Source organism: Streptomyces sp. NPDC001530 (assembly GCF_042894545.1).
In the GTDB taxonomy this organism is placed as follows: domain Bacteria; phylum Actinomycetota; class Actinomycetes; order Streptomycetales; family Streptomycetaceae; genus Streptomyces.
The window spans coordinates 112,017-169,503 of record NZ_JBIAVS010000022.1; the positions used below are offsets into that span (position 1 = coordinate 112,017).

The 57,487-nt window shown below is 70.4% G+C and carries 44 protein-coding genes and 4 pseudogenes (2 of these 48 only partly in view); 30 read left to right on the forward strand and 18 right to left on the reverse strand.

The window, feature by feature from the left end; all coding sequences use genetic code 11:
* A protein-coding gene (locus ACFY0T_RS37815; protein ID WP_388881466.1) for a SpoIIE family protein phosphatase crosses the window boundary here: on the forward strand, nt 1-1,685 show its 3' portion. 832 nt of this gene lie to the left of the window's left edge; 1,685 of the gene's 2,517 nt are visible here — the last part of the coding sequence; its start codon lies off the left edge, out of view; the stop codon is at nt 1,683-1,685.
* An 86-nt stretch (nt 1,686-1,771) separates the two neighbouring features.
* Here ACFY0T_RS37815 and ACFY0T_RS37820 read toward each other — a convergent pair whose 3' ends face one another.
* Nucleotides 1,772-1,993: a hypothetical protein gene (locus tag ACFY0T_RS37820; protein ID WP_388881469.1), complete on the reverse strand. Its 222-nt coding sequence runs from the start codon at nt 1,991-1,993 to the stop codon at nt 1,772-1,774.
* Nucleotides 1,994-2,179: 186 nt separating this feature from the next.
* Between ACFY0T_RS37820 and ACFY0T_RS37825 the strand changes: the two genes are divergently transcribed.
* Entirely contained in the window at nt 2,180-2,485 is a 306-nt protein-coding gene (locus tag ACFY0T_RS37825; RefSeq protein WP_388881472.1) for a hypothetical protein, read from the forward strand.
* A 62-nt stretch (nt 2,486-2,547) separates the two neighbouring features.
* Here the strand turns inward: ACFY0T_RS37825 and ACFY0T_RS37830 are convergent, their stop codons facing one another.
* Nucleotides 2,548-3,069, reverse strand: a complete 522-nt coding sequence (locus tag ACFY0T_RS37830; protein ID WP_388881475.1) for a bifunctional DNA primase/polymerase — start codon at nt 3,067-3,069, stop codon at nt 2,548-2,550.
* A 314-nt stretch (nt 3,070-3,383) separates the two neighbouring features.
* On the opposite strand from ACFY0T_RS37830, the pseudogene ACFY0T_RS37835 reads away from it, so the two are divergent.
* Nucleotides 3,384-3,572: pseudogene (locus tag ACFY0T_RS37835) on the forward strand (carboxymuconolactone decarboxylase family protein); the annotation flags it as partial.
* Between the two features lie 179 nt (nt 3,573-3,751).
* Here the strand turns inward: ACFY0T_RS37835 and ACFY0T_RS37840 are convergent.
* Nucleotides 3,752-4,183, reverse strand: coding sequence for an SRPBCC family protein (locus ACFY0T_RS37840; protein WP_388881478.1), 432 nt, complete (start codon nt 4,181-4,183; stop codon nt 3,752-3,754).
* Between the two features lie 325 nt (nt 4,184-4,508).
* Between ACFY0T_RS37840 and ACFY0T_RS37845 the strand changes: the two genes are divergently transcribed.
* Nucleotides 4,509-6,593: a SpoIIE family protein phosphatase gene (locus ACFY0T_RS37845; RefSeq protein WP_388881481.1), complete on the forward strand. Its 2,085-nt coding sequence runs from the start codon at nt 4,509-4,511 to the stop codon at nt 6,591-6,593.
* A gap of 27 nt (nt 6,594-6,620) precedes the next feature.
* Here ACFY0T_RS37845 and ACFY0T_RS37850 read toward each other — a convergent pair whose 3' ends face one another.
* Nucleotides 6,621-7,385 (reverse strand): YqjF family protein, encoded by a 765-nt coding sequence (locus ACFY0T_RS37850; RefSeq protein WP_388881484.1) that lies wholly within the window; start codon nt 7,383-7,385, stop codon nt 6,621-6,623.
* A 150-nt stretch (nt 7,386-7,535) separates the two neighbouring features.
* Here ACFY0T_RS37850 and ACFY0T_RS37855 point away from each other — a divergent pair, with 150 nt between their 5' ends.
* From ACFY0T_RS37855 to ACFY0T_RS37870, 4 genes are all read left to right on the forward strand, one after another.
* Nucleotides 7,536-15,653: an alpha/beta fold hydrolase gene (locus ACFY0T_RS37855; protein ID WP_388881487.1), complete on the forward strand. Its 8,118-nt coding sequence runs from the start codon at nt 7,536-7,538 to the stop codon at nt 15,651-15,653.
* Between the two features lie 182 nt (nt 15,654-15,835).
* Complete coding sequence (locus ACFY0T_RS37860) at nt 15,836-17,047, forward strand: PP2C family protein-serine/threonine phosphatase (protein ID WP_388881490.1); 1,212 nt, start codon at nt 15,836-15,838, stop codon at nt 17,045-17,047.
* 304 nt (nt 17,048-17,351) lie between these two features.
* The gene (locus ACFY0T_RS37865) at nt 17,352-18,221 is read left to right on the forward strand and encodes a PP2C family protein-serine/threonine phosphatase (protein WP_388881494.1); all 870 of its coding nucleotides are present in this window, start codon (nt 17,352-17,354) and stop codon (nt 18,219-18,221) included.
* A gap of 70 nt (nt 18,222-18,291) precedes the next feature.
* Nucleotides 18,292-19,296: an MASE1 domain-containing protein gene (locus ACFY0T_RS37870; RefSeq protein ID WP_388881496.1), complete on the forward strand. Its 1,005-nt coding sequence runs from the start codon at nt 18,292-18,294 to the stop codon at nt 19,294-19,296.
* Between the two features lie 125 nt (nt 19,297-19,421).
* Here ACFY0T_RS37870 and ACFY0T_RS37875 read toward each other — a convergent pair whose 3' ends face one another.
* Entirely contained in the window at nt 19,422-20,462 is a 1,041-nt protein-coding gene (locus tag ACFY0T_RS37875) for a LacI family DNA-binding transcriptional regulator (protein WP_388881697.1), read from the reverse strand.
* A gap of 288 nt (nt 20,463-20,750) precedes the next feature.
* Here ACFY0T_RS37875 and ACFY0T_RS37880 point away from each other — a divergent pair, with 288 nt between their 5' ends.
* Genes ACFY0T_RS37880 through ACFY0T_RS37895 form a run of 4 tightly spaced genes read left to right on the forward strand, consistent with a single transcriptional unit; the run spans nt 20,751 to nt 25,663 of the window.
* The gene (locus ACFY0T_RS37880) at nt 20,751-22,046 is read left to right on the forward strand and encodes an ABC transporter substrate-binding protein (RefSeq protein WP_388881499.1); all 1,296 of its coding nucleotides are present in this window, start codon (nt 20,751-20,753) and stop codon (nt 22,044-22,046) included.
* Nucleotides 22,047-22,057: 11 nt separating this feature from the next.
* Nucleotides 22,058-23,116 carry a carbohydrate ABC transporter permease gene (locus tag ACFY0T_RS37885; RefSeq protein ID WP_388881502.1) on the forward strand — a complete coding sequence of 353 codons (1,059 nt, stop codon included), beginning with the start codon at nt 22,058-22,060 and terminating at the stop codon, nt 23,114-23,116.
* Entirely contained in the window at nt 23,113-23,946 is an 834-nt protein-coding gene (locus tag ACFY0T_RS37890) for a carbohydrate ABC transporter permease (protein WP_388881506.1), read from the forward strand. Before ACFY0T_RS37885 ends, ACFY0T_RS37890 begins: the two co-directional genes overlap by 4 nt.
* Nucleotides 23,947-23,986: 40 nt before the next feature.
* Nucleotides 23,987-25,663, forward strand: coding sequence for a glycoside hydrolase family 13 protein (locus tag ACFY0T_RS37895; protein WP_388881509.1), 1,677 nt, complete (start codon nt 23,987-23,989; stop codon nt 25,661-25,663).
* 201 nt (nt 25,664-25,864) lie between these two features.
* Here ACFY0T_RS37895 and ACFY0T_RS37900 read toward each other — a convergent pair whose 3' ends face one another.
* Nucleotides 25,865-26,305, reverse strand: a complete 441-nt coding sequence (locus ACFY0T_RS37900) for an Lrp/AsnC family transcriptional regulator (protein ID WP_388881511.1) — start codon at nt 26,303-26,305, stop codon at nt 25,865-25,867.
* 53 nt (nt 26,306-26,358) lie between these two features.
* Nucleotides 26,359-27,708 carry a transaminase gene (locus tag ACFY0T_RS37905; protein WP_388881514.1) on the reverse strand — a complete coding sequence of 450 codons (1,350 nt, stop codon included), beginning with the start codon at nt 27,706-27,708 and terminating at the stop codon, nt 26,359-26,361.
* A 370-nt stretch (nt 27,709-28,078) separates the two neighbouring features.
* Here ACFY0T_RS37905 and ACFY0T_RS37910 point away from each other — a divergent pair, with 370 nt between their 5' ends.
* Complete coding sequence (locus tag ACFY0T_RS37910) at nt 28,079-29,785, forward strand: multicopper oxidase family protein (RefSeq protein WP_388881517.1); 1,707 nt, start codon at nt 28,079-28,081, stop codon at nt 29,783-29,785.
* A gap of 146 nt (nt 29,786-29,931) precedes the next feature.
* Here ACFY0T_RS37910 and ACFY0T_RS37915 read toward each other — a convergent pair.
* Together ACFY0T_RS37915 and ACFY0T_RS37920 are read right to left on the reverse strand one after the other, a co-directional pair.
* Nucleotides 29,932-30,507 (reverse strand): annotated as a pseudogene (locus tag ACFY0T_RS37915) (acyl-CoA dehydrogenase family protein); the annotation flags it as partial.
* A gap of 257 nt (nt 30,508-30,764) precedes the next feature.
* Nucleotides 30,765-31,448: an NADPH-dependent F420 reductase gene (locus ACFY0T_RS37920; protein ID WP_388881521.1), complete on the reverse strand. Its 684-nt coding sequence runs from the start codon at nt 31,446-31,448 to the stop codon at nt 30,765-30,767.
* Between the two features lie 161 nt (nt 31,449-31,609).
* Here ACFY0T_RS37920 and ACFY0T_RS37925 point away from each other — a divergent pair, with 161 nt between their 5' ends.
* Both ACFY0T_RS37925 and ACFY0T_RS37930 read left to right on the forward strand, forming a co-directional pair.
* Nucleotides 31,610-32,170 (forward strand): TetR/AcrR family transcriptional regulator, encoded by a 561-nt coding sequence (locus tag ACFY0T_RS37925; protein ID WP_388881523.1) that lies wholly within the window; start codon nt 31,610-31,612, stop codon nt 32,168-32,170.
* 662 nt (nt 32,171-32,832) lie between these two features.
* On the forward strand, nt 32,833-33,246 hold the full coding sequence (locus tag ACFY0T_RS37930; RefSeq protein ID WP_388881526.1) for a hypothetical protein: 414 nt from the start codon (nt 32,833-32,835) through the stop codon (nt 33,244-33,246).
* A 292-nt stretch (nt 33,247-33,538) separates the two neighbouring features.
* Here the strand turns inward: ACFY0T_RS37930 and ACFY0T_RS37935 are convergent, their stop codons facing one another.
* Nucleotides 33,539-34,357 (reverse strand): DUF427 domain-containing protein, encoded by an 819-nt coding sequence (locus ACFY0T_RS37935; RefSeq protein WP_388881529.1) that lies wholly within the window; start codon nt 34,355-34,357, stop codon nt 33,539-33,541.
* Between the two features lie 253 nt (nt 34,358-34,610).
* On the opposite strand from ACFY0T_RS37935, the gene ACFY0T_RS37940 reads away from it, so the two are divergent.
* Nucleotides 34,611-36,653, forward strand: coding sequence for a SpoIIE family protein phosphatase (locus tag ACFY0T_RS37940; RefSeq protein ID WP_388881532.1), 2,043 nt, complete (start codon nt 34,611-34,613; stop codon nt 36,651-36,653).
* A 69-nt stretch (nt 36,654-36,722) separates the two neighbouring features.
* Here ACFY0T_RS37940 and ACFY0T_RS37945 read toward each other — a convergent pair whose 3' ends face one another.
* The 3 genes from ACFY0T_RS37945 to ACFY0T_RS37955 form a co-directional block, all read right to left on the reverse strand.
* A complete protein-coding gene (locus ACFY0T_RS37945; RefSeq protein ID WP_388881535.1) occupies nt 36,723-38,726 on the reverse strand; it encodes a M48 family metalloprotease in 2,004 nt (667 codons plus the stop codon).
* A gap of 64 nt (nt 38,727-38,790) precedes the next feature.
* Nucleotides 38,791-39,552: a hypothetical protein gene (locus tag ACFY0T_RS37950; RefSeq protein ID WP_388881538.1), complete on the reverse strand. Its 762-nt coding sequence runs from the start codon at nt 39,550-39,552 to the stop codon at nt 38,791-38,793.
* A 97-nt stretch (nt 39,553-39,649) separates the two neighbouring features.
* A complete protein-coding gene (locus ACFY0T_RS37955) occupies nt 39,650-40,522 on the reverse strand; it encodes a hypothetical protein (protein WP_388881541.1) in 873 nt (290 codons plus the stop codon).
* Between the two features lie 204 nt (nt 40,523-40,726).
* Between ACFY0T_RS37955 and ACFY0T_RS37960 the strand changes: the two genes are divergently transcribed.
* The 4 genes from ACFY0T_RS37960 to ACFY0T_RS37975 are packed head-to-tail and all read left to right on the forward strand — an operon-like array spanning nt 40,727 to nt 43,547.
* Nucleotides 40,727-41,431: a response regulator transcription factor gene (locus ACFY0T_RS37960; RefSeq protein ID WP_388881543.1), complete on the forward strand. Its 705-nt coding sequence runs from the start codon at nt 40,727-40,729 to the stop codon at nt 41,429-41,431.
* On the forward strand, nt 41,428-42,912 hold the full coding sequence (locus tag ACFY0T_RS37965) for a sensor histidine kinase (RefSeq protein ID WP_388881546.1): 1,485 nt from the start codon (nt 41,428-41,430) through the stop codon (nt 42,910-42,912). The genes ACFY0T_RS37960 and ACFY0T_RS37965 overlap by 4 nt, the downstream gene beginning before the upstream one ends.
* A gap of 48 nt (nt 42,913-42,960) precedes the next feature.
* Complete coding sequence (locus ACFY0T_RS37970) at nt 42,961-43,359, forward strand: hypothetical protein (protein ID WP_388881549.1); 399 nt, start codon at nt 42,961-42,963, stop codon at nt 43,357-43,359.
* Complete coding sequence (locus tag ACFY0T_RS37975) at nt 43,359-43,547, forward strand: hypothetical protein (protein ID WP_388881552.1); 189 nt, start codon at nt 43,359-43,361, stop codon at nt 43,545-43,547. Before ACFY0T_RS37970 ends, ACFY0T_RS37975 begins: the two co-directional genes overlap by 1 nt.
* A gap of 27 nt (nt 43,548-43,574) precedes the next feature.
* Here the strand turns inward: ACFY0T_RS37975 and ACFY0T_RS37980 are convergent, their stop codons facing one another.
* Nucleotides 43,575-43,718, reverse strand: a complete 144-nt coding sequence (locus ACFY0T_RS37980) for a hypothetical protein (protein WP_388881718.1) — start codon at nt 43,716-43,718, stop codon at nt 43,575-43,577.
* On the opposite strand from ACFY0T_RS37980, the pseudogene ACFY0T_RS37985 reads away from it, so the two are divergent.
* The 4 genes and pseudogenes from ACFY0T_RS37985 to ACFY0T_RS38000 form a co-directional block, all read left to right on the forward strand.
* Nucleotides 43,657-44,179, forward strand: a pseudogene (locus tag ACFY0T_RS37985) (spherulation-specific family 4 protein); the annotation flags it as partial. The gene ACFY0T_RS37980 and the pseudogene ACFY0T_RS37985 sit on opposite strands and share 62 nt — an antisense overlap.
* Nucleotides 44,180-44,259: 80 nt before the next feature.
* Entirely contained in the window at nt 44,260-45,495 is a 1,236-nt protein-coding gene (locus ACFY0T_RS37990; RefSeq protein ID WP_388881555.1) for an acyltransferase family protein, read from the forward strand.
* A gap of 116 nt (nt 45,496-45,611) precedes the next feature.
* Nucleotides 45,612-47,471 carry a M1 family aminopeptidase gene (locus ACFY0T_RS37995; RefSeq protein WP_388881558.1) on the forward strand — a complete coding sequence of 620 codons (1,860 nt, stop codon included), beginning with the start codon at nt 45,612-45,614 and terminating at the stop codon, nt 47,469-47,471.
* 534 nt (nt 47,472-48,005) lie between these two features.
* Entirely contained in the window at nt 48,006-49,115 is a 1,110-nt protein-coding gene (locus tag ACFY0T_RS38000) for a PP2C family protein-serine/threonine phosphatase (RefSeq protein WP_388881561.1), read from the forward strand.
* A 9-nt stretch (nt 49,116-49,124) separates the two neighbouring features.
* Here ACFY0T_RS38000 and ACFY0T_RS38005 read toward each other — a convergent pair whose 3' ends face one another.
* The gene (locus ACFY0T_RS38005) at nt 49,125-50,021 is read right to left on the reverse strand and encodes a LysR family transcriptional regulator (RefSeq protein ID WP_388881564.1); all 897 of its coding nucleotides are present in this window, start codon (nt 50,019-50,021) and stop codon (nt 49,125-49,127) included.
* Nucleotides 50,022-50,095: 74 nt separating this feature from the next.
* Here ACFY0T_RS38005 and ACFY0T_RS38010 point away from each other — a divergent pair, with 74 nt between their 5' ends.
* The 5 genes and pseudogenes from ACFY0T_RS38010 (at nt 50,096) to ACFY0T_RS38030 (ending at nt 53,058) form a co-directional block, all read left to right on the forward strand.
* Nucleotides 50,096-50,758, forward strand: coding sequence for an RraA family protein (locus tag ACFY0T_RS38010; RefSeq protein WP_388881567.1), 663 nt, complete (start codon nt 50,096-50,098; stop codon nt 50,756-50,758).
* Nucleotides 50,758-51,432 (forward strand): RraA family protein, encoded by a 675-nt coding sequence (locus ACFY0T_RS38015; protein WP_388881570.1) that lies wholly within the window; start codon nt 50,758-50,760, stop codon nt 51,430-51,432. The genes ACFY0T_RS38010 and ACFY0T_RS38015 overlap by 1 nt, the downstream gene beginning before the upstream one ends.
* Entirely contained in the window at nt 51,429-52,070 is a 642-nt protein-coding gene (locus ACFY0T_RS38020) for an RraA family protein (protein WP_388881573.1), read from the forward strand. Before ACFY0T_RS38015 ends, ACFY0T_RS38020 begins: the two co-directional genes overlap by 4 nt.
* A pseudogene (locus ACFY0T_RS38025) lies at nt 52,067-52,459 on the forward strand (aminotransferase class I/II-fold pyridoxal phosphate-dependent enzyme); the annotation flags it as partial. The gene ACFY0T_RS38020 and the pseudogene ACFY0T_RS38025, both read left to right, overlap by 4 nt.
* On the forward strand, nt 52,414-53,058 hold the full coding sequence (locus ACFY0T_RS38030) for an alpha/beta fold hydrolase (RefSeq protein WP_388881700.1): 645 nt from the start codon (nt 52,414-52,416) through the stop codon (nt 53,056-53,058). The pseudogene ACFY0T_RS38025 and the gene ACFY0T_RS38030, both read left to right, overlap by 46 nt.
* 30 nt (nt 53,059-53,088) lie before the next feature.
* Here ACFY0T_RS38030 and kstD read toward each other — a convergent pair whose 3' ends face one another.
* Complete coding sequence (gene kstD / locus ACFY0T_RS38035; RefSeq protein WP_388881576.1) at nt 53,089-54,885, reverse strand: 3-oxosteroid 1-dehydrogenase; 1,797 nt, start codon at nt 54,883-54,885, stop codon at nt 53,089-53,091.
* Nucleotides 54,886-55,132: 247 nt separating this feature from the next.
* Between kstD and ACFY0T_RS38040 the strand changes: the two genes are divergently transcribed.
* Nucleotides 55,133-56,776, forward strand: coding sequence for a GMC oxidoreductase (locus ACFY0T_RS38040; protein WP_388881580.1), 1,644 nt, complete (start codon nt 55,133-55,135; stop codon nt 56,774-56,776).
* Between the two features lie 34 nt (nt 56,777-56,810).
* Here ACFY0T_RS38040 and ACFY0T_RS38045 read toward each other — a convergent pair whose 3' ends face one another.
* Together ACFY0T_RS38045 and ACFY0T_RS38050 are read right to left on the reverse strand one after the other, a co-directional pair.
* Complete coding sequence (locus ACFY0T_RS38045) at nt 56,811-57,290, reverse strand: carboxymuconolactone decarboxylase family protein (protein ID WP_388881703.1); 480 nt, start codon at nt 57,288-57,290, stop codon at nt 56,811-56,813.
* Between the two features lie 11 nt (nt 57,291-57,301).
* Nucleotides 57,302-57,487, reverse strand: the 3' end of a protein-coding gene (locus tag ACFY0T_RS38050) for a dihydrodipicolinate reductase (RefSeq protein WP_388881583.1). Its footprint extends 888 nt past the window's final position; the window shows 186 of its 1,074 coding nt (coding positions 889-1,074); its start codon lies beyond the right edge, outside the window; it ends in the stop codon at nt 57,302-57,304.

A 57,487-nucleotide genomic window follows, 5' to 3' on the forward strand; every position in this document is an offset into this window, starting at 1 on the left:
GCCGGGTCCCCGCCACCGACGGCGGCGAGCAGGCGCGCTCCCACCTGGTGGGCGGGGTGCTCGATCTGGGAACGGGGATGGCCGCCGTTGGGGCGCTGGAGCGGTTGGCGGACGGCTTCTTCGCGCTCGACCGGGAGGGGCGGGTCAGCTACGCCAACCACCGACTGATGCGGCTGGTGCACGTGCGCCGGGGCGAGCTGGTGGGCCGACGCCCCTGGGAGGTCCTGCCGTGCCTGGCCGATCCCGCCTTCGAGGACTGCTTCCGGGCCGCCCAGGTCTCCCATCAACCCGTCTCCTTCCTCACTCAGGGCCCGCATGAGTGGCTGGTCTTTTCCCTGCGCCCGGACGCGCAGGGCCTGACCGGATGGGTGGCCCCGGCCGCACAACCCGTCCCGGCCGAAGGCGAGCCCGCAGCCGCAGCCCCGGACGGATCAGTGCCCGCCCCGGGCGCCGCGACGCCCACGCCGACACGCCCCAGCGCGCTTTATCGGGTCCTGGAGATGACCAGCGCGCTGACCGAGGCGGTCACGGCGCGCGAAGTGTGCGATGTCGTCGCCGACCAGCTGTTGCCCGCCTTCGGCGGACACCGCGTAGCGATCTACGTGGTGCGGGAGCGCCAGTTGCGTCTGCTGGCGCAGCGCGGCTACCACGACAGCTTCCTGGACCGGTTCGAGGGCACACCGCTCCAGCACACCTGGGGGCCCGTGACCGGGGCATTGGCCTCCGGCGCTCCGCTGTTCATCGAGACACCCGAAGAACTCTCACGGGCCTATCCCGAACTCGAGGCCGCCTCCAAAACGCTGGTACTGCTGCCGTTGATCGCCTCCAGCCGCCCCGTGGGAGCCTGCATCCTCGGCTTCGACGATGTACACACCTTCCCCGGCGAGGAACGCAACCTGCTGACCGCGCTGAGCGGCCTGATCGCCCAGGCACTCGAACGCGCCCGGCTCTACGACGCCGAGTCCGCCCTCGCCCGAGGCCTGCAGAACGCGCTGCTCCCGCACCAACTGCCCACCATGCCGGGCATAGAAGTCACCGGCCGCTACTTGCCCGCCACCGCCTGGATGGAGATCGGCGGCGACTGGTACGACGCGATCCCCACCGACCACGGCATCGCCCTCGTCGTCGGCGACGTCGAAGGCCACAACGTCGCCGCCGCCAGCACCATGGGCCAGCTGCGCAGCGCGGTACGGGCCTTCGCCACCGCAGGTCACAGGCCCAGCGAGGTGATCGCCGGCACGAACCGACTGCTGTTCGACCTCGGCCCCGGCCAGCTCGTCAGCTGCTGCTACATCCTGCTCGACCCCACCACAGCCGTCGCGCACGTGGTCCGCGCCGGCCACTGCCCGCCCCTGCTGCGCCGGCCCGACGGGACTACCGAGGTCCTGGAGCTGCCGGGCGGCCCGCTCCTAGGCATCGAGCGCACCGCCGAGTACCCGCAATCCGAGCTGAACCTGTCGCCCGGCTGCATCCTCGCCCTCTACACCGACGGACTGATCGAAACCCGCGACGGGGACATCGCCGTCAACATCGACCGGCTGCGCAGCCAACTCGCCCACGCCGGTACCGACTCCCTGGACGACCTCGCCGACACCCTCCTACGGGACGCCCGCCACTCGGCGAACCGCACGGACGACATCGCGCTGCTCCTCACGGCGTACACCCACGCCACGATTGATGGCTGACTCTGGCGACCGTGAGTGGAATCGACCGCGGTGACGCACCACCGGCCACCTGCCAGTAACTGCCTCACCCGGAGTGATGCCGACTGCTACGCGGTGTTGTGGTTCCAGTCGTACGGTCCGCCGCCGCGCCACTCGATCAGCTCGGGGTCATCAACGGCACGGTCCTCGGCGGGCAGGCCCGCCTGGTGCAGGAACTCCAACACGTCGAAGAGGCTGTAGGCGACGCCCATGCGCTCACCATGGATCGTCACCCGCCGCCCGCCGTCCGACGAGGGGGGCAGCACCACCACCGGAGGACGCCTGCCCATGTCACCACGATATGCGCTGGAACCGGTCGATAGGCAGCTCGGACGACCACAAGGTTTCCTCCCCCATGGGCGCCAATGATGTTGTCCGATAAACCCATGGCCCCGAACGAGGGACGCGGCCTCATCCGATGGGGCCATGCCAGGACGAGGGCGTACCACCCGCGTACGCGGGCGCGTTGCAGGAGCATGGATTGCACCATCACCACCGGGCGTCTGCTCTTGGAGGACAACGAGCAACAGACGCCGTACCGCGATGTCACCAGGATGTCCCAAGGGGATCCACCCATCTACGCCGCTCTCGTCAGGGAGTGGCAGGCCAGCGGCCGGATGCTTCCGGGGGCGCGGGACGCGCAGTGGACCATCCTGACCTCCCTCAGCCCCGCAATGACCGGACGGTGCCAGCGCGCGGCCACCGTGCCGTGCCCGGGCCGGTGGGAACGCGTCACCGCATCCCCTCTCGGGTGCCAGGCCGAGCTGCTGACCACAGTCTGAGGACGCCCATGGTGGTGTACGCGGTCGTCTGCCACGGCGTCGCGGCGGCGGGTGCGCTGATGTCAGCCCGGCCGGCCGCCACTCCGCATGCGGGGGCCCTCGGTCGGCGCCGTGCACGTCGGGCACCGCCGTGTCGCGCCGGCCTGCGCGGCGAGCCTTCCGAGCGCCAGCTGAAGGGCCAGTTCCACGGCGGCGGGAACGAACAGCGCACCCGTGCCGTCGGGCGGGACCAGCCAGCGCAGGCGTCCTGCGGCCCGATGCGGTGCGGGCACCGCGATCCACGCGCCTTTGCCCGCATAGCGGATGCCCGAGCCGATCCAGCGGCCCGCGGAGTCCGGCGGCAGGAAGAAGGCCACCCGGCGGGACGCGGTGTCCGCAAGCGCGGGACCGGGCGCTTGGGGAATGCGGAGCAGGGCATCGAGGGTCGGCATCCCCAGGTTCTCGGGCACACTCAGCACGTCCCAGAACTGCCCGCAGGCCAGCACCGCTGCCCCGGTCTCGCCTTGCCACTGCCGTTTGCAGTCCCTCGGGTCGGTCGCGGCGCCGGCGAGCCAATCCATGGCCTGCCGCGTGATGGTTCGCATGGTGTGCCTCCGGGATCTGTTGGCCCGCGCAGCGGGGCGCACTTTCCCCTCACTGCCGGGGCGGCCGGACCCGGCACGCTCATGCTCGTAGATATTTCCATTGCCCGGAAGGGGTGGCGGACCGTGGCGAATGCCTCCGGAATGTTCGCTACTGGATCACGCGTTCTCCGGGCCCTGGAGAGCCCTTCCAGCGCACGCGCAACCGACGGGAGCGGTGCAACCAAGCAGTTGGGTCGACCGCGCGGCGAGGTGCCTGCCGTGGAAGGTCCTTTTCCGCGCGACCGGTCCAACCTCCGGGCCGTCCGGCTACCCGGATGGGCGAAGTCCTCGACACGCGCACCCGCGCCCTTGAGTCCGTGACGATCGCCGCGACCCTGGGCACCCTGGAACCGCTGCGCGGGCAGCCCTGCATCGCACTCACCAACGGGGTTAGCCCGGAAGAGATCGGCGAGGCGTTCGTCCAGATCGAGGCCTACGCCGGCGCCGCCCGCGCCTTCGATGGCTACCAGGTCGCTTTGCAGGGCTTCGAAGAGGCGGACAAGGCGAAGAAGGCGTGGAGCACGCCGCGCTTGTCATCACGGATGGCCCACCGTCCTGGAATGCGTCCGACTCCTTGCGGGGCCCGCCCCGCGGTTCCGCAGCGCCTACCGGTCTCGAGGGCTTCGCAGCGGTTTCCTGCCGCTCACGGCCGTTGTTCCACGTACTCCTTGAAATGCTCCAGATCGCTGCGGACGAGCCGTTCGACCGCGTTCGCCTGGGCGAAGCCCCTCGGCCCGCCGAAGGACTCCCTGACGGTGTCGGGGTCGTACTCGAGCCGTGCCTGAACCCGGGTGTGGTTCTGGTCGATCGGCTGCAGCGAGAAGGAACCCGTCAGCTCCGGAGCGCCTGTGGTGTGCCACTCCATCACGCGTTCTCCTCTGCGGTCGGAGACCTCAGCCTCCACATCCCGGGCACGGCCGCCGACCTCGACGTCCAGATGTGCTCGGCCCCCCGCCTCCGTACGGGCGTCGCGCACTCCTTCCACGAAGCGCGGGTAGTTCTCCACTCGGTGCAGGCTGTCCCAGGCCTTGTCGATCGGAACACCAACGTCGACGTGTTCTTCGAGGGTACTCATGGCTCACCTCCACGTTCGGGGACGCATGGCCTTCTGCTTCCAGTGTGCAACCGGCACCGGCCGGTCGACCGAAACGCGAGACGGGCTGACCAGCATGCGACCGGCCGGTGAGGCCGATGTCGTACCGAGGTCCCTCAGTCCGTCCTTCGATCCCCTCGCTCGCGCCGACGGATGTCCGGGGCGTGCCAGGTGGGGCGGGGGTGCGTTGTCCGGTGGTCCGGGGGGAACATGGAAGCCGAAGCGCCTGCAGACACGGACAGGCCCCCGCTCCAGCCAGGGCGACGGATGGCCCACGAGGCGTCGGTCGGCGGAAGGAGTGCCTGCCATGAGTGAAGCCGAGCGGCCTCCCGCGAACATCGGCGGGGCGGAGAGCGGGCCGTCGCAGCCGAGCGGGCTGATGGACCTCCTCGGTGTGGCGGCGGTGCTGCTGGACGCCGAGGGACGGATCGTCCTGTGGAGTCCGCAGGCCGAGGAGTTGTACGGCTACACCGCCGAGGAGGCGCTCGGGCAGTACTCGGCACAGCTGCTCGTCCATGAAGAGCACTGGGACTGGGTGATCAAGACGTTCGTCGAGGTCATGGAGACGGGCCGGAGCTGGGCCGGCACGTTCCCCATCCGGTGCAAGGACGGCAGCACGCGCCTGGTGGAGCTGCGGAACATGCGGTTGCTGAACGACCGCGGCGACTTCTACGCCCTAGGACTGGGCACCGACTCCCCCACGCTGCGCGAGGTTGAGCGGGACGTCGCCCTGTCCACCCGGCTGATCTCCCAGTCCCCCATCGGGGTGGCGATCTTTGACACCGACCTGCGGTACGTGGCTGTCAACCCCGCGCTGGAGCGGATGCACGGCATATCTGCCACTGAGCACCTCGGCCGCCACTACCGCGAGATCATGAGCGACCCGCGGTTCGAGGAAGCCGAGGCCTGGATGCAACAGGTCCTCAAGTCCGGGGCCCCGCTGGTCGACCAGTCCCCCATCGTCGGCCGCACCCCGGCCGACCCAGGACACAAGCACGCCTGGTCGATCTCGGTGTTCCGGCTGGAGGACGCCCATGGCCGCGTGCTGGGCGTGGCCGAACTGGCCCTGGACGTCACCGAGCGCTACCAGTCGGCCCTGGAGGCCACCGAGACACGGCGGCGCCTGGCCCTGATCGCCGACGGCTCCGCGCGCATCGGCACCACCCTGGAGGTCGAGCAGACAGCCAGGGAGCTGGCCGAGGTCACCGTTCCCGCATTCGCCGATGTAGTCGCCGTCGACGTCCTCGACTCCGCCCTCGACGAGCACCGCCCCGCCACCCGCACCGGCCCCGCATACTTCCGCGCCCTCGCCGTGAAGGCCGCCTACCCCACCGACGCCGTCCACGCGGCCGATCCGCCCGGCCGGATCGCCTCGTACGACGCCGACCACCTGGCCACCCAGTGCGTGCGCACCGGCAAGGCCGTCCTGATCCCCCATGCCGACGGAAACGATCTGGCCCGCATCGCCCGCGACGACCGCACGGCCACCCTGCTGGCCCGTGCCGGAGTGCACTCCTACATGGCCGTCCCGCTCACCGCACGCGGCACCGTCCTCGGCTTCCTGGGTCTGACCCGCGCTCGCGACCCGCGGCCCTTCGACGAGGACGACCTCGCCATCGCCATCGAGCTCGCCTCCCGCGCCGCGGTGTGCATCGACAACGCCCGCTCGCACCAGAACGTGCGCAACGCCGCCGAGACCCTGCAGCGCAGCCTCCTCCCCGACCACCCGCCACACCTCCCCGGCCTACAGGTCGCCTCCCGCTACCTGCCTGCGCAGGCCGCCTACGAGGTCGGCGGCGACTGGTACGACGTCCTCCCGCTGGAGGGCGACAGGACCGCACTCGTCGTGGGCGACGTCATGGGCAGTGGCATCGACGCCGCCGCCACCATGGGCCGTCTGCGCACTGCCACCGCCGCCTTCGCCGACCTCGACCTCGACCCGGCCCGAGTCCTCCAGCACCTCGACAAGATCACATCAAGGCTGGAGCAGTACATCGCCACCTGCGTCTATGCCGCCTACGATCCCTTCCGCGCCGAGTGCCACATCGCCAACGCCGGCCACCTGCCCCCGGTCCTCGTCCGCCGCGGCCGGCGCCCCCGACTGCTCGACCTGCCCACCGGCACCCCGCTCGGAGTCGGCGGCGTCCCCTTCGAAACCACCACCATCGGCTTCGACCCCGGCGACCAACTGGTCCTGTACACCGACGGACTGGTCGAAACCCGCCACGACCCCATCGACGTACGCCTCGACGCCCTCCTCCACCTCCTCGACACTCCCGACTCCCCCTTGGAGGAAACCTGCGACCGACTCCTCAGCGACCTCCGGCACCCCGACGACCACGACGACGTCGCCCTGCTGATCGCCCGCGCACACCCGTTCCCGCCGCCCTAGCACAGGCGTCGCCCTTGTGACCGGCGCTCAGGGGGTCGGGATGCCGCCCGGCCGAGCCGGCCGCCCCAGCCGGACCGGGACGCCCGGCGAGTACAGCACGCTCACCGGTTCTCCCAGCGGCGTGGGCACTCCCGCGGCCGCGAGCAGGCTCTCCTCGCACGCGACCAACTGCGCACGGTGCAGCGGCCAGCGCGGATGCTCGTTCGGCAGATATCCGGTGTCTCCGAAGAACGTGTTGTGCATGCCCCAGCGGGCGGTCAGGAAATGCTCCAACTCGGTGGGCTCCGCGACCGGTTCGCCCCGTCGCACGACGATCCGGCTGTACGCGCCGCGTGGCCCGGGCCAGCGCCGGGAGCTGGTGTAGGTGACGACATCGTCCTCGGCACGGACGGCCATACGGGACCACACATACGGAAGCCGGAAGCCGGCCCGCCCCATCAGTACGGGCACCAGCCGGGCGGCGTCCATCGACCGGAAGACCACCCCGCGCCGGCCGTGCGCGTCCACCGAGTACAGGCGCACGTTCGTCTCCGGGAAGGAACCCAGATACGGCACCCCCGGCGACCGGAGCCAGCCGACCCGATGCATCCGGAAAGCGACCAGGCCGACATACGTGACGTCGCCGAGCACATCCGGGACGGTTCCCTCCGGCAACAGCCCGGCGACGTCGTGCGGATCCACAGCCCAGTGGAGGAAGGCGAGATCGAGCCACTGCTGAGTGAGCAGCGGCCGCCGCAAAAGCGTGGGCGCATCCGGGGTGACGGGCTCGGGTATCCGCGCTGTGGTCGACACCACGCCAGCATCGCAGACGGACGCGCGCCGGCCGCAGTCCGGGGCATGACCCTACGTGTGGCCCCAGCGATCTTGACCCCGGCCAAGGGGCGGCACGCCACTTCGACTCACGTACGGTTGCCGGGAGCGGCTGTGGTCGAAGGGGTGGGGATGGCTGATCTACAGGGCGAGTTGGTGCGTGCGCTGCCCGGCATCTTGAAGGAGCACGCGGCTCGGCTGGGGAGCAAGATCGCCTACCGGGACGCCCGCCGTGCCGTCACCTACGGGGAGTTGGAGGAACGCACCGGCCGACTGGCGGGGCACCTGGCGCGGCTCGGGGTCCGGCGTGGGGACCGCGTCGCGATCCATCTGGGCAATCGGGTGGAGCTGGTGGAGGCATGTCTCGGCGTGCTGCGGGCCGGCGCGGTCGGGGTGCTGCTGAACCCCGCCGCTTCGGACGAGGAGTTGGCGTACTTCCTCGACGACAGCGGCGCGGTCCTGGTCGTCACCGAGGAGCCGCTGCCGCCGCGGGTCGCCCAACTGGCCGCCGGACGACCCGGGTTGCGGATCGTGGCCGCCGGCGCGGAATCCCGGCCGGTCGCCGGCGCACTCGTCTTCGAGGACCTCGCCGGGACCGATCCGGGCCTGACGCCCCGGGACGACCTGGGTCTCGACGATCCGGCCTGGATCCTCTACACCTCGGGCACCACCGGCCAGAGCAAGGGCGTGGTCTCCACGCAGCGCTCCGCCCTGTGGTCGGTGGCGGCGGCCTACGTACCGGCGTACGGGCTGCAGGAGCGGGACCGGCTGCTGTGGCCGCTGCCGATGTTCCACTGCTACGCCCACTCGCTGTGCCTGCTGGGCGTGGTCACGGTCGGTGCGAGTGCCCACCTCCTCGAGAAGGGCGCGAACCTCGCTCAGGCGCTCGCCGCGCAGCCGTTCACCGTGCTGGCCGGGGTGCCCGCCACCTACCGGCTGCTGCTGGACTCGCTGCGGGAGGCGGCCGGCCCCGTGCCCTCTTCTCTGCGGGTGTGCGTCAGCGCGGGTGCGCCCTGTCCCCCGGAGTTGCGGGCGGAGGTCGAGGACATGCTGGCCGCTCCCCTGCTCGACGGCTACGGCTCCACGGAGACCTGCGGGAAGATCGCGGTCAACCGGCTCGACGGGCCCCGGGACAACGCCTCCAGCGGTCCGCCGCTGCCCGGGCTCACGGTGCGGCTGTCGGACCCGTCCACCGGCGTTGAGCTCGCTGACGGGGACGAAGGGGAGATCTGGGTCCGTGGCCCCGGACTGATGATCGGGTACCACAACCGTCCTGACGCCACCGCGGAGGCGTTCACCGACGGCTGGTATCGCACGGGGGACCTCGGGCGGCGCGTGGCACACGGCCATCTCCAAGTCACCGGCCGCGTCAAGGAGTTGATCATCCGGGGTGGTGCGAACATCAACCCCTCCGAGGTGGAGCAGGTGCTGCTCGCCGACCCCGACGTCAGCGACGCCGCCGTCGTCGGCCGACGGCACGACGTGCTCGGCGAGGTGCCGGTCGCCTTCGTCGTGCCCGGACCTCACGGGGTCGACACGGAGCGGCTGCTGGCCGACTGCCGGGAGCGGCTGTCTGCCTTCAAGGTGCCGGACGAGATCTACGAGACCGAGTCCGTCCCCCGTACCCCGTCGGGCAAGATCGCCCGGCCGGCCCTCGCCGAGCAGGTGGCGGACCGGCTCGCCGCGGAGCGGGCGGCCGCCTCGTCCGCGCTGCGCGAGCGGCTGGCGGCAGTGTCCGACACCGTGCTGGACCTTGTAGTCGAAGAGACCGCGCGGACGGCCGGGGTGCCTGCGCACGCCGTCGATCCCGAGCGGCCCTTCACCGAACTCGGGCTCACCTCCCTCGGTGGTGTGCTGCTGCGCGACCGGTTGGGTGCGGCGACCGGTCTCGATCTGCCCGCGACGCTCGTCTTCGACCACCCCACACCCGTGGACGCGGCGGTGTGGGTGCGCGAGGCGCTGCGGGGCGGCGGCCGGCCACGGCCCGCGCGGGCGTCCGGCGGCGGGCCGCGCACGGAGCCCGGGGAGCCGATCGCCGTCGTGGCCATGGCCTGCCGTTACCCGGGCGGTGTGGAGTCGCCGGAGGACCTGTGGCGGCTGCTGGCGGAGGGCACCGACGCGACGTCCGGCTTTCCCACCGACCGCGGCTGGGACGTGGCGGGGTTGTACGACCCCGATCCGGACCGGCCGGGTACGTCCGTCACCCGCAGGGGTGGCTTCCTGCACCGGGCGGCCGACTTCGACGCGGCCTTCTTCGGCACGTCGCCCCGCGAGGCGCTGGCCACCGATCCACAGCAGCGGCTGCTGCTGGAGACCGGCTGGGAGCTGGTGGAGCGGGCGGGCCTCGACCCGTCGGGGCTGCGCGGCAGTGACACCGGTGTCTTTGTGGGGGTCATGCACGCCGACTACGCGGGCCGTCTGCTGCACCGGGGCGGGCACGAGCTGGAGGCCCATCTCGCCCTCGGTTCGGCGGGCAGCGTGGCCTCCGGGCGGATCGCGTACACCCTGGGCCTGCGCGGGCCCGCCGTGACGGTGGACACCGCGTGCTCGTCGTCGCTGGTGGCCCTGCATGCCGCCGTACGGTCCCTGCGCGACGGCGAGTGCTCGCTGGCGATGGCGGGCGGGGTGACGGTGATGGCCACGCCTGCGCCGTTCCTCGCGTTCAGCAGGCTGCGCGGGCTCGCTCCGGACGGCCGGTGCAAGCCCTTCTCCGCGGCGGCCGACGGCACCGCCTGGGGTGAGGGCGTCGGCCTGGTCCTGCTGGAGCGGCTGTCCGACGCCCGGCGCAACGAGCATCCGGTCCTGGCCGTGCTGCGCGGCTCGGCCGTCAACTCCGACGGCGCGTCCAACGGGCTGACCGCGCCCAACGGGCCTGCGCAGCAACGGGTGATCCGCGCTGCACTCGCCGACGCGGGGCTGTCCCCGGCCGACGTCGACGCGGTGGAGGCGCACGGCACGGGCACCGCGCTCGGCGACCCGATCGAGGCGCAGGCACTGCTGGCCACGTACGGGCCGGGCCGGCCCGCCGAACGGCCCCTGTGGCTGGGCTCGTTGAAGTCCAACCTCGGGCACACCCAGGCCGCGGCCGGTGTCGCCGGTGTGATCAAGACCGTACTGGCGATGCGGCACAGCCGGCTCCCCCGCACTCTGCACGCCGACGAGCCATCGCCCCGGGTGGACTGGTCGTCGGGCGCCGTGCGGCTGCTGACCCGGGAGCAGGAGTGGCCGCCCGCGCCCGGGCGTCCCCGGCGGGCAGGAGTGTCGGCGTTCGGGATCGGCGGGACCAACGCGCATGTGATCCTGGAAGAGGCGGAGGACAGTGCGGTCCTAGCGCCCCGCCGCCGCGCGGCGGCACCGCCGCTGCTCCTGTCCGGCACGAGCAGTGCCGCCCTGCGGGCCCAGGCCGTGCGGATGGCGGCCGCGCTGCGCGAGCGGCCCGAACTCGACCCGCTGGACGCGGCGTTCACGCACGCCACCGCCCGGGCCGCGCTCCCCCACCGGGCCGCGGTGGCCGCCGACGACCGTGAGGGTCTGCTGAGCGCCCTGGACGCCCTGGCGGTGTCCGCTGCGCCGCGCGCGGCGGGGTCTACCGGCCGGCTGGCCCTGCTGTTCACCGGTCAGGGTGCCCAACGGCCGGGCATGGGAAGGGAATTGTCCGAGGCCTTCCCCGCCTTCTCCGCCGCCGTCGACGGCTTGTGCGAGCGCTTCGACGCGCATCTGGAGCGTCCGTTGCGCTCGGTGCTGTGGGGAGCCGACGACGGCGCGCTGCTGGATCGTACGGACTTCGCCCAGGCAGCCCTGTTCGTGTACGAAGTGGCCCTCTTCCGGCTGTTGGAGTCCTGGGGCGTGCGGCCGGACTTCCTGGCCGGGCACTCCGTGGGCGAGCTGGCCGCGGCCCACGTCGCGGGCGTCCTGTCCGAGCCGGACGCCGTCGAACTGGTGGCGGCCCGGGGGCGGTTGATGCGTCGGCTGCCGGAGGGCGGCGCCATGGTGGCGCTGGACGCCACCGAGGCGGAGGTGAGCAGCGAGCTGACCGAGAGGGTCGCGATCGCGGCCGTGAACGGCCCGCGCGCGGTCGTCGTCTCCGGCGAACAGGGGCCCACCCTCGCGGTCGCGGAGCGGTTCGCCGTACGCGGACGCCGCATCGCCCGGCTGCGGGTCAGCCACGCCTTCCACTCCCCACTGATGGAGCCGATGCTCGCCGAATTCGGCCGCGTCGCGGCCGAGTTGACGTACGGGGCGCCCCGCATCCCGGTGGTGTCGGGGCTGACCGGACGCCCGGCCACCGGGGACGAGCTGCGGTCGGCCGCGTACTGGGTGCGGCACGCCCGCGAGGCCGTGCGGTTCGGGGACGCCGTGCAGTGGCTCGCGCGAGAGGGACGGGTGACGGCGTTCGCCGAGATCGGCCCGGACGCGCAGCTCACGCCCCAGGCCATGACGGGCCTGGCCGAGGCCGGCACCGACCTGATGTTCACGGCCGCCGCCCGCCGGGGCACCACCGAGCCCGAGCCGCGCACGCTGTTCACTGCACTGGGCCAACTCCATGTCCACGGCCTGCCGGTGGACTGGCGCCGGGTCTACGCGGACAGCGGCGCCCGGCGAGTCGACCTGCCGACCTACCCCTTCCAGCGGCAGCGCTATTGGCTGCCCGACTCCGCCGCCGACCCCGCAACCGCTACCGGCCACCCGCTGCTGACCCAGACGGTCACCGTGCCGGGCACGGAGCGATTGCTGTGCAGTGGGTGGCTGTCCGACGCCGACCAGCCCTGGCTGCGCGACCACGTCGTGGGCGGATCCGCCCTCGTACCCGGCGCCGCCTTCGCCGACCTGGTGCTCCACGCGGGCGACGCCTGCGGCCTCGACGTCGTGGAAGATCTCGCCCTGCTGGCCCCGCTGCCCCTGCCCGCCACCGAAGGGGAACGGGTCCAGCTCCACGTGGTCGTGGGAGAACCGGACGGCACCGGGCGCCGCACCACGGACGTGTACTCCCGGCCGGAGGAATCCGGCGCACTCGGCGCCTGGACACACCACGCGACGGGTCGGCTCGGCCCGGCTGTTCCGGGCGTCCGGGACGCTGCCGCCCTCGCCGCGTGGCCGCCCCCGGATGTCGCCCCCGTGGACCTCACCGGCGCCTACGACCGGCTGGCCGCCATCGGTCACGCCTACGGGCCGGCGTTCCGGGGCGTCACCGCCCTGTGGCGGCGGGGCGAGGAGCTCTTCGCCGAGGTGGGACCGGTGCCGGGCACCGATGCCCACCGCTACGCCCTGCACCCGGCGCTCCTCGACGCCGCCCTGCACGCCGGGCTGCTCGCCGAGCCGCCCTCCGGTCCCCCTCGAATGCCGTTCGCCTGGCGAGGCATGACGCTGTACGCCAGTGGGGCCACAGCACTGCGCGTACACATCAGGACAACCGGCCCGGACACGGTCGCCCTCGACCTCGCCACCCCCTCGGGCGCGCCGGTGGCCCGGCTGGAGTCGCTGACCACGCGCCCCGTCCCGGAAACGGGTGCCGCCCCGGCCGGAGAGCTGTACCGGCTGCGCTGGAGTGGTGTTCCGGTCGCCGGCGAAGCGCCCGCCATGACGGTGACGGATCCCGACGACCTGGGCGTGGCCGCGGTGCTCCGGCCCACGGACACGGGTGCGGCGGCCGGGGCGTCGCCGTCTGTGGGCGTCCCGGAGACGGCCGTGGCATCCCTGTCCGCCCCCGCAACCGAGGACGCCGACCCGGCCACCGCGGCGTACGAGCTGGCCGTACGGGCCCTGGAGCTGCTGCGGACGCGGCTAGCCGGTCCCGGGCGACTGGTCGTCGTGACGCGCGGTGCCGCCTCCGAGACACCCGACCTGCCCGCCGCCACGGTCTGGGGGCTGCTGCGCGCCGCGCAGGCGGAGCACCCCGGGCGCCTCACGCTCGTGGACGTGGACGATCGGCCCGAATCGCTGCGGCTATTGCCCGCCGCCGTCGCCACCGGCGAGCCCCAACTGTCCATCCGCGACGGCCTGTTGAACGTCCCCCGACTGGCGCCCGCTCCCAGATCGGCGGACCCGGGCTCCCTCGGCCGGGGCACCGTCCTGATCACCGGCGGGACCGGGTCCCTGGGCGCACTGCTGGCCCGGCATCTGGTCGCCCGCCACGGTATCCGGCGTCTGGTGCTCGCAAGTCGGCGTGGACCGCAGGCGCCCGGTGCGCAGGCGCTGCGGGCCGCACTCGGGCGAGCGGGCACGCAGGTGGACCTGGTGGCCTGCGACACCGCCGAGCCGAGTCAACTCACCACCCTTGTCAAGGAGTTCGGGTCGCACCTCACCGCCGTGGTGCACGCGGCCGGGGTCCTGGACGACGGCGTACTGGATGCCATGGCCCCCGCGCGACTGGCGACGGTGCTGCGGCCGAAGGCCGACGCGGCCTGGCATCTGCACGAGCTGACGAAGGATCTGCCCCTGTCGCACTTCGTGCTGTTCTCGTCGGCAGCCGGCCTGCTTGGCAACCCCGGCCAGGCCAACTACGCGGCGGCGAACTCCTTCCTGGACGCGCTCGCCCACCACCGCGCCGCACTCGGGCTGCCCGCACTGTCGCTGGCCTGGGGGCCGTGGGCGGACGAGGAGGGGATGGCGGCCCGCACCGGCCGGGTCCACGGCGGCGCCGTACGGGCGGTCTCGCCGCAGCAGGCACTGGCACTGTTCGACGCCGCGCTGGGCAGCGGCGAACCGGTGCTCGCCCCACTGCCGCTGGACCGCTCGCCGGGGGCACTGTCCGCCGGGTCGCCGGTCCCGCCGCCGCTGCGCGGGCTGCTGCGTCCTGCTCGCCCGACGGCCTCGCCCGGGGCGGCGGCCTGGGGCGACGAGCCGGACGGCGCCGCCGGAGCTTGGCAGGAACAGCTGGCATCGCTACCCGAGCCCGAGCGGGCGCCCGCCCTGCTGGAGCTGATCCGCGCCGAGGTCGCCGAGATACTCGGGCACCCGGACGCGAGCGCCGTCGACCGCGGCTTCCCCGAACTGGGCCTCGACTCGCTGATGAGCGTGCTGCTGCGCAACAGGCTGAGCCTGCTGGCCGGGGTACCGCTCGCGGCCACCGTCGCGTACGACTGGCCGAGTGCGGAGGAGCTCACGGGCCACGTGTACGCGGAGATGACCGGGGAGCTGTCCGAACGGGCGGCTGCCGCGCCGACGGAAGGCGATCGGGAGCGTGTACTGACGCATACCGAGCAGACCATCGATCGTGCACACACGCATACCGAGCAGACCGTCGATCGCGCACGCGCGCATACCGAGCAGACCGCCCTGTCCGCTCCGGCGCAGACCGTCGTCGGTCCGGCTTCCCCGACGACCGTCCAATCCGCTCCCCCACACGCCGCTGAGCCCGCTCCTTCGCCCTTCCCCTCGCCGGACCTGCGCAGTGCGCGTGGCCCGCGCGCCGGTCAGTCTCTGCCGGCGCTGTATCGGAAGGTCTGCGAAACGGGCGACGTGGTCGCAGCGATGCACCTGCTGGTGACCGCGTCGCTCGGCGCACCCTCCTTCGGCCGCGACGAGAGCGCCCGGCACGCGATGTCACCGCTGCGGCTGGCCACGGGCGCGGGCGGACCGGCGCTCGTGTGCGTTCCGGGCTTCGCCACGAACCTCGGCCGGCCCTGGCACGCGGGGCTCGCCCCCTGCTTCGACGGCGAGCGGGACGTCTTCGAGCTGCGGCACCCTGGCGTCGACCACGGGGATGCCGTGGCGCGGGACCTGGAAACGCTGGCCGAGTTGCACGCCTCGACCGTGCGGCGCCACCTTGGCGACAGCCCGTACGTCGTCGTGGGCCACTCCATGGGCGGTTCGGCCGCGCACGCGGTGACGACGCGTCTGGCGGCCGACGGCACTCCCCCGGCCGGGCTCATCCTGGTGGACTCCTACCACATAACCCCCGACCGGGAGGCCGAGCCGTGGCTGCTGGCCCTGCCGGCCCGGATCCCGCTGGTGGTGGGCAAGCGGTTCGACACCGCGGTGGACGACTTGGCGCTGCTGTCGCTGGGCGCGTACACCCGGATGTTCCGCGGCTGGCAGCCGGGGCTGACGGATGTCCCCACCCTGCTGGTGCGCGCCACGCAACCGTTGCCCCACATGCCGGAGCAGTGGTCGTCGTGGTCGCCCTGGCCGGGCCCCCACGACACGGCGGACGTCCCCGGCAGTCATCTGAGCATGCTCGAGGAACACGCCGCGACGACGGCCGAGGCGATGCGCGACTGGATCGCAACGCTGCGCCCGGAGGGCGACTGACGCCTGGCGCGAGGAAGACGGGTGTACGGCTGGCCGTGCAGGGGCCCGGCACCTGCTGCTGCGGGAGCTTGCCCGGGGCGCGGAGCCTGTGTACGGGTCCGGCGCGGAGCGGACCTGCGGGTGCGGCGGGGCGGATCCGTCGCGTGATTCCAGGGAGCAGGTGCCCGGGTACCAGGGGCAAAATGGGGGATGTGGGTGTCCGGCGTGTGTCAGTGGACCGCCTCGTGGAGCAGTCGTCGGGCCGCGGGCTGGTGGCGATTCCGCTCGCACTGATCGTAGTGATCACTGTGGTGGACGTCCGATCCCCGGTCGATGTCCATCTGGGTCCGTTGCTGGTCATCGCGCCCGCCCTCACCGCCTCCTTCGCCGGGCCGCTGCTGACCGCGCTGATCGGGGTGCTGGCTGTGGCCGCTCAGGTGCTCATCGCGGTGCTTCACGGCGGGCTGACCACGGCCAACCACATCGCGCAGATCGTCGCCCTGTGCGTGCTCTCCACACTGGTGGTCTTCGTCTGCCATGTGCGGGAGCGACGTGCTCGGGAGCTGAGTCGCGCGCGATCGGTGGCCGAGACGGCGCAGCTGGTTCTGCTGCGGCCTCCGCCCCGCCGGATCGGGCCGTTGCGGGTGGGCTGGCTGTATCTGGCCGCAGAGGACGAGACCCAGATAGGGGGCGATCTGTTCGCGGTCGCACGCGCCGCTGATGCCTCGACCCGGGTGATCATCGGAGACGTCCGTGGCAAGGGCCTGGCCTCCATCGGCGAGGCATCGGTGGTGCTGGGCGCGTTCCGCGAAGGTGCCCACCGGTACGCCACGTTGCCCGAGCTGGCCGCGGCGCTCGAGGTGAGCGTGTGCCGCGACCTGGAGGACGTGGCCGATACCAAGCACGACCCGGGCGAACACTTCACCACCGCGCTCATCCTCGACATCCCCGACCAAGACCCGCGCATCGAGGTGATCAACTGCGGCCATCCCCCGCCGCTGCTGCTGCGCCATCACCAGGTCACGGTCCTGCATGCCCGCCACCCCGTGCCCCCGCTGGGCATGTGCGAACTGCCCGCCTCAAGCCACCGCCCCGACCCGTTCGCCTTCGAAGCCGGCGACATCCTCCTGCTCTACACCGACGGCGTCATCGAAGCCCGCTCACCGACCGGCGCCTTCTACCCGCTCGCCGAGCGGATCGCCTCCTTCCCCACGACCAGCCCCGACACCCTGCTGCATCACATCCACGACGACCTCCTCGCCCATGTCGGCGACCAGCCCGGCGACGACGCCGCCCTCCTGGTCATCGAACGCACGGCCTCCCACCACCTGCACCGACCGCACCTCACCACCCGCCCCCGCAACGGCCACCGCCGGCCCCACCCGAGCGGTTCCTCCGTGTCCGCAGAACACTGAGAGCGATTCCTGCGCGATCCGGTCGATCCTCGGCGGTTTCGGGCGACGTCCCAGACAAGTCCGCGCGAGTTTGCGGTCCGCGTCCTGCCCAGGGCGACCGTATCCAGGTCTTCCTCGCCGGCACCCGCGGCGCCGACAGCCGAACCACTCGCAGCGTCAGGGCCCCGGATCATCTCAGGTTCTGTTATCGCTGGTCGTAGCGGCGACCGCGCCGCGTGCGCCACCAGGATGAGCTGCCTGCAACGGGGGTACGGTGAATTCGTGACATACGGCGCAACTCCGAAGAAACCCGGAGTGTGATGCCATGCCTCGCCGCCGCACCGATTCGTCCAGTGGCACCACAGAGCTGCTGCACACGCTCGAGGATCTCACCGGCCGGATACTGGACCGGATCAAGCTCCAGCAGGCTCGCGTGGAGCTCGCTGCGGCGCTGCAGCGCCAGGTCCTCGCTGCCGACCTGCCGGTCCTGCCCTACCTGCAGGCGGCGGGACGGTACGCACCTGCGCGGGACGGGCTGGACATAGGCGGCGACTGGTACGACGGCTTTCTGATGCCGGACGGCTCGGCGGGATTCGCGATCGGAGACGTACAGGGCCACGATGTCGAGGCCGCGGCGCTCATGGGGCAGGTGCGCATCTGTCTGCGCGCCGTCGCCACCGCCACCACGGACCCGGCGGAGGTGCTCAGGCGCACCAACGACCTGCTCGTCGCCATGGACTGCGGGCTGTTCGTGACCTGTTCGTTCCTGCGTTTCGACCCGGTCACGAGCGAGCTCACCGACGCCCGCGCCGGGCACATCCCGGCCGTCTGGGCCACGGCAGACGGCCGTTGTGACATCGTCCTGACCGACGGCGGTCTGCCGCTGGGCATCCATGCCGGCGAGAACTACCGGTCGACCCGGCGACTGCTCACCGACGTGGGCGCGTTCGTGCTGCTCACCGACGGCGTGGTGGAAGGCCCCAGCTACCCGATCGAGGAAGGGCTCGAGCGGGTGGCCGAACTGGTCGGCGGCGGCTGTCGCACCGCCCCGGACGAGCTGGCCGCGCAGGTGATCAAGGTGGCTGATCTCACCGGCCACCGCGACGACGCCGCGGTCCTTGTCCTTCGTTACGGAGCGCTCAGGGACGAGCAGCCTCACGGAGGGCTCCAGAAGCAGCGGCAGGGCGAAGAGTGAGCGGCATCCGTGGCGTGCACGACCCCGGTGCGGCCCGCCTCGCCCGCTGTGACCACTGGGGCAGGCGAAGATGATCGATGTCGCGCGCGGTGAGCGGCTCCGGCGGTACACCGCCGAGGGCCTGCAGCTGGCTGTCGTCGCTGCCGCCTACTTCGTCAGCGCCCGGATCGGGCTGCAGCAGCAACTGGTACGAGGGCAGGTCACGCCACTCTGGCCGCCCACCGGCATTGCACTCGTGATCCTGATGCTGTGGGGCCTTCGCATGTGGCCAGGAATCGCTCTCGGGGCGCTCCTGGTCAACGTGATGCTCGGGCCGTCGATCCTCCCCGTGCTCGCCATCGCCGTCGGCAACACGCTCGCCCCGGTCTTCGCCTACCTGCTCCTGCGGCGTGTGGGATTCCATACCGCACTCGACCGGCTGCAGGACGCTCTGGCACTGGTGTTCCTCGGGGCCCTGAGCGGGATGCTGATCAGCGCGACGGTCGGCACGGGAGTCCTGGTGGCCTCCGGCGCGCTGACAGCCCACGATTTCTGGCCGACCTGGTCGGTGTGGTGGACGGGCGACGCCATGGGGGTCCTGGTCATCGCGCCGTTCCTGCTGGCCCTGCGCACCGCCCGGTGGCCACGCGGCACACCTGTCCTCCGCTGGGCCGAGGCGATGGCCCTGCTGGGCGGCACGGCAGCGGTCACCGTGGCGGTCACGCACAGCTCGGTCGAACTTCTCTTCCTCGTCGTTCCCTTCCTGATCTGGGCGGCCTTCCGCTTCCAGCTGGCCGGCGCCGCGCCCTGTGTGCTGATCGCCTCCGTGGTCGCGATCGACGCGGGTGCCGACGGGTCAGGGCCGTTCGCCGGTCACGATCTCCTCGCCAAGATGGTCATCCTGCAGGCCTTCAACGGCACCGTGTCACTGACGGCCCTTCTGCTCTCGGCAATCATCACGGAGCGGAACCGCACTCTTCGGGAGATCGAGGAGGCCTGCGCGCGCCTGGCGGAAGCGCTGTCCCGGCTCTCGCCGGAAGAGACGCCCGACCAGCGGCCGTCCTCCCGCCCGGAAGGGCGCGGTCACCGGAAGTAGCGCCCTTGAAACGTGCCTCGCGCCGGCTCTGACGCCGGCAGCCCCCGGACGCCATGCTTTGCGGGCCACTGAATTCCCTGGACGAAGGGAGTCGCGAGCGGTCGTGCCCGCGAAGTGAGGGACCGTCAGCCGTGTGAGCGCTCGGCGGAGCCGTCCTGCTCCTGCTGAGGGGCTGGTGGCGGAGCGGTGGTAGCCCGTGGGATCACGTGGGTGAGCAGGATGGTGTGCCGCGTGTGGTCCGCGTCCGGATCATTGATGAGCGAGAGGGCCAGTTCGCCGGCCATACGGCCCATGTCCGAGGGTGACTGGGCCACCGTGGACAGGTCGAACCAGTCGGCCAGCGGCTGGTCGTCGAAGCCGAGGACGGAGATCCGTTCGGGCACCGCGATCTGCGTCTTGCGCAGGGTCCAGATGACGGCGACGGCGACCTCGTCCTGTTCGGCGAAGATGGCGGTGGGCGGTTCGCGCAGGCTGAGCAGCTTCCCGAGCACCTCGGCGGCGCCGCGCTTGTCGCCGACCAGGGTGGCGGCCACCAGGTCGTCGTCGAGGGGCATACCGGCTTCGGTGAGCGCCTGCTGGTAGCCGAGCAGCCGCTCGTTGGAGCTGAAGGAGAAACCGCTGGTGCCCACGGTCTGCACGAAGGCGATCCGGCGGTGGCCGAGGTTGAGCAGATGCCGGGTGCCGTGCAGCGCTCCGGCCACGTCGTCGACGTAGACGCTCGGTCGTCCGTCGACGTGCTGGCTGACGTAGATGACCGGCATGCCGAGGTTGTCCAGCCGCGCGGTCTCCTCGTCGGTGAGGTCGAAGGAGAACACCAGAAGCGCGTCGGCGTTGCGCCGGGCCGGAAGGCGCTCGAAGAACGAGGTGCGCTCGGCCAGGTCGGGGATCACGTAGACGGCCAGTTCCATACCCGCCGCCCGCAGCAGCGGACCCAGGCTGGACAGGGCCGATCCCATGAACCACGAGTTGAGCGTGGGCACGAGCACCGCCACGGTCCCGGTCCGGCCGGTGACAAGGCTTGCAGCCTGCCGCGACACGGCGAAGTTCAGCTCGCGCGCGGCCTGTTCGACGCGGGCGCGGACGTCCGGCGAGACGGTGGACAGGCCGCGCAGGGTGCGCGAGACGGTCGACGTGGAGACCCCGGCTCGTTCGGCTACGTCAGCCATCGTGGGGTGCCGCTGAGCTGGTGGCATGAGCGGACGGTAGCACAGGCGGCACGTCCTGTGCGGCTCGCTATGACAGCGCTCTCATGAGCTCCGGCCCTCGTCTTCACTGTATTACCGCGAAGTAACTCATTGACTTCCAAGAATCGCGCCCCCTAGCTTGCAAACGTTGTCTCGACGGAGCCCAAGCAGTCCTCATCGAGTGAATCGTCATGTCTTTGACCTGCATATTTGATCTATAAGTTCCGTGACAACGCAGTCTCGCAACGCAGTCATCTCAGAGGAGAGACAGTGAAGACCAGGACCCCCAGAGCGTTTCCGTGTTCGGCCGTGTTCGCCGCCGCCGGGCTCCTCCTCACCGGCTGCGGCTCGTCCGGCGGCGGTGGCTCCGCGCAGGCCGGGGCGACGTCGTTCGAGGGCCGCGGCCCCCTCACGTACGTGGCCGGCAAGGACACCACCGGCACCGTCCAGCCGATGCTCGACCGGTGGAACGAGCTGCACCCCAAGGAGAAGGTCACCTTCATCCAGCTGCCGACGGACGCGGACGCGCAGCGCCAGCAGATGATCCAGAACGCGGAGACGAAGTCCGACGCCTACACGGTGCTCTCCCTCGACGTCGTGTGGACCTCGGAGTTCGCCGCCCACCAATGGATCGACCGGCTGCCCGAGAAGCAGTTCCCGCTGCAGAAGATGCTGAAGCCGGTGGTCGAGACGGCGAAGTACCGCGGCGGACTCTACGCGGCCCCGGCCAGCTCGGACGGCGGAATGCTCTACTACCGCACCGACCTGCTGAAGAAGGCCGGCATCACCGAGCCGCCGACGACCTGGGCGCAGATGAAGTCCGACTGCGCCAAGGTCGAGAAGCTGCCCGAGGCCAAGGGCATGTCGTGCTACGCCGGTCAGTTCCAGAAGTACGAGGGCCTGACCGTGAACTTCTCCGAGGCCGTGAACTCGGCGGGCGGCGTCGTCACCGACGCGAACGGCAAGCCAGACGTCGACACACCCGAGGCGAAGAAGAGCCTGGACTTCCTCGTCGGCTCCGTCAAGGACGGGACGATTCCCAAGGAGGCCATCACCTACCAGGAAGAGGACGGCCGCCAGGCGTTCCAGTCCGGCAAGCTGATCTTCCTGCGCAACTGGCCGTACGTGTACTCCCTGGCCGGCAAGAGCGAGATAGCGGGGAAGTACGCGGTCGCGCCGCTGCCCGGCCTGAGCGGGCCCGGCTCATCCAGCCTGGGCGGTCACAACCTGGCCCTGTCGTCCTTCGCCAAGAACAAGGCCACGGCCCTGGACTTCATGAAGTTCTTCAGCAACGAGGAGAACACGGCCACGTTCCTCAAGGACGCCTCCCTCGCCCCGCCGTATGCCTCCCTGTACGACGACAAGGCGCTGATCAAGCAGTACCCGTACCTGCCGGTGCTCAAGGAGTCCATCCTGCGCGCCGTGCCGCGTCCGCGGGTCGTGCAGTACGGCGATGTGACCTCGGCGATCCAGCAGGAGGCGTACGCCGCCCTGACCGGCAGCAAGAGCAGCGCGCAGGCGCTGAAGGACCTGCAGAAGGATCTGCAGAAGCCCGCGGCGCAGTGAGGAGCAGGGCGATGACCGACGCCAAGATCCTGCCCGGAACCGCTGTTGGCCGCTCCGTCGGCAGCCGCTCCGGACGGCCACCCGAGTGGGCGAACCGCCTGCGCACGCAGGCCCGGGCGACCGCGGGCTCGGGGCGAATGGCGGCACTGCTGGTGTCTCCGACGCTGCTGGTGCTGACGATCGTTGTGCTCTACCCGACGATCATGGCGCTGAACGAGTCCCTGTACGGGCCGAAGGGCCTGGACGCGAAGACCGGCTTCATCAGCGCCACCGAGCCGTTCGTCGGGCTGAAGAACTACGCCGACATCTTCGGCGAGGCCGGAGAGCGGTTCTGGAACGCCTTCTGGAACACGACGTTCTTCACCGTCGTCACGGTCGGCCTGGAGACGGTGATCGGGGTGGCGATGGCCCTGATCATGCACAAGGCGTTCCGCGGACGCGGTCTGGTGCGGGCCGGCATCCTCGTGCCCTGGGCGGTGCCCACGGCCATCTCCGGCCTGCTGTGGCGGTGGATCTTCAACAGTAACGGCGTCGCCAACGCCCTGATCGGCCACCAGATCCTGTGGACCACCGAGGGCTTCCACGCCAAGGTCGCGGTCATCGTCGCCGAGGTGTGGAAGACCGCCCCCTTCATCGGCCTGCTGGTCCTGGCCGGCCTGCAGGTGATCCCGAAAGAGGTGTACGAGGCGGCCCGCATCGACGGAGCGAGCCCGCCGCGCCAGTTCTGGCACATCACCCTGCCGCTGGTGAAGCCCGCACTGCTGGTGGCGATGCTGTTCCGCTGCATGGACGCGCTGCGGATGTTCGACCTGCCCTACATCCTCGTCGGCGCGCAGAAGAACTCGGTGGAAACCCTCTCCATGCTCGCGCAGAACGAGGCGTCCAACGTCCGCTTCGGACCGGCCTCCGCCTACGCGGTGATCCTCTTCCTCTACGTCTTCCTCATCGCGCTGGCCTTCGTCCGGCTGCTCGGGGCCGATCTCGTCGGCGACGGCGGCGCGGGCCAACGCGCGGGGAGAAGCAAGCGTCGGCGGATCGCGGCGCCGCGCCGTGCGGAGGTGATGGCATGACCCTCACGGCGAAGTGGCGCAGCGGGCTGCTGTACGCGGGTGTCGTGGCGGTGGTGGCCTACTGCCTGGCCCCGTTCTACTGGATGCTGGTCTCCAGCCTGCGGCGCACCTCGGACATCTTCGACACCTCGCTGCTTCCCTCCACGGTGTCGTTCGAGAACTACCGGGCGGTGTTCGGCCCGGCCCAGGGGTTCACCCGCGCACTGCTCAACAGCCTGATCGTCGCCGGCATCACCACCGCGCTGGCGCTGCTGCTGGCCACGTTCACCGCCTATGCGATGGCCCGGCTGGAGTTCCGTTTCAAGCGGCTGATCCTCACGCTGATCATCGCCACCTCGATGTTCCCGGTGGTGTCGATCGTGGTCCCGCTGCTGAAGCTGTTCACGGACATCGGCTGGATCAACACCTACCAGGCCATGATCGTGCCGAGCATGTCCTTCGCACTGCCGCTGGCGGTGTGGAACCTGACCACGTTCTTCCGGCAGATGCCGGACGAGCTGGAGCACGCGGCCATGGTCGACGGCTGCACCCGCGGCCAGGCGTTCCGCAAGGTCATCATCCCGCTCGCGGCGCCGGGCATCTTCACCACCGCGATCATCACCTTCATCGCGGCCTGGAACGAGTTCCTCATCGCCCTGTCGATGACCAACAAGCCCGGCATGCAGACCGCACCGGTCGCCATATCGAAGTTCACCGGCGCGACGACGTATGAGACGCCGTTCGGCAGTCAGATGGCAGCGGGCGTCCTCGTCACGATCCCGCTGGTGATCATGGTGCTGCTCTTCCAGCGCCGCATCGTCGCCGGACTCACCGCCGGCGCGGCGAAGTAGCCACGCCCTTCCCCCAACGCCCAAGGAGTACCGCACCGACATGTCCGGCACCGCAGCACTGTGGTGGCGCAACGCCGTCATCTATCAGGTCTACATCCGCAGCTTCGCCGACGGGAACGGCGACGGCGTCGGCGACATCGCCGGCATCCGCTCCCGCCTGCCGTATCTCAAGGACCTCGGCGTCGACGCCATATGGATCAACCCGTGGTACAAGTCGCCGATGGCGGACCACGGTTACGACGTGGCCGACTTCCGCGAGATCGACCCGCTCTTCGGCACCGTGGCCGAGGCGGAGCAGCTCATCGAGGAGGCGCACCGGCACGGGATCCGCGTCATCCCCGATATCGTGCCCAACCACACCTCCGACCAGCACGCCTGGTTCCAGGCGGCGCTGGCGGCCGGACCCGGCAGCCCGGAGCGAGAACGCTACATCTTCCGTTCGGGCCGCGGCCCGGACGGATCTGAGCCTCCCAACGACTGGGTCTCGTGCTTCGGTGGCCCGGCCTGGACCCGGCTACCCGACGGCGAGTGGTACCTGCATCTGTTCGCTCCCCAGCAACCCGACCTCAATTGGCAACACCCCGAGGTACGTACGGAGTTCGAGTCGATCCTGCGCTTCTGGTTCAGCCGCGGAGTCGACGGATTCCGCATCGACGTGGCCCACGGACTGATCAAGCACCCCGAACTGCCCGACCTGCCGCCCCGGCAGGAGCCGGCGGTGCTGGGACCACTCGTCCGACGGGAGCCCGCGGACGAGCAGCCCCGGCAACACCGAGACCACCCGCACTGGGACCGCGACGAGGTCCACGACATCTACCGCACCTGGCGCCGGGTGGCCGACGAGTTCCCCGGCGACCGCTCCTTCGTCGCCGAGGCATGGGCGGACACCACCGAGCGGCTCGCCGCGTACGTCCGCAAGGACGGCCTGCACACCGCGTTCAACTTCGACTTCCTCATGTCCAGTTGGAACCCCAAGGACCTGCGCGCTGTCATCGAAAACTCGCTCGCCATGCTCGGCGCGGTGGGCGCACCCGCCACCTGGGTGCTCTCCAACCACGACGTCATGCGCCACCCCAGCCGCTACGGCCGCAAGACCGTCAGGCGATGGGTGGCCAACGAGCGCTACGAACCCGAGGGCCCCCTCGACCTGGAGCTGGGCACCCGTCGCGCCCGCGCGGCCGCCCTGCTGATGCTCGCCCTGCCCGGCGGCGCCTACGTCTACCAGGGCGAGGAACTCGGCCTGACCGAGGTCGAGGACCTGCCCGAGGCCGTCCTCCAGGACCCGGTGTGGGAGCGCTCCGGGCACACCGACCGCGGTCGCGACGGCTGCCGGGTGCCCATCCCCTGGTCCGGACCCACCGCACCGTTCGGTTTCAGCCCCGAGGGCGCGTCGGCCGGCCCCTGGCTGCCCCAGCCGGCCGACTGGGCCGAGCGCAGCGTCGAGGCGCAGACCGGCGACGAGACATCGATGCTGGAGCTCTACCGCGCCGCCCTGCGGCTGCGCCGCGAGCACCCCGCACTCGGCGACGGCACCCTGACCTGGCTGGAAGCCCCTGAGGGGGTCCTCGCCTTCGGCCGCGACCCGGGCTTCGTATGCGTGGTCAACCTCTCGGCCGAGGCGCACCCCCTGCCCGAACACACCTCCCTCCTGCTGTCCAGCACCCCCGTGGAAGAGGGCCTGCTGGCACCGGACCAGGCGGCCTGGCTCGCGGTGTAGCAGCCCAGCGGGATACGGGGGCCAGGCGGCGTCCACCTGGCCCCCTGAACTCTCGACATGGCCGTGAAGGACGTGGGCGTCGGCCACACCGTGACACCGGATGCCCAGGCGTACTCGCAAGGGGCCAAGGGCTTCGCGTCGTGGGGCTGGGCGGCGTGGAACTGGATGTGGACGGCGGTGACCGGGGCGATGGCGCGGGCCTCAGCCCACGTTCCACAGAAACCGGTGCGTGTGAATGCCGAAGTACGGGAACGACTGCACCTGACGGACCCCTTCGATGGGGCGCACCACGTCGTTGACGAAGTCCAGCAGATCTCTCGGGCCGGGGCAGACCACCTCGACGAACAGATCGAAGCCGCCGGAGGTGAGGACCGAGTAGACCACTTCGGCCCGCTCGGCCAGCTCGTCGGCGATCGCCCGCGGATCCCCGTCCACGGCGATGCCGAGCAGTGCCATCGACTGCCCGCCCATGCCCATCGGGTCGGTCACCCCGACCACCTGCACGACCTGGGAGTCGAGCAGCCGCTGCAGCCGCTGGCGGGCTGCCGACGCGGACAGACCGACCTTCGGGCCGAGTTCGGCATAGGCGATTCGGCCGTCGGCCTGCAGTTCACGCAGGATGGCCCGGTCGATCTCGTCCACGCTCTCCCTCTCCGGCTCGCCCCAAGTTTGACGGCCAAGACTAACGGCCCGGCTCAGCCGACCAGTTCGGCCAGTGCGGCGGCGAAGACATCGGTGTGCGTGTCCACGTCCTCTTCCGTGGTGGCGGGGCACATCAGCGCCATGTTGTGGAACGGCGTCAGGAGGATGCCGCGGTTGGCGAGATAGAGGTGCAGGAAGTCCTCCAGCTCCGGGTCCGCGGCCGCCGCCGACTCCGTTCCGGTGCGCGGCGCCGGGTCGGCGAACCGGTACTCGGTCCGCGCGCCGAGGCGGCTCACCGACCACGGCAGGTCCCACGCGTGGATGCCCGCGCGCACCCCGGCCTCGAACCGTTCCGACAGCTTCGACATCCTGCCGAAGGCCTCGTCGGTGAGGACGTGCTCCAGGGTCGCCCGCATCGCGGCGACCGAGAGGGCGTTGCCGGCGAGGGTGCCGCCGACTCCGCCCATGTCGACCAGGTCCAGGTCGTCGCGGTCGAGCAGTCGCTCGGCCAGTTCGGCGGACAGCCCGTACGCACCGGCCGGAATGCCTCCACCGATCGCCTTGCCGATGGTGAGCAGGTCCGGCTCCAGACCCCAGGCTGTGGTGCAGCCGCCGGGCCCCGCGGAGAAGGTGTGCGTCTCGTCGTTGATGAGGAGGGTGCCGTACTGGCGCGTCAGGTCACGCACGCCTTTCAGGTAGCCGGGTTCGGGCAGCACGATGCCGATGTTGGTGAGCGCGGGCTCCATGAGTACGGCGGCCACGTCGCCGTGGGCGAGTTCGCGCTCCAGCTGCGCCAGGTCGTTGAACTCGGCGACCCTGCTGGTGAGCGTGACGTCGCAGGGCGCGCCGACGTTTCCGGGGCGGGCGGTGCCGTTGCCGTCCGGGCCGACCACGATCAGCGACTCGTCGACGCTGCCGTGGTAGCTGTAGCTGTTCACCAGGATCTTCGAGCGTCCGGTGAGCGCCCGTGCCAGCCGGATGGACCAGCGGTTCGCATCGGTCGCGGTCAGCGAGAAGCTCCAGCGCGCGAGCCCGAAGCGACGGGTGAGCTCGGCGCCGACCCATTCGGCGTCCTCGGTGGGCAGCATCGCGGTGGCGCCGCCGAGCTCCGCGAACCGGCTCTGCACCGCCTCGGCCACCACCGCGGGCGAATGACCGGCCATCGCGCCGGTGTCACCGAGGCAGAAGTCGATGTACTCGTGACCGTCGATATCGGTGATGCGGGCGCCGCGCGCTGTGTCCAGGTAGCGGGGGAAGGCACCCGCGGTCTTGTTCATCCACGTCATGGGGACTCCGCCGAAGAGGTGGTCGGCCCGCTCGTACGCGGACCTTGAGCGCGGGTTACGGCGCTCGGCCTCGGCACTCTCGCGGGCCAGGAGCTGCTGCAGACGGGTGCGGTCCATTGAGTCCCCAGTTCGTGGCGTGAGCGAATACGCCGATGCTACGGACGAAAACATCGCGGAAGCAAGACTGAACAGCGGATTCCATTGTGCTGACGATCGAATCGTCAGTTGCTGACGGACAGGCCTCAGCCAGGGGTCGTCCCAGTTCGGCCCTGAGCCTTCGAGACCGAGGCGCAGGTCGGCCGCGGCGCCAGGCTGCGAGACCGGCCCCGGTGGCGGGACACGCCGGTCTGCCATTCAGCTGCGTCCCACCAGGGTGGGGCGTAAGCCTCGTCGGGCCAGACCTGTCCCCCTGGGCAGCCCAGGCGATTCATAAGACGCGCCGCCCCAGTTCTCACACACATCACCACAAAACGTGTGTTATTCATTCATGCAGACACATACGCGGCGCACCTTTCTCGGTGCCTCGATCGTGGCCGCCGGCTCAGGAGTCCTTGCTGCCTGTTCCGGGTCCGACTCCCCCTCCGGGGAAGGCTCCCCTTCGAGAGCCGGCGCAGACGCGGGAGCCGGCGCACACGCGGGGCCCAGCTCCCACGCGCAGCCCGACACCCACTCGAGGGCTGAGGCCAACGGCCACAGCGGACGCGGCTTCGTCCCCAAGGGACCCAAGGGGTATGTGAACCCGTCCGATCCCGAGGTCGTCGCCGCCGAGAAGGCGCGCGGGCCCGGACCCGTCCGCAGGTTCAGGCTCACGGCCACCGAGACATCCCTCGACCTGGGTGGACGGACCGTCAGGTCATGGGCGTACGGCGACACGCTGCCCGGCAAGGAGGTGCGGGTGAAGGTGGGCGACATCCTCGATCTCACGCTCGCCAACCACCTGCCCGCGGCGACGACACTGCACTCGCACGGTATCCGTATGCGCTGCGACATGGACGGCGTGCCGGGCCTGACGCAGTACGCCATCAACCCCGGCGCGGACTTCACCTATCGCTTCGCCGTGGATCACCCGGGCACGTACTGGCTGCACTCGCACTCGGGAATGCAGCTCGACCGCGGCCTGTACGCCCCGCTGATCGTCGAGGATCCCAGGGAGCCGTTGTCCTACGACAAGGAGTGGGTCATCGTCCTGGACGACTGGCTGGACGGCGTGGGCGGCTCCACCCCGGACGGCGTGCTCGCGCAGTTGCGCGGCGGCAACGGCGCGCCGATGGACATGGGTGAGGGCAGTGCACGCGACGGTTCCGGCCACGACATGTCCGATGGCGGGCACCAGTCGGCCCCCGACAGATCCACCGGCCCCTCGCGCGTCCTGCGGAACTCCCACAGCCGCATGCTGCACAGCGAGGGCGGCAGTGTCGCCTACCCGTACTACCTGGTCAACGGCCGCCTCTCCCACGCCCCTTCGGTCTTCCGGGCCCGCCCCGGGGACCGCATCCGGCTGCGGATCATCAACGCCGGGGGCGACACGGCGTTCCGGGTGGCCCTGGGCGGCCACGAAATGACGGTGACGCACACGGACGGTTACCCGGTCGAGCACACGAGGACGGACGCGCTGCTGCTCGGCATGGCCGAACGCTACGACGTGCTCATCACCGCCAAGGACGGGGTGTTCCCGCTGGTCGCGCTCGCCGAGGGCAAGAACGCGAAAGCTCTGGCGGTCCTGCGCACCGGCAGCGGGACCCGCCCACACGCCTCCGTATATCCGCGGGAGCTCGACGGCCAGGTCGTGCCGGCCAGGCGCCTCGTGCCACACGAGTCCGTGGCGCTCTGCGACCGCAAGCCGGACCGCGAGCTGCGCATCAGACTGACCGGCAGCATGAGGAGGTTCGACTGGGCCTTCGACCACCAGCCCTATTCCGTCGAACAGCGCCACCCGGTCCGACAGGGTGAACGGGTCCGCCTGACGCTGATCAACGCCACCAACATGTGGCACCCCATGCACCTGCACGGCCACACCTTCGCCCTGAAAGGCATCAACGCGATCGGAGCCCGCAAGGACACCTCCTTCGTACTGCCGCACAACAAACTCGTCGTCGACTTCAATGCCGACAACCCAGGCCTGTGGATGCTCCACTGCCACAACCAGTACCACTCCGAATCCGGCATGATGACCATCCTCGGCTACCGAAAGTGACGGCCACATCACGGGGTTACCGGCCTTCGGAGTTGGCACGACCACCTCCTCCCTTGTCGGGCGCATGGCCTGGGGGCGGTGTCACCAGCTCCGGAGGCAGCGGGAGGGCGCCCGACGAACGCGGTGACGGTTTCTCAGGTGGTCGGTCAGGTGTCGAGGCCGCCGCGCTTGACGAGCTGGCTCGCGATGACGTTGCTCTGGATCTCGTTGGTGCCCTCGCCGACGATCATCAGTGGGGCGTCGCGGAAGTAGCGCTCCACGTCGAACTCGGTCGAGTAGCCGTAACCGCCGTGGATGCGGACGGCGTTGAGGGCGATCTGCATGGCGGTCTCGGAGGCGAAGAGCTTGGCCATGCCCGCTTCCATGTCGACGCGTCGGCCGGCGTCGGCCTCGCGTGCGGCGTACAGGGTGAGCTGACGCGCCGCCGTGAGCGAGGTGGCCATGTCCGCCAGGTAGTTGCCGATCGACTGGTGCTGCCAGATGGGCTTGCCGAACGACTCGCGTTCCTGGGCGTAGGCGCGCGCGTCCTCCAGCGCCGCCCGGCCGACGCCGAGGGCGCGGGCGGCGAACTGGAGGCGTCCGGTCTCCAGGCCCTTCATCATCTGGGCGAAGCCCTTGCCCTCGACACCGCCGAGCACGGCGTCGGCCGGTGCACGGTAGCCGTCGAAGGACAACTCGCAGCTCTCCACGCCCTTGTAGCCGAGCTTGGGCAGGTCACGTGACGAGCCCGGCACCCAGGACGCCGAACGCCTAGTAGCGCTGCTCGCCGTCCTCGGCACCCGGACACTCGCCGGATAGCGGCCTGCCCCCCAGTCCCTCGTCCACGCTCGGAACACGAACCCCGCCTTCCCGAAGTCATGTCCCAGTCGCTCCCGCCGCCAACCTGGCAGATCGTCAGCGCCGGCCAGATGCGCCAACCCGATACCGGGACGGCCTCGACGTTTCGGACGGGCTGCGACGCGTGCCGCGGGTCAACGGGTCACATGATGCGGTCGGCGACGCGCACTCGATGGGCCTCGGCCAGCAGGGTACGCAGCCGGTGGGCAGGCAGCGGGGTGCCCGGGTCTTCGGGCGGGGACTGCGGCGGAACGCCGGGCTTCGCCAGGTTGGCGACGTAGGCGATCAGGGCCTCGGGGTCGGCCAGGTAGGGCATCACGAAGGGGGCGGTCTCCGGTTCGAAGCGCCAGCTGTCGCCCAGGGTGCCGACGTCGACCGTGTCGTAGCCGAGCTGGTCGATCAGGGCGGCGGCGCTCGCCTTCGCCTCCGCGTCGTTGCCGGCGAGGGGCGGGGCCGAGCGGTCCGCGTGGCCCGCGGGGCGGGCGAGCGGCACGGTCTGGCCGACGTTGATGTCGTTGAACGCCTTCACGAGCTTGGCGCCGGCCAGGTGCTCCTGGACCATCTCGGATTCGGTGAACCTCTCGGCGTCGAGCACGTCGATGCGCCCGTCGCGAGTCGGGCCGTAGTTCATCGTGTCGACGACGACCTTGCCTGCCAGCGCGGCGGCGGGGAGGTTTCGGTGCTGGGCCAGGGGGATAGCGGCCACCACCCAGTCGCCTGCCCCGGCCGCCTCCGCCGGCGTCCCAGCCCGGGCACGTTCCCCGAGCTCCGCAACCTTGTCGGCCAGGCTCTCTGGCCCGCGGGAGTTGGTCAGCACGACGTCCATCCCCACCGCGACCGCGAGTCGGGCGATCGCGGCGCGATGATTCCGCTGCCGATGATGCCGAGCGTGGGCTTTGAAGGGTTCCCCTCGCCTAATGGACCGTCGGTCCCGGTACGGGCCTGTTAGCTAACTGGACCGACGGTCCATTGCAAAGGGGAGAGTTCATGGCCGAGCGCGCGGACGCCGCACGGAACAGGCGCGCGATCCTCGCCGCCGCGGAACGCCTGCTCGTCGAGGGCGCCCCGGCGTCCATGGACGACGTGGCACGCGCCGCGGGCGTGGGCAAGGGAACGGTCTTCCGCCGGTTCGGCAGCCGCAGCGGCCTGCTGCAGGCACTCGTGGCCCAGTACGACGAGGAGATCGACAAGGCCGCACGCCAGGCACTCGACGACAGCCCGGACCCCAGGCAGCAGACGCTCACCTTCGTGGACAAGCTCTTCGACATCAGGCTTGAGCGCTGCGCCCTGTGGGCCGCGCTCGAAGGTGACCTGGAGGCCACCCACGACACTCGCGGCGCCTGCGACCAGGTGCACACCCGACTGACCGGCTTCATCGAGCGAGCCCGCCCCGATGGCGACGCAGCCTTCTTCGCCCACTGCGTCATCGCCGCCATGCGCATCGACCTCGTCACGCAACTCAGCGAGTCCGGCCACACGGACGCGAAGGAGATCCGCGAAAAGCTGAGGGAATTCACGAACTGCGTCCTCACGGGCAGCACCGTCTGACCTGCCCCCAGGCATCGACCGCAGGCACGCCCTCACATCGGCCCGCGGTAGCGGGATTCGCCGCCGCCCCCTACCCCTGATGGGGGACGCGCGTGGCCAACCATCGCCGAGCGTCACACGCGGCGTGACGCCCTCCTACTCGAACAGGTGAACGATATACCGCTAACTACACATGGCTACGAAGATCGCGCGTCACCCACCACTCACCGCCCGCACCACACCAACGCACCCCCGCCAGATGGGCGCCAATTACTCAACGGCGCAAGGGAGTTACACATAACATCGAGGCCGACTCACTGCCCGCTCAGCCCCATATGTTCCGCTTGACTTACATGTGGGCGTATGCCTAAGTTAGAAGCGGATTGAACGAAATATCCGTCTTGCCTGGTGAGAAGACGAACAATCTCAACATCCCGACCGACGACCACCCGGTCGTTGGTGGTGCTACGGACGAATGCCCCGCCGCGGGGTTGGCTGAACAGAGCAGCCCCGGTGGGCCCGATGCTACGCAATCAGCGCGTGAGTCGGCGACGGCAACTCCCGTCATTTGCAAGGCCGATGTACCGGACCCTTTCGCGAACGTATGAGTGCCTCACTGGTGCTACGTCACCGCGGCCGTGCGGGCTCGCCCCCGTCTACGCTCCCGGGAAGGGGAACACACCATGCGGGTCACAACATCAACGGTTTTCCGGCTGGTCGCCAGCCTGTTCGCTGCTCTGGCTCTGGCCCTTGGCGGAGCCAGCTTCGCGAGTGCCACCACCAGCACGTCCCACTCGGTTTCGTCCGACGTCCGCAGCGACCACCGCGGTCATGACGACGACTCGTGCGACGACAACGGACGCTATGACCACCGTTCGTGGAGTTATGACGACGACTGCGGTGACGACTACTCAGGCCGCCACAACGACCACGACAACGGGTACGGCAATGGGGACCACGACAACGGGAACCATGACAACGGGTACGGCAATGGTGACCACGGTAACGGTGACCACGGCAACGGCGGCCACGGCAACGGCGGCCACGGCAACGGCGGCCACGGCAACGGCGGCCACGGCAACGGTGGCGGCCACTGACGCTTGACGGCGAATCATCTCGGCAAAGCCAGTTCCGCCTTGTTCGGTAGCCCCGCGTCGCGACAGCTGCGCGGGACTGCTGTCGTGCTGCGCATGGGAGACACCACCTGGTGCAACTGCGGCCGGGCGTTGGGATGTACGCGGATCCACCCGGATTCGCACTGGGCCGGAGTCCTCATCGACTCCGGCCCCTTTCGTGGCCAAGGGACAGGCTCTGTGAACACTCTTCTGAACTCCCGCGCCAGAGGCGTCACTTCGCGTGGCAGCGGAAGCTCTGGCGAGTGAAATGCCCTTACCTCGACGGGCGCGCCGCGAGTGTGCTGCTGAACGGAGTGACGGGGCGCTCCAGCACTTCGCCGTCCACGGTGATGTCGACTGCTTCGTTGTAGAAGGCGACAAGCCGTTCGATGGCGGCCACGGCGGGCAGCGGGTCCGGGTAGCTCCAGACGAGGTTCGGCGGCGTATCGGCTCCACCGCCCTCCCAGGACCAGTACTCGGCCGTGCCCTTGTACGGGCAGCCGCTGGTGTGGTCGGTGTGGACGAGCAGCTCGAGGCGCACGTCCTCGCGCGGAACGTAGTACCGCACCGGCAGGCCGGTCTCGAAGAGCAGCACGGGCCGGTGGGTGTCCGCGACGACCGTGCCGTTGATCGCGACCTTGACGTGCCGGCTGCTCGGCAGTGCGTCCACTCGCTTGTGGGGGTCACGGGGATGGATGAAGATCTCTTCCTCCTCCTCGTACCAGTGGTCGAGTCCCCGGCTGCTGCGCCGGAACCATTCGAACGCGATGTGGTCGGCCAGGTCGTCGGCGGGGAAGGTCCAGGCCGCGTTCTCCCGCAGTTCGTCGCCGATTTCAAGGTCGTAGAAGATCTGCGAGCCGCAGTGCGTGCCCAGCCGTGGGTTCTTGGCCGGGCGGAGGAGGTCCGTGCGGATCTCCTCGCGCGGGAAGGCGTACAGCGGTACGGGCAGGCCGGGCTCCCAGACGAGCACCGGGTGCCTGCTGTCGACGACGGTGATGTCGCCGGTGCGGCCGCGTACCCAGCGTTCGCTGGGCTCCCAGAAGATGCCCTCCGGCGTCGTCCTGACGGACCGCGCTGTGAGGAATGTGCTCATGACCGGCTCTCCTTCGGCTTGCTCAGAGGGCGACCTCGGTGATGTGGGCCCAGTACACGCGCCGGGCCGCGGCCCTTCACCCGTACGGTCGCATGCGGAGCGCGGCGAACACCCCCCGCTACGCCCGCCACCTGCGGTTCGTGAACAAGTCCATGGTGCAGGTGTTGCCCTCCGGAGCGCGTTGTGACGTAATCGGAGAACCCGCAGGGCGGATCTTGGCGGTGCCGGTGCCGCGCCGGAAGGAGCGGCTGGTATGCAGGGGTATGCAACCGGGGACGACGCGGTCACCGCCGCGCCGGGAGGGCTGCTCGACCTGTTGCAGGTCGCGGCCGTCGTGCTCGACAGCGACGGGCACATCGTGCTGTGGAGTCCCGAAGCCGAGCAACTGCTCGGGTATCGGGCGCACGAGGCTCTGGGCCGTAGGGCCGACGACCTCCTGGTGTCGGCCGAGAACCGGCAGCGGGCACGCGAGCTGTTCGCCCAGGTCAGGTCCGGCGCCAGATGGGCGGGCGTCTTCCCCCTGCAGCACCGGGACGGCACAGAGCGTCCGGTGGAGTTTCGCACCATGCGGCTGCATGACACCCAGGGGCAGCCCCATCTGCTGGGCCTCGCGGCGGACGCCACGACCGTACGGCGCGTGGAGCGGGACCTGGCACTGTCCCACAGCCTGGTCAACCAGACCCCGGTGGGCATCGCGGTCTTCGACTCCGATCTGCGCTGGGTCGGCGTCAATCCGGCCATGGAGCGGATCAACGGTCTGCCCGAGGAAGCGGTTCTGGGACGCCGTGTCCGAGAGGTACTGCCCGACTTGGACGTCGAGGCCATCGAGTCGCGCATGCGGCTCGTCCTGGCCAGCGGCAAACCCCTGCTGGACCAGCAGACCGTCGGCCGGACGGCGGCGGACAGCAAGGACCGCGCGTACTCGGAGTCCTACCACCGCATCGAGGACGCCCAGGGCCGGGTGCTCGGGCTGGCGGTGGCCGTCATCGACGTCTCCGAGCGCCAGCAGGCCGCGGCCGAGGTCGCCCAGGCGCGTGAGCGCCTGTCGGTGATCGCGGACGCCGGTGTCCGCATCGGCACCACGCTGGATCTTCAGCAGACCGCCCGGGAACTGGCCGACGTGGCCGTACCGCAGCTGGCGGACCTGGCCGCCGTCGACGTACTCGAGGCGGTGGTCGCCCACGGCACCACCACCGCGGTCACCGGAGACGCCCATGCCCAGTTCCGGGCGCTGGCCGTAGCGGCCGGGTACCTCACGGACGCCATCCACGCCGCGGACCCGGTCGGTGAACTGGCCACCTACAGCTCCACGCGGATCATCACCCAGTGTGTCCGGGAAGCCAGGCCGATCATGGTGGGACGCGTGGACTCCGCCATGATGCGGCGCATCGCCAGGGACTCCCATGCCGCGCAGACCCTGCGCACGGCGGGCGTCCACTCCTACCTGGCTGTCCCTTTGATGGCCCGGGGCGAAGTGCTGGGCACGCTCAGTCTGTACCGCACCATCAACTCCCGTTCGTTCGACGAACAGGACCGCATCCTCGCCTCGGAACTCGCCGCGCGCGCGGCGATCTGCGTGGACAACGCACGGCTCTACGGACGCGAACGCACCGCGGCGCTGACCCTCCAGCGCAGTCTGCTGCCGCCCCTGCCCGTGGACCACGAAGGCCTCGACATCGCCGTCCGCTACCTTCCGGCGCTGAGCGAGGTCGGCGGGGACTGGTATGACGTACTGCCCCTGAGCCGGGGACGGACCGGTCTGATCGTCGGCGACGTGATGGGCAAGGGTGTCCAAGCCGCCGCCATCATGGGGCAGTTGAGCACTGCCACCCGCGCGCTGGCCCGTCTCGATCCGTCTCCCGCCGAGTTGTTGCGCCACCTGGACGACATCGCCGGCTCCCTCGGTGACACGATCGCCACCTGCGTCTATGCCGTGTGCGACCCCCGTCGGGGCACCTGCGAGCTGTCCAGCGCCGGTCACCTCCCGCCTGTCATGATCCGTCCCGACGGAAGTGCGGAACTCCTCGATGTGCCCGGCGGCGTACCGCTCGGCGTCGGCGGGGTGCCCTTCGGCACCATGGAACAGGAACTGCCTCCGGGCTCCTTGCTTGCTCTGTACACCGATGGGCTGGTCGAGAGCCACGCGCAGTCCATCGACACCGGGCTGGAAACCATGACGCGGCTCCTCCGCAGCACACAGCACTCCTTGGAGAGGACCAGCGACATGCTGCTCGGCGCGCTGCGCCCCGAGCCCGACGACGATGTGGCGCTTCTGCTGGTCCGCACGCTCGGCTGAACGGTCACACAGGCCGACGGTCGGCTGCGGGCGCGAGGGCGGGGGCGGGAGTTGACGCCCCTACGACAGTCACTGGGCGCTCAGCGTCAGGGTCAAGCGCTGCGCCGTACTCGATGTGGACGTGAATTCCCGGCAGTTGACCACGGCCCGCATCGCCTGCGTTGCCGCCCTGATGAGGTCCAGTCGGGGCGGGTGATCCGTGCCGACGACGAGGCGGGCCTCCATCCAGATCGTGGTCGTGCTGATGTCGGTGCGTTCCGTGCGCTGCCCGGTGAGCCATCGTCTCGTGTCGTTGACGCCGGTGCCGCGCAGGACGGGGACGGTGGTGACGTCGGCGGTGAGGCTGCCGTCGCTGTGCAGGGTCCAGCGGGCCCGGCGCAGGCGGTCGCCAAAGTCCTGGGCTTGAGCCGTGGATCCTGACAGCGCTTCGACGGATGTGAGGCTCAGAGTGCGGAACGTGCGCGGACCGTCCGCCTGCTGTGGCACCGACCCAGCGGACGCCGACGCGCCTCCTTGCGTGAAGGAGGGGAGCCCTGGTGGACGCGTCGGAGCGGGCGGTGCCGCACGGCTGGGGCACGCCATCGACGTACCGTCGGCTCCGCCGCCGCCCGCGCTCGGCGCCCCCGTGGAGGCGGGGGCGCGTCCGTCCTGGCGGTGGGCGAAGACGCCCCCGGCCGGGCGGGACGCCAGCGGCAGAAGCCCGACGAGCAGGACAACCGTGGGGAAAAGGACGGCTGTTGCGTACACCCTCGTCAAGACGGAGGCCGCGGGCCGGCCTCTGGCCGAAGACCGGACGCCGGTCGGGGATCGGACACCGGTCGGGGATCGGACACCGGCCATAGATCGGTCGTCCGCCAAGGATCGGACGCCGGTTGAGGATCGGACGCCCGCCGAGGATCGCAGGCCGGTTGAGGATCGGACGCCGGTCGTCAGGGGCCAGACCAGGACGACGGCGAGCGTCGCCCACCAAGCGGGGTCCGCTGTCAGCGTGTCATGGGCCAGCGCGAGAACTTCCCTGGTGGCGCGGTCCCACGACGCTCCCAGTAGCATGTACGCGGGCACCGCGCCCAGCATGGTCAGCAGCAGTTGGGCGAGCAGAGCGAACGGCCACAGCAGCGTCAACAGGAGCTGTGCACTGGCGGTTTCCTCCCGCGAGGCGAACCAGATCCGTATCCCCACGGGCGGGTGATAGAGCCGGGCCAGGCCTCCGTGATCCCCTTCTTCCAGGCGTCGCAGCGCGCGTACGAGGGTGTCGGGTCCCGCGGTCCCGGCAGCGCGTCGGTCCGCTCCCAGTTCCGCCGACCAGAGCGCGGCCACCACGAGGAGCAGTACCTTCGGCACGCTGAACAGGACGAGGACAACCTCGGCGAGCGTCAGGCGGACGGTCGCGTTGCCGGTGACGGACAACAGGGTGACGGGCAGGACGACGAGGCCCGCGAGCACGTACGGCCAGACGCGGACGAGGGCGGTGAAGGGGCTGCCGAGCCCGGCGACATGCTGTTCGCCGTGGCGCAGATGGCCGAGCTCGTGCAGGAGGACGGCGCGGGCTGCCTCCCCGTCGGTCTCCCAGAGGTGGACGAGCGGAGCGAAGACGCCGACGCGCGTGGTGCGCCAACTGCCGGGGTAGACGCGGGCGGAGAGCCCGGATTGGGTGCTCAGGCGCAGTTGGGTGCCCGGGGCGTACTCGTTCAGAAAGGCCGTCATCCGGTCGTGGAAGTGCGGTTCGGGGAAGTCGCCGGGTGCCTGCGGTGCCGCGGCTGCCGGAGCCATCAGCGGATGGTCGGGCGGCAGCAGTCCGTAACGCCGCTCGACGAAGTGACAGCGCGCCCGCGGGGCGAAGATCGCGAGGACGGCTGCCAGCAGGAAGAACAGGGGCAGCAGCTGCACCAGACTGAGCATCGCGGTGACGAAGCGACCCCGGCCCGCTCCGTCGAGTTGGCCCAGTCCCGTGCCCACCCCGAAGGCGTGGCCGATCAGCGCGGGGACCTGCGCCATGAACAGGAGCAGCGTCAGCCACAGCCACGGAGGCGGGCTCCATGAGCGGACGGGCCGAAGGCGCGGAGACCCGCTCATGGCGTCGTACGGCGGTGTCCGCCGTGTCGGCGAGGTGGGCGGGAGCGCCCGGTCGGCGGGGTGCTCATGTGGCGGTCGTTGCGTCGGGGCCGGACGACGGGCGGTGGTCCGTCGTGCGCGGCCGTCCGACGCGGGACAGCAGGCCCGACGCGGCGGCGGTGAACCGGCGCAGTCCGGTCCGCCGGGGGTCGGCGTCGCCCACGACCGGCTGCGGCGGCTCCTCGCCGACGAGGGCGTCGAGGAACGCCGCCACCTCGGCCGGATCGTCCTGCGCCAGCAACTGGGCGGTCACCCGGGCGGCCAGTTCGTCGGCCTCGGCGGGCTCGATCCCCCGGGCTCGGAGCCGTCCGCTCATCTGCAGGGCAGCTCGCATGATCTCCACCGTGGGCGCGGCCGATGGCTGGGGATCACGGGTGGTGGAATCCGGGTCTGCGTCGTCTGCCGCGAGGGTGCCATCTTCCAACTGCTGTGTCTCGCCGGAGGTTGGCGCGGTCCCGGCGTTGTGTGATGCGGCGCCGGAACGCTGCGCCTGCAATCCGAGCAACAGGCCGGCGACAGAGAGCACGTTGCTCAACTGCGAGCTTCCCAGGGCCGACTTGATGGCGTCGGCGGCGTAGGCCACCGCGTCCAGCACCACGGGCAGGATGGAGACCGTCCCGCCGCCCATCCCGCCGGGTGCGTGGTCGTGCGAGGAGAAGAGGTTGTGGCGCATGGCGCCACCCGCGGCGTAGGCCCGGGTGGTCTGGGCGGCGAACGTGGTCTCGCCGGGCGCGGCCCACTCGGCGATTCGTACGCTCCAGCGGTCCAGTCGGTCGGTCTCCGTCATCCCGTCTCCCCCTGTCCTGTCCCCTGACGTCCGTTCACCCCGTGTCTGGTCTCTTTGTGTGCGGTCTCTTTGTGTCCGGCCTTCCACGACCGCCGCCTCACGACGCGGTCCCGTCGAATGCGAAGTGGAACTGGATCAGACTGTCGGTGCTGCTGCCCTCTGCCGTCAGGGATGCCGAGGAGCCGTCGAGCTGTCCCGCGAAGGTCGTACCGGAGGCCAGTGCGTGTGGGTAGCCTCCGGGCAACTGGCCGAGGTCGGAGCGGCAGGCTACGACCGGGCTGGGCCAGTTGAGCAGATTGAGGGCCACGGCCTCCCGGGTGTGGGGGTCGGTCAGGCTGGCGTCCAGTTCGCCGTCGGACCAGTCCACGTCCCAGTACGTCAACAGCACGTGCGGATCACGGGGGTTGCCTGCTAGGTCCTGGCCGGAGGTCGTGCTCACCGCCGAGGACCAGAAGGACACGGCACCGGCCTGGGAAGGGTCACCTGCCGCGAACAGCAGGGAGAACGGATTGTCCTCGGTCTCGTCGCCGCCGGTCCGCGGCCGGCTCAGGTTGAGCGTGCTCGCCAGCGAGTAGGTCTGGCTGTCGGCCAGACGGCGGGAGCCGTCGGCGTTGCAGAAGTCGTAGATGTCGACGGAGATGTCCGCGGTACCGCTGTACGCCTTGCCCCACAGTGCCGAGGCGTCCGACGCGCCGTCGGACGCCGACTCGTCCTGCGGGGACTCCGTGACCGGGTCGTCGGCCTCGGTCGTCGCTACGTCGCTGACCGAAGGCGTCGGTTCGGGCGGCGAGGTGGACGGCGACGGACTGGATGCGAAGGTGCTGGGCGGAGCCGTAGACGCTCCGGCTTTCGCCTGGCCTTCATCCCCACATCCGGTCAGCGTGGCGCATATGAGCCCCAGGCAGACCGCTGTGATCACGCGAGCCCGGGCGAATCCGGGCACCCCTCGTACCCATGTCATGACGGACATGACATCCCCTCCCCCACACCTGGTGACTCCCCCACGAGCTCCCAGGACAGGGGACGTTACGCTTCGCGGTCGCGCAATTACGCGACACAAATCCTTCGTTACCGTTTCGTGCCCGCGGACGGCGAGGGGACGCCCGATGAGGCTGATGCACCATGGGCAGGCCGGGCGCAATGGCCGGTTCCACTGGCCTGGGGGTGTGTGGTGATGAGCGGAGACCGGGGCCGGGTCCTGGTCGTCGATGACGACGCGGCGATACGCCGCTCGCTGGAACGCGGTCTGCGGCTGGCCGGATTCACCGTGGACCTCGCCGACGGCGGCCGCCCGGCGCTGGAGTTGGTCAGTCGGACGCCGCCGGACGCGATCGTGCTGGACATCTCCATGCCGGACCTCAGCGGCATCGATGTGTGCAGGACGCTGCGCGGCGAGCACAACGACGTACCCGTCCTGATGCTCTCCGCGCTCGACGAGACCACCGACCGGATCGCGGGACTGCAGGCCGGAGGCGACGACTACCTGGTCAAGCCCTTCGCCCTGCAGGAGTTGGTCCTGCGTCTGCAGGCGCTGTTGCGGCGCCGGCCGCCGAGGGACACCGACACCGTACGCGTCGGCGGACTGCTGCTGGATCCCGCTGCCCGCCGGGTGAGCCTCGACGGGAACCCCGTGGAGCTGACGCGGCGCGAGTTCGAGCTGCTGCACGTCCTCGCGCACAACGCCGGTATCGTGCTCAGCCGCGACCAACTCCTCGACCGGGTCTGGGGATACGACTTCGAGGTGCGCACCGACGCGGTGGACACCTTCGTGAGCTACCTGCGGCGCAAACTGGAGGCACCGGGCCGCTCCCGGATCATCCACACCGTACGAGGGGTGGGCTTCGTGCTGCGGGACGACGGTGCGGGGGCCGGGCGATGAGGCTGTCCACACGGATCGCCCTGGCCGTCGGGGCCACTGTGCCCGTACTGGTGTTCGCCACCGGCTGGGTGCTGTTGCGCCTGGTCGCGGCGGATCTGCACGACCAGCAGGACACACACCTGCGCGAGCGGGCCACGGCCGTGGTCAAGGACGCACGCGGACTGCTGCGCGCGAGTGCCGCCGACCGGTCGGCGGCGGTGGAACAGGCCCGCGAGCGGCGGCTGTTCACCTCCGCCCTGGACGTCGGCGTACGGCTGATCGGTCCCGAGGAGACCTTCGCTGGCGGCCCCCAACCGGACGACGATGTGTCACTGCCCAAGAGCGCGCCGGTCCCGGTCACGCTGCGGGCCGACGGCCGGAGCTGGCGGGTTCTGTCGACGCGGGTGACCGGCGCGCGACCCGGCGTACGCGGCACTCTCTGGCTGTTCGCGCCGGACACGGCGGGTGAGGCCCAGCTGCGCCTGGTCCGCAGACGCGTGGTGACCGTCGCGCTGCTCGCCGCGCCGCTGTCCGGACTGCTCGCCGGGGCCGTCGCCACCCGCGCGAGCCGTCCGCTGCGCCGGCTGCGGGACAGCGCGAGCGGCCTGGACCCGCGCACCAGCGCGGCCCGACTGGAGCACGCGCCGACGCGGATCGCCGAGGTCGACGATCTGGCGCACACCCTGCAGACCGTCCTGACCCGCTACGACGAACAGGCCGCCAGAACCGCCGAGGCACTCGCCACGGCCCGTTCCTTCGCCTCGGCCGCCTCGCACGAACTGCGCACTCCGCTGATGAGCATGCAGACCAATCTGGAGATCCTCACCGAGCATCCGGAGCTTCCCGGGGCCGACCGCGACGAAGTGCTGGGCGACCTTCGCCGTGAGCACGCCCGACTGCTGGGGCTGCTGGTCATGCTCCGCGAACTCGGTCGCGGAGATCTGGTCGAGGAGGACGCCTTCGGCCCGGTGGACTTGGCGGACGTCGTCGACGCGAGCGTGCGGGAACAGCGGCGACTCCATCCGCACGCACGGATCTCCAGCGACCGCACCGCGGGGCTGCACGTCCACGGCTGGGAGCCCGGGCTGCGCATCGTCGTGGACAACCTCCTCGCCAACGCGCTCGTGCACGGCTGCGAGGACGGCCGGCCCGCACAGGTCGACGTCACGCTGCGCGCGCGTGGTGCCGACGCGATCCTCGTCGTCGAGGACCGGGGCCCGGGCATCCGGCCCGACCATCGCGCCGAAGTCTTCGAACGCTTCAAGCGCCGACCGGACAGCCCGGGCTCCGGCCTCGGACTCACCCTCGTCGCCCAGCAGATCGACCTGCACCGGGGCCGCATCCGGATACTCAACCCGCCGACAGGGCCGGGCACCCGGATCGAGGTCACCCTGCCGCTCATCAGCGGCTCGGCAGGCACGGAGCCCACACTTCCCCTCCAGCGGAACTGGATGATCACCACGGCGGGACGGCCACAAGAATTCCACAAAGAAGACTCCTAACTTGCCTGGGCGTGAGGGCAACCGCCCAGGAACACAGAGGAGTTCGCCATGCCAAGGACCAGGACAGCCGTTGTCTCAGTGGTCGCCGTCGGCACGCTGCTCGGCGCCGCGGGCGCCGCGACGGCCGACGACCCACAACCCGCGCCGTCGGGCACCCCCACGGGGGACGGCGCACCGGCGCTCTGCAAGCGCGCACCGAAGATCGACCGCCGGATCGACCGGATCCTCGACCGGCTGCACGCGGACGCATCACGCCCCGGCTCCATCGCCCGCCTCGAACAGCGCGTGGCCAACGCCAAGTCGGCGGGACACACGGAGATCGAGACCTATCTCAACGACAGGCTCGCCTTCCGGCGTTCCCTCGTTCCCACCCTGGAGACACGTCAGAAGGATCTCGCGGACGTGGAGAAGTGGTGCAAGACCCACGACAACGGAGCCGCCGGCTGATGCGCGCACGTCACGCCGGACTCGCCGTCGCCGCCGCCGTGCTGCTTATGACCGCTTGCGGCAGCCACAGCGAGGACACGCAGAACCCAGCGCCCTCCTCTTCCACTGATCTCGCCCATCTGCAGAAGCTGGTGCACGACGCCGAGTCGGCGGCGAGCTCCGCGGAGTCCGACATGGCGCGGGAGTGACGCGCTGGGGACCCATGGCACTGCTGATCAGCTGCCCTCCTCCACCGGTTCACGAGTGAACGTCGTTGCGGTCACCACGGCGGCACCGACCAGCACCGTCGGCAGGATCTTCACGGCGGCAGCCGGCGCGCTGCGGGCGGCCTGAGCCCGCCTGCTCGGCTGCGTCGACACCGACTACGGTGCGCGCGCCCCGGCCGAGGTCGCGGAGGACGTCGTGCGGTACCGGGTGGTACGCGGCCGACGGCTGCTTCCTGGACCGGGTGACCGCGAGCCCGGCCGAACTGCCCGCCTGCAGACGGCTGGTGCAGACCGTCCGTCGGCTCGGCGCCGCGCCCGTCGTGCTCAACCCGGGCGTCCACCCGGCGCCGGGCTACGCCCGCTTCGCCGACCTGGTCGTCACCTTCGAGGGCCACTGGTCCACGTACGTGTCGGCGTTCAGCAGACCGGCGTGGACCACGCGGCACCCGCCCGAGCGGTTCTGCCACCTCGTCTACGGCGTGCCCGAGGCGCTCGTCCCGCTCGCCGTCCGCACCGCACGCGACCGCGGCGCGGCGGTCGCCGGACCGGTGATGGGCGAACTCCCCAACCCCTGGGCGCGGTTGACGCCCGCGTTGAGCGAGGGGGATCCGTAAAACGCCTTCATCGACCCTGGCGGTCGGCGCCGCGCGGGCCGGACACTGGTGCCGCCATGGGCCCACGGGGGGGAGCCGGCATGACGGAACCGACAGCCGCGTCGGGGCGGCGCACGGAGCTGGACGCGATCCGCACCCTGGTCGTCATCGGACTCGTCTTCTTCCATTCGGCGTTGGTCTTCGCCACGGATGACGACTTCTACGTCAAGAACCGCGACACCACCGACACGATCCTGGTCATCGGCGGTTTCGGTGTGGTCTGGGCGATGCCGATGCTGTTCTTCGTCGCGGGCCTCGGCTCCTGGTACTCGCTGCACCGCCGCGGTCCCCGAGGCTTCGCCCGGGAGAGGCTGCTACGGCTCGGCGTGCCTCTGCTGTTCGCGACGGCCGTGCTGCTGCCGGTCCCGCAGTGGCTGCGCGAGCGGGCCTCGCACCCCGGACACGACGAGTCGTATCTGCATTTCCTGCCGCGCTTCTTCGACGTACATCTGGATCTGTCCGAGTTCCCCTTCGTCGTCCAGGGCGAATACTTCGAGACAGGGCATCTGTGGTTCGTGGTGCTGCTGCTCACGTTCTCGCTGCTGCTCGCGCTGCTGACGCGGTGGGTTCCCGCCGCGCACGTCCAACGGATCCGCGACGGTGTCGCCCGTGCGTGCGAGCGGCGGGGCGTGGTGCTGCTCGCGGCGGTGCCGCCGGCCGTGATGTGCGCGCTGCTCGGCCTCGAGGAGAACTACGCGGCCTGGCATCGGTGGACGTATCTGCTGTTCTTCGTGTACGGATTCGTGCTGGCCGGCGACGACCGTCTGCGGGCGGCGATGCGCCGTGACGCGGTGCTGGCGGCCGTGCTCGGTCCGCTCCTCTTCGCCGCCAGTGCGCCCGGCCTCATGGCCGACGGCGACCCTTTCATGGACTGGACCGGTCCCGCGGTGCTCGCGCGGACGCTGTACGGCGCGGCGGGCTGGTGCTGGATCGTGGGCATCGTCGGGCTGCTCGACCGGCGACGGCGGCCTGTGCCGACAGCCGGCGACGGGGGCGGGGGCGAGGCCGATGTCGGCCGACGTCGGCGGTTGTTCGGCTATCTGGCCGTCGGGGCGCTGCCGTTGTACGTGCTGCATCAGCCGATCGTCGTGGCCGTGGCGTACGGCGTGGTCGGTGGGGACGCCTCGGTCCCGGTCAAATACGCGCTGATCGTGGCGGCTTCGCTCTGTCTGACCCTGGCCGCCTACGACCTGCTCGTGCGGCGCACCCCAGTGACGCGTTTCCTGTTCGGGATGCGCCCTGGCGGGCCCCGGTCCGCTCCCGGCCACATTGAGTGATGGCATGTCTCGGTCAAATCTGCCAGGCTTCCCGCAGTCGGCCGCCCCCGGCGCACCCCAGTCGTCGGGCAGCCATCGAGCAGGCCGGAATCCCGGCCTCCGCAAAGGAGTTTCGTGTGAGACCAACCCCCCGCAAGGCCCTCGCAGCGAGCGCACTCGTCCTCGCCGCGTCGGCCGGTGTCTCTCTCCCCGCCACCCCGGCCGCAGCCACGCCGCACGCGGCATCTCAGGCCGCGGCCTGCACCCCGGCCCAAGTGGTCACCAACGGTGGCTTCGAAAGCGGCACCTCGCCCTGGAGCCCGTCGTCGTCCACCGTGATCACCAACCGCACCGGGCAGTCCGCCCACGGCGGCGCCTACTTCGCCTGGCTGGACGGTGTCGGCAGCACGCACACCGACACGCTCTCGCAGAGCGTCACCGTCCCGTCCGGATGCAGCGGCGCCACCCTCACCTTCTGGCTGCACATCGACACCGCCGAGACGACCTCGTCCACCGCGTACGACAAGCTGACGGCGAAGATCGGCAGTACGACGCTGGCGACGTACTCGAACCTGAACAAGGCCACCGGGTACGTGCAGAAGTCCTTCGACGTCTCGGCGTTCGCGGGCCAGACCGTGAACCTCGCCTTCACCGGCACCGAGGACTCCAGCCTCCAGACGAGCTTCGTCCTCGACGACATCGCCCTCAACACCTCCGGCGACACCACCCCGCCGGCGGACTCCACGCGCACCCCGGCCGCACCCTCGTACACCGTCAGCCTGAGCAGCAACACCAGCGGCACGGTCTGGACCGGCCACGAGAGCGCGGTCTTCACCAACGCCTCCGCCACCGCGCTCAGTGAGGTGTACCTGAGGCTGTGGGACAACTACCACGGCACCTGCTCGTCGATGCCGATCACGGTCAGCAACGTCACCGGTGGCACCGCGGGTGCCCTCTCGGTCGACTGCACGGCCCTCAAGATCGACCTCTCGACGCCGCTGACGCAGGGGCAGACCGCCACGATCGGCTTCGACCTGGGCATCACCGTCCCCAGCGGCGCCGACCGCTTCGGCCACGACGGGGCGTTCAGCTTCATCGGCAACGCCCTGCCCGTCCTCGCGGTCAAGGACGGGGCCGGCTGGCATCTGGACCCGTACACGAACAACGGGGAGTCGTTCTACTCCCTGGCCGCCGACTTCAAGGTGACCCTCGACCACCCGAGCACCCTGCTCGTGCCGGCCACCGGCGCCTCGGTCGACACCCCCGGCTCCAGCGGACGCACCGTCACCACCGCCACCGCCTCCAAGGTCCGTGACTTCGCCTGGGCGGCCGGCCCGTTCACCAAGATCTCCGGCACGTCGACCGCCGGCACCCCGGTCAACGTCTACTCCGTCTCGGGCATCAGCTCGGCCGACGCCCAGTCGATGCTCACCACCGCGAAGACCGCGGTGGACGCCCATGCCTCGCGGTTCGGCGCCTACCCGTACGGCGAGTTGGACGCGGTGATCGACAACAACTTCTGGTTCGGCGGCATGGAGTACCCGGGGTTCGTCCTCGACCTGGTCAGCACCACGGCGCTCACCCATGAGATCGGACACCAGTGGTGGTACGGCATCGTCGGCGACGACGAGTACAACAACCCCTGGCTCGATGAGGCGTTCACGGACTACGCCACCGATCTGGCGCTGAACAAGACCGGCACCAACTGCTGGAACAGCGTCTCGTGGGCCTCGACGGCGGAGAAGATCACCAACTCGATGGGCTACTGGGACGCCCACTCCTCCCGGTACTCCACCGTCGTCTACGGCTACGGCAAGTGCGCCCTGCACGACCTGCGCCGCGTCCTCGGCGACACCGCCATGGCCAAGCTCCTGAAGGACTACGCCACTTCGCACTGGTACGGCGTCTCGACCACGTCCGAGTTCAAGGCCGCCGCCCAGGCCGCCACGAGCACCGACCTGACCTCGTTCTGGACCCAGCACCGCATCGACGGCTGACATGGCACCGGTTCGCCGCGGTTGGCGCGCTTCGGCGTCACCCGCGGCGAACCCGCTGCTCGGAGGCCCCCGGGACCGAGCGCCCCGCGTCGACCAGGCCGAACGGCGCACGATCGAGACGCTGGCGCTAACCAGGCATGGTGGGAGCGTTATCGACGCCGGCTGGAGCGGGTGGCGCACGAATTCGGGAGCAGCTGATTCCGCCCAGTGGCCCCGGCTGCTCCGGCACCGTCGGTGACCTGGGTGAGCCGTTGCCTGTGCCAGCGGAGGGCAAGCAGGACGAGTTCCTGCCCAGCGTCAACGACGAACGGATCTTCGTCCGCGTCCCTCCGTCCGAGGCTGACGCCCCGTGCGTAGTAACGCAGGGAGTACGGAGGGTTGTGACCGCTCTCCGTGAACCCTCGGACCGACTGCGTAGCCGGTTCGTCAACGTCCGCAGCCATGGTTTTCCGGCGGAGACTGCCGTGAGAATCGGTTGATCGGAATGCGCGGAGGGGGCGAACGGAGGAGCGTGGTGGTGTAGAGAGGAGTGACATGGCCAGCAGGGCCGCTTCCGGGCGGCGGAACGGTGAGGAGCGGGGCTGGCTGCGTGGCTCGCCGCCGCCACGCTGGGTGCGGGCGCTGCCGCCGGCGCTGCTGGTGGGAGTCTGTGCGGCCGAGCTCGCGAGTCGTCAGCCGCTGGACATCGGCTTTCTGCTGGGCACCATTCCGTCGCTGGCCGTGCTCTCCTACGGGCCTGTGGCGACGGGCGTCTTCGGCTGCGTCGTCATCCTTCTGTTGCACGTCCCCCCTCTGCAGCTCAACCACCCGGGCAACACCGACCTGTGGACCATCACCTTCATCGCCGTGCTGAGCGTGTTCGTGTCCCTGGTGCGCAGCCGACGGGACGCGCATCTGGTCACGGTGCGGACCGTGGCGGAAGCCGCCCAGCTCGCCGTCCTGCCGCCGCTTCCCGAGCGCGTCGGCCCGCTGCGCTGTGCCGGTCTGTACCGGGCCGCACAGAGCGAGACGCTGGTCGGCGGTGACTTCTTCGATGTGCGTGAGGGGCCCTATGGGGTCCGGGCCTTGATGGGTGATGTGCAGGGGCACGGGCTGTCGGCCGTGGGGACGGTCGCCTCGCTTCTCGGGGCGTTCCGGGAGGCAGTGCTCGACCAGCGTGACCTGGAGGCGGCAGCGGCACGCCTTGATCGCAGGCTGGTCGTGGACTCCGCGGGAACGGAGCACGCCGAGTTGTTCGCGACCGCCGTACTGCTGGAGTTCTCGGCGAGCGCCGATGCGGTGCGGCTTGTGTCCTGCGGGCATCCGCATCCGCTGCTTCTGCGGGGTGGGCAGGCCGTCGAACTCGATCTCGAGCCGGGGGCTCCGCTGGGTATCGGGTTCTTCGACATCTGTCCGCCGCAAGGGCGCTCCGTCCGGCTGGAGCCCGGTGATCGCCTGTTCCTGGCATCCGACGGAGTGACCGAGAGCCGGGACCACGCCGGCGCCTTCTATCCGCTGGCCGATCGTCTGGCCAAGTTCGCCGAGGAGTCACCGACCGCACTCATCGACAGTGTGTGGGAGGACCTCCTCCGGTTCTGCACCGCGGTTCGAGACGACGTCACCATGCTGGTGCTCACACCGCTACGGGACGACGACCGGGAGTGAGCGTCCGGGTCAGCCCATCTGCGCGCGGGCTGACGCAATGCGCAGGAACTGTTCCACCAGCGGTTCCTGTGTGCCGTCCCGGGTGACGAGGGAGAGTTCGACGATGTCGGCGCCGTCGGTGAGGGGTCGGTACGGTGTGGGCGGGTGGATCTGGCGCACCGTCACGTTCGGTACGAGCGTGACACCAAGACCGCAGGTCGCCATCGCCAGCTGTGTCAGGATCGAGTTGGCGAGGTGGCGGACGTCGGGGCTGAATCCGGCTCGGCGGCAGGTGGCCATGAGCTGGTCGTGGTAGTCCGGTGACGCCTCGCGCCGGAGCCACACCCACGGCTCGTCGGCGAAACGCGCGAGATCGACGGGGCTCGGGGCGTCGGCTGCGAGCGGATGGTCCGCCGGGAGTGCGATCACGAACTGGTCGTGGCGCCAGGGCTGGATGCGCAGGCCGCGCACCGGGGTGCTGGGCCGTACCACGGCGATGTCGATCTCGTGCCGGAGCAGGGCCTCCTGGGCCGAGGCCGTGTCCACCTCCGTGATCTGCAGATCGACGCGCGGGCGGGCGTGCCGGAAGGCGGCGATGGTGCCCAGCAGCGGCTCGCTGAGGGCGGAGGTCACCACACCGATGCGCAAGATGCCGACCAGGCCCGCCTCGGTCTGCGTGGCGACCTCCTGTGCGTGCTGGGCTGCCGCCAGGAGCTTGCGGCACTCGGCCGCGAAGGCCCGGCCGGTCTCCGTGAGCGTGACCTTGCGCCCGCTGCGGTCGAAGAGCCGGGCGTCCAGTTGGCGTTCCAGCTGAAGGATCGCCTGGCTCAGGGGCGGCTGCGACATCGCGAGCTGTTCGGCGGCGCGGCCGAAGTGGAGGGTCTCCGCGACGGCGAGGAAGTAGCGGGCCTGGCGCACCTCGATCATCAGTTGCTCCACATATCGGTGGGAGACGAAATCAGACCTTCAGTATATGGATCAGGCTTGTTTCACTTAGGGACATGAGCACGCAAGCAACCCTGTTGACGCAGTTCACGGCGCTGGACACGGCCACCGTGTCCGACGCGCTGGACGCCTGCGGCCTCCCCCCGGGCCAGGGCGGTCTGCCGCCCGTGTGGGGCCGGCCCAAGGTGGCCGGGTTCGCGGTGACCGTCGAACTCGAACCGCTGAGCGGGGAACACGGCGGCGCCCACATCCTCACCGGCGCGATCGCCGAGGCAGGTCCCGACGACGTCATCGTGGTCGCCAACGGCGGTCGCACCGACGTCTCCTCGTGGGGCGGAATTGTCAGTGCCGGCGCCGCGGTGCGTTCCGTCCGGGGTGTCATCACCGATGGCGCCTGCCGGGACGTGGGCCAGGCCCGCGAGCTCGGCTTTCCGGTCTTCGCCCGGGCCCAGGTACCGGTGACCGCACGCGGCCGTCTGCGGCAGAAGTCGACCGGCGAGCCGATCCGCCTGGGCGACGTGACGGTCAGCCCCGGCGATGTAGTGCTGGCGGACGAAGGTGGGGTCGTGGTCGTCCCCCGCGAGCGGGCCACCGAGGTGCTTCAGGCCGCTCAGCGCCTCGCCGACCGGGAAGCGGCCATCGAGGCGGACGTACGTGCCGGAGTTCCGTTGCCGCACGCGATGCGGGACGCACGTCTGGCCGGAACGGAGGAGATGTGATGGCCCTCGGCGACGCCACGCCGCGCGACATCGTGACCCGGCTCCGTGCGCTGCCCACCGCGGCGCTCTCCGACGCGCTCGACCGGGCCGGAATCCCGGGGGCCATGGCCGGTCTTGCCCCGCTGTCGAACGACTTCCGCGCGGTGGGCCCGGCCTTCACCGTGCGCTACGCCCCGGTCGACGGCTCCACCGGCAGCACGGTCGGCGACTTCCTCGACGGCGTCCCGCCGCGTGCGGTCGTCGTCATCGACAACGGCAGCCGCACCGACGTCACCGTGTGGGGCGGCATCATGACCGAGATCGCTGTGGTCCGCGGCATCGCCGGCACCGTGATCGACGGAGTCTGCCGCGACGTGTCGGCCTCTCTGACGCAGGGATACCCCCTCTTCAGCCGCGGCCGGTTCCTGCGCACCGGCAAGGACCGTGTCCGCCTGGCCGCCATCGGCGAACCAGTGATCGTGTCGGGCATCGAGATCCACCCGGGCACCCTCGTGTGCGCCGACGCGGACGGCGTGGTCGCCGTCCCCGCCGCCGAAGCGGAACGGATCGCCGACGTCGCCGAACACATCGAGCGCGTCGAGGCCGACATCGTCGCGGCCGCGCGCACCGGCGGCACCCTGCGCGCGGCACGCGAGACCTTCGGCTATCACACCCTCCAGACGAGGCAGTCATGACCGATACGGCATCGAACGATGCGGCACGCGGACACAGCACGGCCACCCTCTTCGAGGCATCCTCCTCGGCCGCCCGCGCCTGCGACCCGTCCGTGCGCGCCGTATGGCCGGGGGCCAGGGTGGCGGGACGGGCGTTCACCGTGCAGGGCATCGGCGGCGACAATCTCGCGCTGCACCGCGCGGTGGCCACGGCCCCGGCCGGCAGCGTCTTGGTGGTCGACCTCCAAGGGGCCCAGCATGGGCACTGGGGCGAGATCCTCGCCGTCGCGGCCCAGCAGCGGGGCATCCTCGGGCTGGTGATCGACGGAGGTGTCCGCGACGTCGCCGAACAGCAGGCACTGAACTTCCCGGTCTTCGCCCGCCACATCACGGTGGTCGGCACCGGCAAGGAGCACTCCGGCCAGTTCGACGTCCCCGTCCGCGTGGGCGGAGCCGTCGTCCGCCCCGGCGACCTCGTCGTGGGCGATGCCGACAGCGTGGTGGTCGTACCGGCATCGGCCGTGGCCAAGACCCTTGACCAGGCCGACGCCCGCGTGGCCGCCGAGCGGCGCGCCCTGGCCGCCCTCCGCGCCGGCGTGACCACCGTCGAGTACTACGACCTGTCGGCGGCTCCCGGGACAGCGGTGAAGCCCGTATGAACCAGGACCCCATCTTCGCGATCAGGGATCGCGCCAACGAACTCCGCGGGGCCGGCGTGGACGTCATCAGCCTGGCCGCCGGAGAACCGGACACCCCCACCGCCGAGCAAGTCCTCGACGCCGCCGCCCGGGCCCTGAAGGACCCCGCCCAGCACCGCTACGGCCCCGCAACGGGCATGCCCGCGCTGCGGGAAACCGTGGCCGAACGGCTCGCCGCCGACACCCGACAGACATGGTCGCCCTCCGACGTCCTCATCACCCTGGGCGTCAAGCACGCCCTCTTCCTCACCTTCCACTCCCTCCTGCGCGGGCCGCAGAAGACGGTGCTGGTGACCTCCCCGGACTGGCCCGGACACCGGGCCGCGGTGGCAGCCGCGGGCGGACGCACCCGCCCGATCACCACTATGTCGACTTCGCCCACCAACGCGCCTTCACCGGGCGGCCGTTCCTCGCCCATGACGCACCGGGATGCGGCGAGACCTTCTGCGAGGACGTGTCGACCATCTCGATCCCGTTCCTCGTCGAGACCGCACAAGCTGTGCTGGACCACGCGGGCATCCGGCGTTTCCACCTGATCGGGCACTCGATGGGCGGTCTGACCGGCTTGCTGCTGGCGCACCAGGAGCCGGACCGCGTCCTGAGCTTCGTCGACATCGAGGGCAACGTCGCCCCGGAGGACTGCTTCCTGAGCCGGCAGATCCTCACGCATCCCTCGGACGACGACGCCGGCTTCTTCGACGACTTCGTCGAGAGGGCCCGCCGTTCGTCCACCACTTCCAGCGCCCTCTACGCGGCGAGCCTGCGCCACAAGGTTCGTCCCGGAGCGGTGCGCGGAATCTTCGAGTCGATGGTCGACCTCTCCGACCACGGTGACCTGATGCCGAAGCTCGCGGAGATCCCGCGCAGCGGACACTGGCCGATGTACGCCAATCCGGTCGCCATGTGGGAGCGGATCGCCGGGTTCGTGCGACGAAGCGAGGCACGCTGATCTGTCTCGAGCGGATCGCACCCCACGCCTTCAGACCGTCGCCGCGATGTCCAGCGCGGCGATGTAGCCGAACGTCATCGCCGGACCGATCGTCGAGCCCGCGCCCGCGTAGCTGTGCCCCATGACCGCGGCGCTCGCGTTCCCCGCCGCGTACAGGCCGGGAATGACGGAACCGTCCGGGCGCAGTACCCGTGCGCGGGCGTCCGTGCGCAGTCCGCCCTTGGTGCCCAGATCGCCGGGGACGATTTTGAAGGCGTAGTACGGGGCGAGCCACAGGGGGGCAAGACAGGAGTTGGGGAGGATCGCGGGGTCCGTGTAGTAGTGGTCGTAGACGCTGTCGCCGCGGTGGAAGTCGGTGTCCTTGCCGTTCAGGGCAAGGCTGTTGAAACGGCTGACGGTGGTGCGCAGGGCGGCCGCGGGTACGCCGATCTGGCCGGCGAGGGCGTCGAGGGTCCATGCCTTGTGGGCGGCGCCGGACGTGTACCACGCGTCGGGGAAGGTGAACGTCGGCGCGACGTCCTTGAAGAGATAGCGGTCGCGGTAGTTCTGGTCGACGATCAGCCAGGCCGGGATGTCGGGCGCGGTGGCGTTGCGCTCGTACATGGTGTGGACGACATCGCTGTAGGGGGCGGCCTCGTTGACGAAGCGCGCCCCCGCGGCGTTGACCAACAGCCCGCCGGGGAGGGTGCGTTCGGCGAGGCAGAAGTAGGGCTGGTCGGGCAGCGGGATCGCCGGGCCCCACCAGGCGTCGTCCATCAGGTCGAGCGCGGCGCCGGCCCGCTCCCCCGCCCGGATGCCGTCGCCGGTGTTCTCCTTGGCGCCCACCGTCCACGCCGTACCGATGGGCTGCTGCTGGTACTGGGCGCGCATGGCCGCGTTGTGCTCGAAGCCGCCGGAGCCGACGATCACCCCGCGCCGGGCTCTGACCAGGCCGGGGGTGCCACTCTGGGTGACCACGGCGCCGGTGACGGCTCCGCCTTCCATGTAGAGGTCGGACAGCGGGGTGTTCAGCCACACCGGTACGTGGGCGGCGAGCAGTCCGGCGCGCAGGCCGGCCGCCAGCGACTGTCCCATCGTCAGGGGCTTCTGGCCGAGCAGTGCCGCCTTGGTGCCGCGGGCGAGGCATTCGGTGGCGACGGCGGCGCCCTTCGCGCTGACGGCCGAGAGGGTGAGCCATTTGTAGTCGGCGCTGAAGACGACCATGCCGCTCGGGACCGTCATGTACGACGGGTTCAGGCGGGCGAGTTCGGCGCCGAGGATGTTTCCGTCGAGTTGGTCGGGTTCGATGGAGCGGCCGCCCGGAAGACCGCCGGGCAGCTCGGGGTAGTAGTCGCTGTAGCCCTCCATCCAGCGGAAGCGAAGCGGGCTGTTGGCCATGACGAAGGAGATCATGGCGGGTCCGTGGCCGAGGAAGGCCTGTTGGCGGTCGGCGGAGACGCCGGGGCCGACCACCGCGGCGAGATAGGTGGCGGCCTTCGCCGGGGTGTCGGGGACGCCGGCGGCGAGAATCACCGGGTTGTTCGGGATCCAGATGCCCGCGCCCGAGCGAGCGGCCGAGCCTCCGAAGGTGGGCGCCTTCTCCACGACCACACAGCTGAGGCCCCGCTTCGCGGCCGTCAGCGCGGCGGTCATCCCCGCCGCTCCGGAACCGATCACCACGACGTCGTATGTGCCGAGCAGGGGCAGATCGGCCGCCTCGGCGACACCCGGGAGGCCGGCCGCGAGCGCGAGCCCGGCCCCCGTCGCGGCGCCGAGGACGCGTCGCCGGGACGGGCCGTGGGCCGAGGAGGCTGCGATACGTCTGGCGGGATCCGCGCTCGTGGACATGGCAGGCGCTCCAGCAGGGCGAAGGAATGTGAGGCGTGCTGTGCTCCGGGAGGCAATGGGCGCCCGCCGTCCCGGTTCTGATGCTGCGTCAGGAATGTGGCGCGGGGGTCTTGTGAAGTCAAGAGGCGTGGGCCACCACTCCCCTATCACCCCAAGATCGGACAGAAGTTACCTACAGGTATGTAGTGACTTAACACGCAAGCGACAGTAGAACGTGTTCCCACTCATCTAGAGTGAGGAGCGTCACATGAGTGACACTACCCAGCAAAACAAGGCGTCCAGGGGTGTCTCGCGTCGAAGATTCATTACTGGAACCAGTTCTATTCTTGGAGTCGTGACTCTCGCGGGCCATGCCGCGGCGGCTCAGGGGCAGACCGTTACGGCGGCCGGACCGATCGCCTCCGGAGCTCACGTCCCCGTCCTGGTGATCGGCACCGGATACGGCGGCTCCGTCGCCGCCCTGCGACTGGCGCAGGCCGGAATCGACGTCCAGATGATCGAGATGGGGATGGCCTGGGACACCCCCGGCTCGGACGGCAAGATCTTCGCCAACACCACCAGCCCGGACTACCGCTCGTACTGGCTGCGCACCAGGACCAAGCAGCCCATCAGCAACTTCCTCGGCTTCCCGATCGACAAGGACGTCCCCCGCTACACCGGGATCCTGGACGCCGAGGACATGGGCCAGATCCTCGTGTACCAGGGGCGCGGCGTCGGCGGCGGCTCACTGGTCAACGGCGGTATGGCGGTCACACCCAAGCGCGAGAACTTCGGCGCCATCCTCCCGTCGGTGAACGCCGACGAGATGTACGGCACTTACTACCCGCGCGCGAACGCAGGGCTCGGGGTCGCCACCGTCGACCCCACATGGTTCGACAGCACCGACTGCTACCAGTACGCGCGGGTCGGCCGTAAGCAGGCCCAGCGTTCCGGCTTCCCCTTCGTCTTCGTGCCCGACGTCTACGACTGGGCCTACATGGAGCAGGAGGCCGCCGGAACCGTCCCCAAGTCGGCGCTGGCGGGCGAGATCCTCTACGGCAACAACTACGGCAAGAAGTCACTGCAGAAGACCTACCTCGCCCAGGCCGCGGCCACCGGCAGGGTCACCATCTCATCGCTGCACAAGGTCACTTCGGTCTCCCCGGCGGCCAGTGGCGGCTACACGGTCCTCATCGACCAGATCAACACCACCGGCGACACCACGGCCACCAAGACGGTCACCGCGGACCGGGTGTTCTTCGCGGCCGGCAGCGTCGGCACCAGCAAGCTGCTGGTCAAGCTGAAGGCCACCGGCGCGCTGCCGAACCTGAACGGCGAGGTCGGCAAGGGCTGGGGCGACAATGGCAACGTCATGTGCGGTCGCGCCAACCACATGTGGGATCCGACCGGCGCACTCCAGTCGAGCATTCCCTGCGGCGGTATCGACAACTGGGCGGCCGGGGGCGCGTTCGCCGAGGTCGCACCGCTGCCCACCGGCATCGAGACCTACGCGTCGTTCTATCTGTCCATCACCAAGAACCCGAACCGCGCCCAGTTCTCCTGGAACGCCGCCACCTCCAGCGTCGATCTGAACTGGCAGACCGCCTGGAAGCAGCCCGCCGTCGGCATGGCCAAGTCGATCTTCGACAAGATCAACGCGACGGAGGGGACGATCTACCGGACCGACCTCTTCGGCACGTACAAGATCTGGGGCGACCACCTCACCTACCACCCGCTCGGCGGCGCGGTACTCAACAAGGCCACCGACAACTACGGCCGTCTGCAAGGCTATTCCGGGCTCTACGTCATCGACGGCTCGCTGATCCCCGGCAACACCAGCGTCAACCCGTTCGTCACCATCACGGCGCTCGCCGAACGCAACATCGAGAAGATCATCGCCACCGACCTGTAGCGGTGGCCGGACCGACGGAGCGGCCCGGACCCGTTCAGTGGGTGGGCAGCACGCACACGGTGTCCAGGCCCAGCACATGGTTGAGCCGGCCGAACGCCAGCCAGGAGCCGATGCTCATGCTCAGCTCCACGATCTCGCGCTGGCTGTACTGCGCGGTCATCCGAGTCCAGAACTCGTCGTCCAGACCGTGGTGATCCAGGGCGTACCGCTCGGCGTACTCCGCGGCCAGCCGGGTGCGGTCGTCGAAGGCATCGGTGGTACGCCACTGGGTCACCGCGTCCGCAAACTCCTCCTCGACCTTCTGCCCGTCCCGCTCGGTGCGCCAGTCGAGGCAGAACAGGCACCCGTTGATCTGCGCGATACGCAGCCGCGCGGCCTCGAACTCGCGCAGGCCCAGCGTCGTGTGCTCGTACACCGACAGCGAGAAGTTCGCGGCGGCCGTGCCGATGCCGGGGACCATCTCGCCCCACACGTACCCGATCGGCTCCTGGCCCTCGGGAATGTCGATCCGCAGGGTCATGGGGGTCACTTCCTTCCGAGTCTGCCGACTGCGGGGCGCAGCGGGACGTCGAGCGCGTCATAGAGTCCGGGTTCCGCGTCCACGAGCCAGTCGATCGCGCCCACCAGCCGGCCGACCGCGGTGGCGTTTCCGCCCGCGGAGCGGTTCTCGCCTTCGTCTGTGGCCTCGACGGTGACCTCGATGCGGGGGCG

Bases quoted from the DNA above. Each gene is read 5' to 3' on its own strand.
- ACFY0T_RS37820 (WP_388881469.1), bottom strand. From the start codon at position 1,993: ATGGGCAGGCGTCCTCCGGTGGTGGTGCTGCCCCCCTCGTCGGACGGC.
- ACFY0T_RS37825 (WP_388881472.1), top strand. From the start codon at position 2,180: ATGGATTGCACCATCACCACCGGGCGTCTGCTCTTGGAGGACAACGAG.
- ACFY0T_RS37830 (WP_388881475.1), bottom strand. From the start codon at position 3,069: ATGCGAACCATCACGCGGCAGGCCATGGATTGGCTCGCCGGCGCCGCG.
- ACFY0T_RS37840 (WP_388881478.1), bottom strand. From the start codon at position 4,183: ATGAGTACCCTCGAAGAACACGTCGACGTTGGTGTTCCGATCGACAAG.
- ACFY0T_RS37845 (WP_388881481.1), top strand. From the start codon at position 4,509: ATGAGTGAAGCCGAGCGGCCTCCCGCGAACATCGGCGGGGCGGAGAGC.
- ACFY0T_RS37855 (WP_388881487.1), top strand. From the start codon at position 7,536: ATGGCTGATCTACAGGGCGAGTTGGTGCGTGCGCTGCCCGGCATCTTG.
- ACFY0T_RS37860 (WP_388881490.1), top strand. From the start codon at position 15,836: ATGGGGGATGTGGGTGTCCGGCGTGTGTCAGTGGACCGCCTCGTGGAG.
- ACFY0T_RS37865 (WP_388881494.1), top strand. From the start codon at position 17,352: ATGCCTCGCCGCCGCACCGATTCGTCCAGTGGCACCACAGAGCTGCTG.
- ACFY0T_RS37870 (WP_388881496.1), top strand. From the start codon at position 18,292: ATGATCGATGTCGCGCGCGGTGAGCGGCTCCGGCGGTACACCGCCGAG.
- ACFY0T_RS37875 (WP_388881697.1), bottom strand. From the start codon at position 20,462: ATGGCTGACGTAGCCGAACGAGCCGGGGTCTCCACGTCGACCGTCTCG.
- ACFY0T_RS37885 (WP_388881502.1), top strand. From the start codon at position 22,058: ATGACCGACGCCAAGATCCTGCCCGGAACCGCTGTTGGCCGCTCCGTC.
- ACFY0T_RS37890 (WP_388881506.1), top strand. From the start codon at position 23,113: ATGACCCTCACGGCGAAGTGGCGCAGCGGGCTGCTGTACGCGGGTGTC.
- ACFY0T_RS37895 (WP_388881509.1), top strand. From the start codon at position 23,987: ATGTCCGGCACCGCAGCACTGTGGTGGCGCAACGCCGTCATCTATCAG.
- ACFY0T_RS37905 (WP_388881514.1), bottom strand. From the start codon at position 27,708: ATGGACCGCACCCGTCTGCAGCAGCTCCTGGCCCGCGAGAGTGCCGAG.
- ACFY0T_RS37910 (WP_388881517.1), top strand. From the start codon at position 28,079: ATGCAGACACATACGCGGCGCACCTTTCTCGGTGCCTCGATCGTGGCC.
- ACFY0T_RS37920 (WP_388881521.1), bottom strand. From the start codon at position 31,448: ATGGACGTCGTGCTGACCAACTCCCGCGGGCCAGAGAGCCTGGCCGAC.
- ACFY0T_RS37925 (WP_388881523.1), top strand. From the start codon at position 31,610: ATGGCCGAGCGCGCGGACGCCGCACGGAACAGGCGCGCGATCCTCGCC.
- ACFY0T_RS37930 (WP_388881526.1), top strand. From the start codon at position 32,833: ATGCGGGTCACAACATCAACGGTTTTCCGGCTGGTCGCCAGCCTGTTC.
- ACFY0T_RS37935 (WP_388881529.1), bottom strand. From the start codon at position 34,357: ATGAGCACATTCCTCACAGCGCGGTCCGTCAGGACGACGCCGGAGGGC.
- ACFY0T_RS37940 (WP_388881532.1), top strand. From the start codon at position 34,611: ATGCAGGGGTATGCAACCGGGGACGACGCGGTCACCGCCGCGCCGGGA.
- ACFY0T_RS37945 (WP_388881535.1), bottom strand. From the start codon at position 38,726: ATGAGCGGGTCTCCGCGCCTTCGGCCCGTCCGCTCATGGAGCCCGCCT.
- ACFY0T_RS37950 (WP_388881538.1), bottom strand. From the start codon at position 39,552: ATGACGGAGACCGACCGACTGGACCGCTGGAGCGTACGAATCGCCGAG.
- ACFY0T_RS37955 (WP_388881541.1), bottom strand. From the start codon at position 40,522: ATGTCCGTCATGACATGGGTACGAGGGGTGCCCGGATTCGCCCGGGCT.
- ACFY0T_RS37960 (WP_388881543.1), top strand. From the start codon at position 40,727: ATGAGCGGAGACCGGGGCCGGGTCCTGGTCGTCGATGACGACGCGGCG.
- ACFY0T_RS37965 (WP_388881546.1), top strand. From the start codon at position 41,428: ATGAGGCTGTCCACACGGATCGCCCTGGCCGTCGGGGCCACTGTGCCC.
- ACFY0T_RS37970 (WP_388881549.1), top strand. From the start codon at position 42,961: ATGCCAAGGACCAGGACAGCCGTTGTCTCAGTGGTCGCCGTCGGCACG.
- ACFY0T_RS37975 (WP_388881552.1), top strand. From the start codon at position 43,359: ATGCGCGCACGTCACGCCGGACTCGCCGTCGCCGCCGCCGTGCTGCTT.
- ACFY0T_RS37990 (WP_388881555.1), top strand. From the start codon at position 44,260: ATGACGGAACCGACAGCCGCGTCGGGGCGGCGCACGGAGCTGGACGCG.
- ACFY0T_RS38000 (WP_388881561.1), top strand. From the start codon at position 48,006: ATGGCCAGCAGGGCCGCTTCCGGGCGGCGGAACGGTGAGGAGCGGGGC.
- ACFY0T_RS38005 (WP_388881564.1), bottom strand. From the start codon at position 50,021: ATGATCGAGGTGCGCCAGGCCCGCTACTTCCTCGCCGTCGCGGAGACC.
- ACFY0T_RS38010 (WP_388881567.1), top strand. From the start codon at position 50,096: ATGAGCACGCAAGCAACCCTGTTGACGCAGTTCACGGCGCTGGACACG.
- ACFY0T_RS38015 (WP_388881570.1), top strand. From the start codon at position 50,758: ATGGCCCTCGGCGACGCCACGCCGCGCGACATCGTGACCCGGCTCCGT.
- ACFY0T_RS38020 (WP_388881573.1), top strand. From the start codon at position 51,429: ATGACCGATACGGCATCGAACGATGCGGCACGCGGACACAGCACGGCC.
- kstD (WP_388881576.1), bottom strand. From the start codon at position 54,885: ATGTCCACGAGCGCGGATCCCGCCAGACGTATCGCAGCCTCCTCGGCC.
- ACFY0T_RS38040 (WP_388881580.1), top strand. From the start codon at position 55,133: ATGAGTGACACTACCCAGCAAAACAAGGCGTCCAGGGGTGTCTCGCGT.